Raw genomic sequence first — 55,394 nt, 5'->3', positions numbered from 1 at the left:
GCGAGGACCACAAGAAGTGGCGGCGCCTGCTCGACCCGATGTTCGCGCCGAAGCAAGTTGCGCGCCTGGAGGCGCAGGTGCGCGACCTGGCACGGGAACTCATCGACGGCTTCGCGCCCACTGGCAAGGCGGAACTGTACGAGGATTTCTGCACACCACTGCCGTGCCTGATCTTTCTGCGCCTCGTCGGCGCGCCCGTCGAGGATCTCGACTTCTTCCTCGAATTCAAGGAAGGCGTCGTTCATCCGAAGGGCGAAACCACCGAAGAGATCGACGCCGACATGGCCGCTGCAGGCGGCAAACTGATGGAGTACTTTGTCGGGTTTCTCGCCGAGAAACGCAAGAACGCCGACAGTGAGGACGACGTCATCGCCAACCTGATCAGGTCAGAAATCGACGGGCAGCCACTGGCAGAGTTGGACCTCGTCAACATCCTGTTCCTGTTCATGTTCGCGGGGCTCGACACCGTCACCTCATCCATGTCGTGCATCTTCGGCTGGCTGGGCCGGCACCCGGAGGAGTGCAAACGGCTCGCGCAGGACATGTCATTGATCACCGCGGCGGTCGAAGAACTGCTGCGATACGAGTCGCCCGTACCCTCCGGAATGCGATATCCCACAGAGGACATCGACCTCGGCGACGGCCTGGTGATCCGGGCGGGGGAGGACATCAACGCGTTCTGGGCCTCGGCCAACGTTGACCCGACCTTCTACGACGATGCGTTGACGGTCAAGCTCGACCGCGGGCGCAAAGATCACATGGTGTTCGCCACCGGTACCCACCGATGCCTTGGCTCCCATCTGGCACGGCTCGAGCTGCGATTGGCCGTCGAGGAGCTGCTCAAGCGGATCCCCGACTACACGGTCGATACCGCGGCACTGACGTACGACAACTGCGCGGTGCGGGCTGTGGAGAATCTGTGGATCTCGTTCCCGCCGAGTTCTACGAGATGATTGGAGGATGATGGACAAGGGCGAGCGTTACGACCCTCGGCTCTCGGAGTGGGTGCTGGCCATGGCCAGCGAACCACACCCGCAGCAGCACTACCACGACAAGGCGCGGGATGTGCGTGCCGAGCGTTCGCCGGACGGTGTCCTCTGGCTGTACCGACATAACGACATCGTGGCGATCAATCGTCACCCCGGAGTCACGGGCGCGGGCGGCCGCGGCGGCAGCTTCGGCAACGACAATCCGTTGATTCCGCTGGAGATCGACGGCGAGGAACACAAGAAATGGCGAAGGTTGCTCGATCCGCTGTTCGCGCCGAAACGTGTAGCGCTGCTGGAGAATTCGGTTCGTCAGTTGGCCAGAGAACTCGTCGACGAGTTCCTGCCCAAGGGCCAGGCCGAGTTGTACAACGACTTCTGTGTACCGCTTCCATGCCTGACGTTTCTGCGACTCGTCGGTGCTCCCGTCAGCGACCTGGACTTCTTCCTCGAGTTCAAAGATGGCGTCATCCATCCCCAAGGGGCCACGATGGAAGAGATGCAGGCCAACATGGCGATCGCCGCGGGAAAGATCTACGAGTACTTCGTCGGGTTCCTCGCCGAAAAGCGCAAGACGGCCGAACACGAGGACGACGTTATCGCCAGCCTCATCAAGTCCGAGGTCGATGGCGAGCCCATGCCGGACCTCAACTTGGTCAATATCTTGTTCTTGTTCATGTTCGCGGGACTCGACACCGTGACATCGTCGATGTCACTCGCTTTCGCATGGCTGGGGCAGCACCCGTCCGAACGCGACCGGCTCGTCAAAGACAAGTCTCTGATCCCGGCAGCCGTCGAGGAGATCATGCGCTTTGAGTCGCCGGTTCCGGAGGGCTTTCGGTATGCGGAGGAGGATATCGATCTCGGCGACGGCCTCGTGATCAAGGCCGGCGAGGTGGTTCACGCGAGTTGGGCTGCGGCCAACGTCGACCCCACCTTCTACGACGATCCACTCACGACGAACTTCGACCGTGCACGCAAGGACCACCTGGTCTTCGCGAGCGGCACCCACCGGTGCTTGGGGTCGCATCTCGCGCGTTTGGAAATGCGGCTGGCTCTAGAAGAGCTTCTCGACCGCATTCCCAATTACACGGTGGGGCCGGAGGATTCGCTGGTTTACGACAACGTAGCGGTGCGGATGGTCAAGCACCTGCCGATCACTTTCCCGGTGCCAGCGGTTGCAAGTAGTTGATCAAGGCCGATATCACCGTCGATGTGACACTCGCCTGCAATATTGAGCGGCCGCTTCGTATCGTCGCGACAATCTGCCCGCCCGAACCGGAGCGGCGACAATGGCGCTGTCGCACTGAGGGTCACGGCCACTGGTGAGCAGATGCAACAGTGCCCGATTTCGCCCTGAACTAGGCAGTTTCGCGTCTGCTCCCGGTTCGGCTTCGCCGGCACGGACTTGGCCAGCGCGTCGCGTCGTAGCACCGGCAACCGTTGGGCGAAAACGTCGCTGGGCTTGCTGAGGCGACGGTTCAGAGAAGTGCAGCCGCGAGCTGGCGCACTGATCGCGTGGGAACCCCTCGTCATCCGTGGTCACCACTTGCAGGCACACCCGGTCGCTGCGAACCTCGGCCTCTAGTGCCCTGCTCCGACCGGTGAGGTCGACCAGGACGCGGCGTTCATCGTTTCGGTCACGTTGGCGTGTGACCATTCCGGCGGCTTCCAGCCGTTTAACGACAGGCGTGATGGTGCCGGTATCCATATCCGGGCGCGCGCCCGATGCGCCCCACGGTCTGCGGCGCTCCGTCAACCAGCGCCAGGATGACGAGCTACTGGGAGACGTCAGGCCTGGCGGTTCGAAGAATGGGTTTGTGGAAACGAATCATTCGGTTCGCCGCCCCGTACAACGCGAACGACAGCTGCCGGCCCAACTCGTATCGCGAACCCCTTCTAGTGCGCTGTTTCACAGCGCGCTAGATACTAGTACTAGTACCTAGGCGGGCGCATCGTATCTAGACCGTGAATCCGGCGACACCATTGCGAGGCGGTGGAACTACGTGGACGCGATTCCCGCGGTTCTCCGAGATATCGCGTCACGTCTCCGGTTACAGCCTCGGCCGGTTTTGCCGGAGTATGGATTTCACTTCGCGCGGTTCATACCGCTTGGACACCTGTGACGCGCTAGTCGAGGGGAAGCTGTTCCCCGACTGGACTGGTCGGGCTGAAATTCACTGGCAACGTCGAATATCCGTTCACCTGACCGAGTGACGGATACCGTTGTGCCGCAGCAAGGTCTACCTTGAGATCCGGCAGCCGGCGCAGCGTGGCCTTCAGAACTTCCTGAAACTGCACCCGGCCCAGATTCGAGCCGAGGCAGCGGTGTGCACCAAGCCCGAAGGCCTGATGACGGTTCGGCCAGCGCTCCAGATTGACCTCGTCGGGATTTTCGAACACCGAGTCGTCCTGGTTCGCCGAAGCCCACGACAGCAGCAACCGGTCACCGGGGCACAAGCGTTGGCCGCCAAGTTCGGTTTCGGTCGTCACCGTCCGGGCCAGCGCAGGTGCCGGCGACGCCCACCGGAGGAACTCCTCGGTGGCGCGCTTCAATAGCTCCGGCTCATCGATGAGCCGCTGCTTTTCCGCCGGATGCTCCGATAGCCAGGCGTACGCGTGAGAGAGCAGGCCAGTACTGGTGTCCACACCACCGATTAGCTGCAGGAAGCAGATCTTGAGGATTTCCTCCTCGGACAGCGGTTCATCATTGATCTTCGAGTCCAAAAGGAACGTCAGCAGGTCCTCAGCGGGCGTGTCGCGGCGCTTGCTCAGCTCCTCGGACAGCCGCCCGAGGACACGGAATATGCCCTCAATCGCGCGTTGATACATTTCAGAGCCCGGCACCGCCCAGGAAATCTCGTGAAAGGGAGTGGCAACATCCTCCCAGTCGGCCAGTGGTAGTCCGAGCAGCTTCATCGTGAGCATCGCCGGCGCGGGGCTGGCGAGGTCCTTGACGATGTCGCATTCGCCGGCTTCGCAGAATCGATCGATAAGAGCGTTGGAAACCTGCTCGATGAACGGGCGCCACTGCTCGGCCGCGCCTGGCGAGAACTTAGGATTCAACAACTCGCGGTATTCGTTGAACCGTGGCGGGTCGACCTCGAGTGGGATCAGCTGCATTGGGGGCGACGGGATGGCGGTTCCCTTGTACCCCTTGCGCTCGCCCATCAAGTCGTTGTCCGATGAGAAGGTGTGATCGTCCAGCGCGACCTTCTTCACGTCGTCGTAGCGGGACACCACCCAGTAGCCGCCGTGCGCCTCGGTCCACGCGACGGGGCATCTGGACCGGAGGTCCTTGGTGACTTCGCGCCAGTTGTCGGCGAATACGGCCGAATGATGATCGAAATCGACGGTCGGGCGTGCGGTCGGATTCTCGGTCTCAGTCATGTTCTCTCGATTCAGGTCACATCAGGTTGACGAAAACGTTTTTCGGCTGCGTGAATTCGCGGATCCCGTCGAATCCGCCCAGCCGTCCCCACCCGCTCTGCTTGACGCCACCGAACGGCACCGATGTGGGAATGCCAAGGAAGCCGTTAATCCAGATCAATCCGACGTCCAATTGCTGGGCCACCGCGTGGGCGCGCTTGAGGTTCGACGTCTGGACGTAGGCGGCCAACCCGAACGGCGAGTCGTTCGCGATCCGCACGGCCTCCTCCTCGGTGTCGAACGGAATCACCGCGACGACGGGGCCGAAGATCTCTTCTCGGGCCAGTGGTGAGGAGTTGTCGACGTCCGCGAACACGGTCGGTGCGATGAAGTAACCATCGGAGAGGTCACCGCCCAGTCGCTCGCCGCCGGCCACGACGCGCGCTCCGCTACTCCTGGCGGTGTCGATCACGCGCATGATGCGTTCTGCGGCACTGGCATTGATGACCGGTCCGAAGAAGGTCGACGCAACCAGCGGGTCACCGACCTCGAGAGTCCCCAGCACCCCCTGCACCAAGGCCAGCACCTCTTCGTAGACCGGTCGTTCTACCAGTACCCGCGTACCGTTGATGCAGCCTTGACCGCTGCCCTGCATGCCAAGGATGGCCTGCATGGCGGCGTTGTTGAGGTCGGCGTCGGCGAAGATGATGTTCGCCGACTTCCCGCCGAGTTCCAGGCCCACTGGCTTGAGCACGTCCTTTGCCGTGTCAAGGATGTGTTTCGCGGTGGCGCCGCTGCCGGTGAAGTGGATCTTGTCGATGCCGGGGTGCGCGACCATCGCCTGGCCACCCTCGGGGCCGGCTGTCACCACGTTGAGCACGCCGGGCGGGAATCCGGCCTCCAGGAACAGCTCGCCGATACGGATCGCCGCGTAGGGCGCCAACTCCGGCGGCTTCAGCAGTACGCAGTTGCCCGCGGCAAGCGCGGGCGCCACAGTCATGCCCACGGCGTAGATGGGACCGTTCCACGGAATGATGATGCCCACAACGCCGTAAGGGTTGAGCGTGGCGTAGTCGAGTGATGGTGTCGGCCAGGTCGGAATGACATCGCCGACCAACTTGTCGGCCCACCCCCCGTAATACGAGAAGGCGTCCGCCGCGTTCGCCGGCCCACCGGCAGCGGCGAATACCGGCATGCTGTTGTCGATCTGGGAGATCGCCACCAGTTCCTCTGAGTTCTCGCGGAAGACTTGAGCTGCGCGAAACAGCAGCTCGCGGCGTTGGTCGGGGGTGGTCGCGCGCCAAGCCGGCAGCGCCGATCTCGCTGCCTGAACCGCGATGTCTATCTCCCGAGCCCCCGCCAGTGTCACATTGCCTGTGGTCTTGCCGGTCGCGCCGTAGACGTGATCGACAGCCCCGCCGGAGCTGTCGTCGATTCGCCGGTCACCGATGAGAAGCGTCGGCTTGGGCAGCTTCTCAACCGGCGGAGCGATGATGGGCACTGGGCCTCCTGAGTATGGCGTGGCTCTCGCATTCGGACCGCAGCCCACGCTACCGCCAATCGAGGTTTCCTGACAAGAGTGTCGATTCCCTCTGCCGGATGGCGAAAACCTGTGTGGTTCGGGTGTTGGTGTGTAGGGCAGTGTCGGGCGCGGTTGCCGTCGCATACTGCCCGGACATGTCAAAATCTATATATGCCTAGGACCTCCCCGCGGCCGCAGACCAGCGTCCGACAAACCGGACCGGCATCGGACATCGGCCGTAAAGGACTGCGGACGAAGATGCGCATCATGGTCGAGACCAAGCGCCTACTGCTGGAGAAAGGCTACGACGCCACGTCGATCAGCGACATCACTGAGGCGAGCGGCATCCGACGTGCATCGTTTTACACGTACTTCACCAGCAAGCAGGACGTGCTTCTCGCCATCGGACACGATGCCGAGGAAGCTGGCATCATCGCCGCCGAGGGTTTGCGGCAGATGGACCACGCGGCCACCATCGACGACGTTGCGGGCTGGGTGGAGGAGTACCTCGCCTTCTGGGACGAACACGGATCCTTCGTCCACGCCGCGTTCCAAGCTGCGTACGCTCACGCGGAACTACGGGAATGGAGCATTACTGCCGAGATGACCGGCGCCAAGATCTTGTCTCAAGCGCTGATCAAGCTCCGCGGCGGCAAGCGCCTGCCGGGTATCGATCCGATGGTGCAAGGGCTCGCAATACAGTCGATGATCGAACGCTTCTGGTACCACTGGCGCGTCGCGGGCGCTCCGGTGAAGGAAGCGGCAGTCTGCCGCAGTATCGCCCAGATCATTTGGGCAAGCGCGCACAGTGATCCTGCGAACTGAGACGCTGCGAACAGTCTAGCCGTTAAGTCGCGCGATGGTCGTGCATTCTTGACAATAGCGTTGACTTTTGCTTGCCTCAGCCTCAGGGCACCTCTGGAGTGGAGGAGAATCGCTGTGGTCACTGGAGCGCGCACCGTACCGCCTGCACGCCGGCTTTCGGCCAGAGGACTGATCCCGACTGCCGCGACAGTCGTCAGTGGCATTGCGCTCATGGCCGTGGTTCTCTTCGTCGCGGGGCGTAGCGGAGGCACTCTCACTGATCCGGTGGGCGCGCGCATGTGGGAGACCGCCATGTGGGCAGTCGCTGCCGTGTTCCTGACAATCGGTGTCCTGCAATCTTTTCACGAACGAAAGTTGAGCCGCGTCTTCCTGCTGACGGTGGCATCCGGCTCGGCATTCTGGCAAGAAACCTATGGGGACTGGGGCAGCTACCTGCTCTACAGCCCGAGATTCGCCAGGTACGGATGGGGCGAAACTATCTGGACGTCGCCGGTGCGGTGCTGGTGGTTCATCGCTGGCTACGTTTTCTTCTACGTCAGCTTTTTTCTAGCGCTCGAGAAGGCGTTCTACGTCGTCAAGGATCGCTGGCCCAACTCCAATCCATACATGACGACGACGATCGTCTCGTTTCCGATGTTCTACCTCTTCGATCTAATCGTCGAAGGCGCCGCACACGGCTTCGGCTGGTGGCACTATCAGTTTGCCTTCGGCCCGACCATCGCCGTCGGTGACGGACACTTCCCACTTGTGTGGCCGATATTGGAGCAGGTGCCGTTCATGGCGCTGGTCGTATTCGCCGCCACCTGGCGAAATAGCAACGGCGAAGACATCTTCCAACTGCTGGCGCGCAAAGTGGTGAAGCGGCGGCCCGGACAGCTTGCGATCCTGGCGTCGTGGATCGTCACCCTGAACGTCACATTCCTGTTGACCACGATCCTGCCCTTGATGGCTTTGCGCTGGCTGGCGGGCCCGGCCAGTCTGACCATCCCATGAGTCAGCGTTGTTCGGGTCGGGAGCGTGTGTGCCGCCGCCGCTCGCGCCAGGCGAAGCCCGCGGGCTCCTGTCGGGTACAAACCAACTAGTGTGTCGATAAAGTGCCGACGTGAATGGAGTAGAGGATGACCTCAGACGGCGTCGGCGCCAGGATCCGAGTTGCACATGTTGGTACCGGACTCACGGGTCGGGAGGCATTGCGCGGGATACTCGCGAACGATCGCCTGGAGTTGACGGCCCTCTGGGTGTCGTCAGAGGAGAAGATCGGTCGCGACGCAGGCGAGCTCATCGGGGTCGACCCTGTCGGTGTCGCCGCTGTCGGGTCGTTCGACGAACTGCTGGCGACGACGCCCGACGTCGTGAGCTACTGTGCGAACGGGCTCGGTCGAGAAGTTGAGGTGGTCGCCGAGATCGCGCGGGCGCTGTCGGCCGGCGTCAACGTCATCACGATCTCGCTGTTGGGCCTGTTGTACCCGCCCGCTGCGCCCGAGAATTTGCGAAAGCCATTGGAGGAGGCTGCGGCTCAGGGTGGTTCGACATTCCTGTCGACGGGACTGGACCCCGGCTTCTCCAGCGACGTTCTGCCGCTTGCACTACTGACGATGTCGGATGAGGTCGAGCATGTGCTTGTGCAGGAGATCGGGATCTACGACCACTACGACGTCGAGCCGGTCATTCGAGACATCATGGGTTTCGGCCGCCCACCCACTTACGAAGCACCGATCACCGCCGGCGGTGCCTTCGAAGCCTTCTGGGGTCCGATGGTTCGTCAGCTGGCCGACCGCCTTGGCGTTGAACTGGACGAGCTGGTGGGGACGTCGGATAAGGCTGTACACGACGAGGATCTGAATACCTCGGTCGGCCTGATGGAGGCGGGCACCGTGGTCGCGCTGCGAGTCGCCTGTGAAGGCCGGGTGGCCGGACGCGCCGTGATCACCGCCGAGCACATCACGCGAATGGCTGCCGAAGTGGCGCCGGAATGGCCGACATTCGACGGTGTCGGTGAATCGAATTATCGTGTCACGATCACGGGCAACCCGAACATGCGGTGTGATCTCGACCTCGGGCGCGCCGGCGACGTGTGGGGATCGGTCAGCGGTACAGCGATGCGCCTGGTCAATCTAATCGGCGAGATGCCGAATGCGCGATCGGGTCTCATCTCCGCACTTGAGTTGCCGCTGGTTCCATCGCGCCACGTCGTCACGGCTCAAAGGGTGAGCCAATGAACAACCGCACCCGCGTCGTCATCTGGGGCCCCGGCCGTCTCGGCGGATTCGTGCTACGGGTGCTGCTGCAGCGACCAGAGGAGTTCGACGTGGTCGGAGTCTTCGCCTTCTCGCCCGAAAAGGAGGGGCGCGACATCGGGGAACTCGTCGGCCTGCCCCCGCACGGCGGTGTGACCGTCACCCGCGATCGCGATGAGATCGACCGGCTGGACGCTGATGTCGTGATCTTCACTCCGCTGGTGGCATTGGAGCCCACCCAAAGCCACGCGGACGCACTGCGACTGCTTGCCGGCGGGAAGAATCTCCTGCTCGCGCACGATTACTTTTATCCGGCAGGAATCAGCGACGGGTACGCGCGTGAAGTCGACGACGCCTGCCGGCGTGGAAACTCGTCGGTATTGGCTGTGGGTTCCTCTCCGGGATTCGTCGCCGAACGGTTGGCGACCACTTTGGCCGGTCATACGTTGGAGGTGGCCCACGTCGATGTCCTCGAGCGGATGGACTGCACCGACCTCGATGCGCACGTCTATCCGCTTCTGGGTTTCGGCGCGAAACCCGATGACTTCCCGCGCGATCAGATCATCGCGATGTTCGACCACATGTACCGGCAGACACCGCATGCCGTCGCCGCGCAGCTGGGGCAGCGGCTCGACAGGGTCGATGTGGATGCCCGCTTCGCCACGACCACCCGGGAGTTGACCGGGGCGAGCGCGCCGGTCCCGCCGGGAACGGTCGCGGGCACGGAGTTCTCCTGGACCGGGATCATTGACGAGGAGCCGTTCGTGACGGTCATCTGCCGGTGGGTGTGCGATTTGGAGATCGCCGGTTGGGAGGCCGACAACGACTGGATCATCACCGTGGAGGGCACGCCTTCACTGCAGATCCGGTATGCCCGGGGACTTTCGTTCGCCAACGGAATACGGCACGGCGGGCATGTCGACGATCCCGACGGTGAACACTGGATGGACTCGCAGTCCTGGACGTCGGTGGCGGCGTTCGTCAACGCCATTCCCGGCGTGATCGCGGCGCCACCAGGCCATTTGCTGGCCCCGGTGTTCGGCATCCCGCAGCATCGCCGAATCGGTTCGGGCTTGGCGATGCGCTGAGCGGACGACCACGCGCATACCACTATCGAAGGAAGGTTCACAGTGCCCAACCTGCTCGACGGCGTACGCGTGGTCGAATCGGCCGTGCTGCTCAATGGCGACACCGTGGGAATGCTGCTCGGTGACCTCGGCGCCGATGTCATCAAGGTCGAGTCACCCCCGGCCGGTGACTACCTGCGCTACTTTCTCGGCCAGATCGTCCCCGGCGTGAGCGTGCCGCACGCCCAGGTCAACAGAAACAAGCGCTCGGTGCTGCTCGACCTCACCGAGGACGCCGACCGGGACACATTCTGGCGACTGATCGACACCGCGGACATCTTCGTCGACGGCAACCGCCCCGGGGTCTGCGACAAGCTGGGGGTGGGTCCGGACGCGATGCGCGCCCGCAAACCGAGCCTTGTGTACGTGCAGCACACTGGTTTCGGTGCCACCGGCCCCTACGCCAGCATTCCGACCCACGGGATGCTGATGAACGCCCTCGTCGGTGCCCACGCCGTACAGCGCGGCGAGGACGGTCTGCTCGAGCGTGGTTCGTTCGAGGACGACGGAGCCAACCTCGGTGGTGAGGCGACGAGCGTGGGCGGCCTGCATGCCGCACTGCAGGCCGTGGCGGCGTTGCTTCGGGCCAGGGAAACCGGCGTAGGCGCCTACATCGATGTCGCGGGTTCGGATGCGACCGCCATGACGGCGTGGTTGCCGATAGTGTTGCAGCGCAACGCCGAGCGCATCACCGACCGCTCCGGTATGGCCGCCAGATCCGACGGTGAGATGACGGGTTCGCGCTACCAGTTCTACGAGACCGCGGATAACAGGGTTGTCCTGTTCGGTTGTATCGAGCAGCGCTTCTGGGACAAGTGGGCGGCGGCTGCAGGGCGCGACGACCTGATCGGCCGACAGGCCGACACGTCCAACGATTCGGTGGACTGGGGCGATGAGGCGGAGCGCCGTCTGGTTGCCGAGGTGATCGCCACGAAGACGTTGGACGAGTGGCTGAGACTGGCCGCCGAATACGGCTTCGCGCTCGGGGCGGCCCATCAGAGCGTCGACGAGGTCGCCGCCGATCCGCACATCGCCGGCCGCAACGTCTTCGTCGAGGGCCAACATCCGGTGGCGGGACCGATCTCGTACGTGGGATCGGCCGCAATCGTTGACGGCGAACCTTTTACGGTGCGTCGCCACGCACCGGCCCCGGGCGAACACACCGACGAGATCCTCGCGGAATTGGATATTGCCCGGTAACCGAATCAGCGGCCCGCCGCACCTATCGACGAGCCGCCGTCGACACTCCACACCTGACCGGTCACGTGCGTGCACGCGTCGCTGGCAAGAAATACGGCGACCTCGGCTATCTCCTCCGGGGCTGCGATGCGGCCGTCCGGAATCGCGGCGGCCACCTGCGCCCGCACGTCGTCGTCGGCCGTGCTCAGCAAGTCCGTGTCAGTGGCTCCCGGAGCGACGACATTCACCCGAATTCCTTTGTCTGCGTACTCGATCGCGGCGTGGCGAGCCATGGCGTGGGTCGCCGCCTTACTCATGCCGTACGCCGATGCTCGGGGTGCCGGACGAAGCGCGCCGAGGCTGCCGACGACGACTACGGCACCTCCTCCTGAGGCTGACATCAGTCGAATTCCCATTTGCAGACACAGGTATGTGCCGCGGATATTGGTGGCGATGATGGCGTCGAGGTCTCCGACGGATGTCTCGTGCAGCATCGCATTCACTCCGATGGCGGAGTTGCAGATCAGGATGTCCAGCCCACCATTTTGCTGCGCGATGTTCTCAGCAAGATGCTCGACCGCTCGATGATCGGTGATGTCGCAGACGTGCGTCGCCATGGGAGAGCTCGCCAACGATGCGGTCTCGGCCAGCCGGGCAGCTGTGCGACCCACCACCGACACGTGAGCGCCATCGCGGGCCAGCTGCAGCGCGATCGCCCGTCCGATCCCCGCGCCACCGCCGATAACGACGGCAAACCGACCTGCCAATCGGTTGCCGGTCAACGCGGAACGCCGATCTCAGGAACCAGCGCGTGCAACTGCTCGAGCGTGCGCAGGTACGCGGCATGGTCGTCCAGCCTCAGTCGGGCGTCGTCCAGTACCGCCGGGTGAGTGTGAGCGATGCTGCGACCCTCCTCGATTGCTGCGACGAGGATCGATGCGGCCTGTTCGGGTGTGATCGCGTCCGCGAGCGCCGCGCGGGCATAGGCATTCGTCTGCGCGTGCTGCTCCAGTAGTGGCGTCCGCATTCCCTTGGGGCAGAACGCAGTAGTGGTGACGCCGGCCGCGCCATAGGTCATGGCCAGCCATTCCACGGCCGCGAGTTGAGCGTGCTTCGTCATCGCATAGCCCATGGAGACCGGGTTGGTGGTCAGCGCGTTCGAGGACACGACGGCGACGAAATGTCCGCTGCCGCGCTTCAGCCAGCCGGGCAGTAATGCCCTGGCCGCCCACACTTGCGACATCGCATGCAGGTTCCACATGAGGGAGAAGGTGGCGTCGTCCGTGAACGGGTCACACGTTATCCCAGTGCCGGCGTTGGCAATCCACATGTCGACTCTGCCGAAACGGTCGACTGCGGCGTCGACTACGGCCCGGACACCGGACTCGCTACCCATGTCCGCAGCAATCCCGTAGCTGTCGTACTTAGCGGCAGTCAGGTGGGCTGCCTCCTCGTCGATGTCGGCGATCACGAGACCACCCGGCGCTTTCGCGCTGATCGTGCGCGCCAACGCGGCGCCCAGGCCAAGGCCGGCTCCGGTCACGACGACAACCCGTTCGCGAATGTCGATGATCAGTCCTCCGATGACTCGACAGATACTTGACAAGTATGTCGAATAATTCTTAGCGTGACGGACAATCGAAGAACGGGCAAGGGGCAATATGAGTGATTCATTCCGGGTCGACGGCAGGACGGCACTCGTCACAGGCGCCGCCCAGGGCATCGGCACCGAGATCGCGCGGGTTCTCCATGCGGCCGGTGCCCGGGTCGCAGTCGCCGACATCCAGGTAGAGGCCGGGCGCGCACTCGCGGGAGCTTTGGGCGAGCGCGCGATGTTTGTCGAGTTGGACGTCACGGATCCGGACAGCTGGGCTGCCGCGGTCTCGTCCGTCCGCCATACGCTGGGCTCGATCGATGTTCTGGTGAACAACGCGGGCACGTCGGGCCCATTCGCCGATGTCGCCGACATCAGCGTCGTGGACTACCTGAAGGTGATTGCCGTCGACCAGCACGGAGCGTTCTTCGGGATGCGGGCGGTGATCCCGCAGATGCTCCAAGCGGGCGGCGGATCGATCGTGAACATCTCGTCGGTGTGTGGCCTGTCCCATGCTCCTTTCACACCTAACGCGGCCTACACCACTGCCAAGTTCGCAGTCCGCGGTATGACCAAGGCGGCCGCGGTGCAATACGGCCCTAGAGGGATCAGGGTGAATTCCGTGCACCCGGGTGGGGTCTTGACCGACATGCTCGCGCAGGTGCTCCCTGAAGACGCTCGTAGCGTCATATCGGCGGGCGTTCCGATGAGCCGGATGGCCGATCCCGCCGAGGTGGCAAGGATGGTGTTGTTCCTCGCCTCCGAGGCGTCGTCGTATACGACCGGTTCCGAGCTGGTCGTCGACGGTGGCCTGACGGCGGTCTGAGCGCGGTCGCGCTTTCGACCAGCTACCGCGAATCGACGGTATTGTCGAAGAACGTACCTGGTCAGGTGTCGAGCGAAAGGAGGATACCCATGGGCAGCGACGACGGCCCGGCTCCCGAGCACGATCCACTCGCCGAGGAAATGGACCTCATCACCTTTCAGGAGGCCGACGCGCGGCTGCACCGCGAGCAGGTCCACACCAGAAACCTCATCGCACGGCTGATGGAGGCCGCGGATCTCGATCGAGAGGAGATCGAGGCTCAACAGACTAGATTGGCAGCGCTGGACCGGGTGCAGAATCGCTTACAGGGCCAGCGCACCCAACCGCCCCTGCAGAAGCGCTAGGTAACCCGGCCATCACGTTGGTGGCAGTCGGCTGATCGGGGGGAGTGCGCTGTGGCGTCGTCGAGTGTTGTAGAGCTCAAGCCAGGGCGCAAGGGCGGAGGCCCGCTCGGCGTTGGAGCCGAAGACCTGGCGGTAGGCCCACTCGGTTTGCAGGGTGCGGTTGAACCTCTCGACCTTGCCGTTTTGCCAGGGGCAATGGGGCTTGATGAACTTGTGCGCTGCTCCTAGGTGGGTGATGGCGAGAGCTACGTCGGTCGATCGGCGGTAACTGAAATGGTTGTCGGTTATCACTTGCTCGATACGGGAAATGCCATGTGCTGCAAAGTGATCAGCAGCTCGGGTGATGAAGGCCGCGCAGGTGGGACCTTTCTCGTCAGCCAGGATCTCCGAATACGCCAGCCGGCTGTGTTCATCGACCATCGAGTGCACGAAGTCATAGCCGATGCCACGGCCACGGACTTCTTCGCTGCGCCCATGAGCGCGCCATCCCCCGCCGTCGGGGATACGGCCGAGCTTTTTGACGTCGAAGTGAACCAATTCACCGGGGCGATCCCGCTCGTAGCGCACCGCCGTGGTCTTCGATGCCTTGATCAGCACGCCGGTCATCGGTTCGCAGTCGCGCAGATAGGGTTCGCCGTGCCGGCGCAGGATGCGGGCCACCGTGCGCGCGGGGATGCCCAGCTCGGGTCCCAGCCAGTCCTGACCCCGGCGATGAGTGCGGCGAGCCGCCACGACTTGCTGCTCAATTTCGGCGGCCGTGCGGCGCGGTGAACGGTGCGGACGCGAACAACGATCCTGCAGCCCAGACTCTCCCTCAGCGCCATGGCGGCTGATCCAGGTATGCACGCACTTACGCGAGATACCCATCGCGTCGGCGATCTGGGCTTGCTTCCACCCGTCGTTATGGCGCTGCACAATTAGCAGTCGACCGTGAAACGTTGTGCGGGCTTTACGGTGGGACACGAGAACCTCCGGGCGGTGATGGGCCTTAGACAAGCCACACCCCACTCGGAGGTTCTCCTCAGATCAAGCCGACACGCCAGCTACCAAGGTCCTGGCCGGGTACACCTAGCGCCCGCAAAGCGTGCTATTCGACGAAAGTGGATGCGATTCAGATCCTGACTAGCACCCAGGCTCGCCCGCGAGGTATAGCAAGCCCCGCGAGCTCACTTGGCCAGCCCCAACTGGCAGCCTATTTGGTAGTTCCCGCGACGACACTGCTGACGTCGGGAAGGTCCCCGTTGGGGGTGGCGTCAATGGCGTAGGCCTTGATGGCCGGCGGTCGCTCGCCGTTGGCTTCGGTATTATCGAGGCGATGCTGGATGCCAGCGGCTTTGGCTTCTTTGGTCACCGGGAAGTTGAAGACCCGCTCGGCGTTCTTGTGGGTGATTTTGTCGATCTGCTCCGGTGTGAGGTGCCCCAACGCCTTGGCGACCTCGGTCTGGCTGGACGGCCAGGTGGTCTCCGAGTGCGGGTAGTCCGACTCCCACAGGATGTTGTCGATGCCGATGCGATCGATGGAATCCTCACTAAGCCCGAATGATTCGTTGACGGCGCACACAGCGAACTGCCGATGGAAGATCTCCGACGGAGTGATATCCCCGAACGGCGCCCAGAAACGATGCTTGCCCCAGACGAAGTCGGCGCGTTCGAGCACGTAGGGGATGTAGCCGATACCGCCCTCGGTCAGCACGAACTGCGCGTTGGGGAAACGCCGGGGCAGCGTCCCGAACAACAGGTCGGTGATCGTCTCGATGCCCACCACCGCGGGCGCTGCGGTGATCGCCACACTGAAGTGCGAGTCCGGCGTGGGAATGGGGATGTGGCCGCTGGAACCCAGGTGCATCGAGCAGACCACACCGGTCTCCTCGAAGGCGTGGAAGACCGGATCCCAGTGGTCGGTATGCAACGAGGGCAGCTTGAGGTAGCCCGGGTTCTCCGGGAACGATACTGCGCGAGCCCCGCGCTCTGTGCACCGGCGCAGCTCGGCGGCCGCGAGCTCTGGGTCCCAAAGTTGCAGGATGATGGTGGGCACGAAGATGTCCGGGGCCGCGGCACACCATTCGTCCATCACGAAGTCGTTGTAGGCCCGCACGCACAGGTCGGCCAGCTCCTTGTCCTTCATCTCGAAGAACACCCGGCCTCCGAATCCCGGGAGTGACGGGAATAGAACGCTGCCCACGATGCCGTCGGCGCGGAAGTCGTCGGCTCGCGCGGCGGCGTCGTAGCACCCCGGGATCAGATCGGTGAAGCGAACCGGATCGGTACCCCAGTCCTCAGGGGCCTTACCTGCCACCGCATTGAGACCCATGGTGGCCGAACGCTGGTCCTCGTAAACCCAGAATTGGCGACCATCGGCCTCGATAACGTGCGGGCCCTTCTCTTGGAACTTCTTCGGCAGCCGCTTAGTCCACACGTCGGCTGGCTCGACGATGTGGTCGTCGACGCTGAACAATCTGAGCATCATTCCTCCGATAGCTGCGGCGGGCCGAATCTGGATGCCGCCTATTGAGGCGCGCGTCACAATGCGCTAGATTCGACAATACCGTCGACTTTGTGGTCAATGCAACGCTCACTTGGTCACGGGTGCCACGTGAACCTCCCACGAGTGCAGCGTGATTGACATTGCATGCCATCAAACCAGGAGGCGCGACGCACGTGACGACACCGGCAGTAGCCAGCGCCAAGGTTGTTAGTCTCGCAGGCGAACTTGCCGGTGGGTATTGCTGCCGACTGCTGGCGGACGGGGGAGCGCAGGTGCTGCGGGTGGAAGATCCCGCGGGCGATCCGCTGCGGAAGTGGTCTCATTCAGGCGTCACGATTTCTGATGGCGCGTTGTTCAAGTTCCTGGCTGCTGGCTCGTCGTCAGCGATCGTCACCGACCCGGCCGAGCTGACCGAGACCCTGCGAGCCGCTGACGCGATCGTGTGGTCACCGCACTCCGATATCGCCCGCAGCCTGCCGCCCGACACGCTTCGCGGGATCAACCCTCGCGCTGTCGTCACCGCGATCACCAACTTCGGGCTGAGCGGGCCATGGGTGGATCGACCGGCGACCGATCTCACGATGCAGGCGATGTCGGGCGGCCCCGGACAGCGCGGTACGCCAGAACGTCCCCCATTGATCGCCGGTGGCCGGCTTCCGGAATGGACGGCTGGAATGTTCGCGGCCGTGCATACCGCGGCCGCCTTGTTCGGCGGCGGAGCCGAACTTCTCGACGTGTCGATCCTCGAATCACTGATCCTGACCACCACCGTGCACCCGGTGTCGTGGTTCACGATCGCCGGCCGCCCCATGCGCCCGATCCGTGCCCGCAATCTGCCCGACGTCCACCCCACCAAGGACGGCTACGTCGGATTCATGGTGGTCACCGGCCAGCAGTGGCTGGACTTTTGCTCGTTGATCGACCGAAGCGACTGGATGGACGACGCGGAGCTCGGCATCATGGCGAATCGGTTCGTTCGCCGTCACGAGCTGATGGAGGCCATCGACGCGTGGTCCGTCGAACGCACCACGGCTGAGATCCTCGAACTCGCCGACTTGCTGCGGGTGCCCGCAGCCAACATCGGTACGGGAAAGTCGATCCCTCACCTGGAGCACCTAGTGGAGCGACGGTCCTTTGAGACCAATGCCTCGGGTGGTTTCCTACAGCCGGCCGTGCCCTGGCGGATACACGGGCAGACGGCACGGCCGCGTGGCAAGGCTCCCGAGCTTGGCTCAAACGGCCTGCCCGGATGGACCCCGGGAGAACTGCGACCCAAGCGGGACAAGCCCTTTGCGGGAATCCGCGTCGCTGACTTCACTGCCAATTGGGCCGGTCCCATCGTGGGACATCTGCTTGCGACGTTGGGTGCCGAGGTGATCCACGTCGAGGGCGGCAGGCGCCCGGATGCGATCAGAAGCAACACGTGCAAGCCGATGAGTGATCCTGACTGGCCAGAGTTTTCAGGCATTTTCGCGGGAACCAACACCGGCAAGCGGTCGGTCACCGTCGACATGGGGACCGAGGAAGGCCGCGCTCTGGCGCGGAGCTTGATCGGCACCTGTGACGTCGTCATCGAGAACTACAGCCCGCACGTCATGGAGTCCTGGGGCCTGGGCTGGGACGAGGTGCACCGGATCAACCCGACCGCGGTCATGGTGCGGATGCCCGCGTACGGCCTGGACGGGCCGTGGCGCGACCGTGGCGGCTACGCCCAGACAATGGAGATGACCTCCGGCATGGCGTGGTCCACCGGATGGCCTGATTCCACGCCGGAGATCCCCAACGGGCCCTGCGATCCCATCGCGGGAAGTCATGCCACCCTGGCGTTGATCCTGGCACTCGAGCACGCACTGGCTGCTGGTGAGGGCGTTATGGTCGAGGCGCCCATGATCTCGGCGGCGCTCAGCGTCGCGGCCAACGTGGTCATCGAGCAGAGCGCCTACGGCGTCGACTGCGTCCGGTCCGGCAACCGTTCGAATAGCGTTGCACTGCAGGGTATTTACCCCACCTCTGAGACGGACCGCGTCGGGCTGGGGGACAGACGCTGGGTGGGCCTGTCCGTTACCGATGACGATGAGTGGCGAGCACTGTATGTGCTCCTCGATCGGCCGGAGTGGGCCATGTGGGGCGAGGCTGAGCGTCGGGCACGTCACGACGAGGTTGACGCCGTTATCACGGCGTGGACGTCGAGTGCCACCGTGGACGCTGTCATCGAGGCGATGACGGCACGCGGTATTCCGGTTGGCGAGGTGGTACTCGGGCATCTGGTGCCCGAGCTCGAACAGCTCGAGCACCGTAGGTTCTTCGAGCAGGTGGAGCATCCCAAGACCGGGGTGAATACCCACGCCGGCATGCCCGTGCGGTGGTCATCCATCCCCGGAGCGGTGCAGGTAGGCCCCGCGCCGATGCTCGGCGAGCACGACGACGAGGTATGGCTGGGGCAGGTCGGTGTGACCGAGGAGGACTACCGACGCTTGCGTGAGGCGGGCGTCATCGGACGCTCAGACATCAAAGCCCTTGTCTGGTAACAGTACTCGCTAATGAAGTATGAACGGAAGGCAGTCAATGACTATCGACACACCAATTGAGACGTCGTCCGGAAGCGTCATATCACCGCCGTCGCGTACCGCCGCCTGGTTGCCTTGGATGGTCGTGGCAGTGTTGGCCGCGATCGTGGTCGGCACCCTGGTGCTCACTGACAACAGTGCCACGGTGGTCGCGCCGCCGTATCCTCATGATCATCTCGACAATCCGCATCTGCCGTGGTTGTGGGGGTACGGATTCCAGGCGATCTGGACGGCCATGTTCATCCTCTTCGCGATCCAGACGTTCCGCGCCAAGAAGATCTCCATGCCGGCGATGCTGTTCCTCGCGGGAACCACGATGTTCTGGATCGAGTGGCCGGCTGACTGGGGGTCTTACCTGGTCTACAACCGCGAATTCTGGACCTTCACTGGTTGGACCTCGACCTGGTACCAGACCTACACCAAGCCGGTGATTGCCATTTTCGGCTACGGAATCTTTTTCGCCGTCGAATGCGTCATCTTGCTCAAGCTGGTACCGAAAGTGTCCGCCCTCCTGCAGCGTGCTGTACCGAAGGCATCCCCGACGGTCCTGCTGGTGGTATCGGCCATGGCGGTGTTTTACGCAATCGATATCCTCGGCGAGCGGCTGATGACTGTTGCCGGCTGGTATTCCTATGTCGAGGCGGTCGGACCCAAGTGGGAATCCGCGCATGGGACACTGTCATTCGTCTGGCCGGCGATCCCGTTCATGCTGTTCGCCGTCTTCATCTCGCTCACCCTGCGCGAAGATTCCGATGGAAACTATCCGAACGAAAAGCTGTTCAAGGTCCATACGTTGACGCCGGGATGGCAACGGGAATCCGCCAGGCTGGCGGTGTGGATCATCACGATGAACATCGCGATCTTCATCGCCCAGCCATTGATCCTCTGCGTCGGTCGCGCGTTGTTCCTGCACGACAGCGTCTACGTGCCGTGACCAACACGCAGACCGCGCTGCCTCACGAGGGCCGTACTGCGCTGGTGACCGGGGCGGGTCGGGGCCTCGGGCGAGCGTCGGCCCTGCAGCTTGCATCCGAGGGTGCGGCGGTGATCCTGGTCGGCCGTGGCATGGACGCGCTAACTGCGGTGGCCGACGAGATCGATGCAGCGCGGGGACGATCCAAAGCTATTGCCGCCGATGTGTCCAGTGATTCCGACGTGGCACGGTTGGCCGCGGAGGTGGGTCGGGTGGACATATTGATCAATAACGCGGCTGCCGAAGAGCAGTATTCTCCAGTCGCAATGGCTGACATCGATTCGTGGAAAACGATTTTCGACGTCAACGTATTTGCTGCAGTAAGACTCATCAGCGCGTTTGCACCCGGCATGAGCGAGCGTGGCTTCGGCGTCATCATCAATATGAGCAGCATCGGTGGCAGTCAACCCGCGCCATTTCTGGCTACGTACGGTGCGAGTAAGGCCGCGCTGGACATGATCTCGCGCACGGCGGCCATGGAATTGGCCTCCAGCGGTGTGCGGGTCAACAGCATTGGATCCGGGATCACCGACATGGGAAAGACCTATGAGTTGCTCCCGCCCGGTCTGCTCGCCGACATTGGCAAGATCATCCCGGCAGGCAGGTTGGCCAGTGAACGGGATATCGCCGCCGCGGTGTCCTATCTGTGCAGTGACGGTGCGGCTTTCGTCAACGGCCACGTCCTCACCGTTGACGGTGCGATGACGGCGGGCCAGTGGTCGACAACCACGGTGATGGCGGGCTTCCTGGCCTAGGCGACGTAGGTCGCTCCCACGTCGTCAAACCTTGACTACCCTGACTTCGACGATGCCGAAGGCGGGAGTCCCCGAAAGCGGGTCGACGTCGGCATCTGCTACCAAAGAGTTGCGATTGACGCCGTAGGCGACTGGCGGCTCGGCACCGTGCGCGTCGAAAACCCGCGACCCCCAGCCGTGGCCGAGGATCACCACCCCTTGACGCGGTGCGGAACTCACTTCGGCAGTGCACTCCAACGTTGCGGTGCGGGAGGACACCCTCACGACATCGCCGCTTGAAATCCCGAGTGGCGCAGCATCATCGGTGTTGAGGTAGACGGTGTTCGCCGACTGCCGCTTCAGTGCGGTCGGGGTGTCGTTCAGCCACGAGTTCATCGCCGACTTCCAGCGTTGATTGGATAGCAGCAGCGGCCAGTCCGGTGACGGTGACGCCGGTGCGGCGTCCAGGACCGCGCGTACCCGCTGGAGGAACGGTTCTGGAGCCAGATGCACGGCTCCGTCGGACGTGGCGACGGCCTCGGTGAGCCGACCGTATTCCTTGTCGCCGTACACCACTCCGTGTGGGCTGCCCTCGACATCGGACCACGAGAGCTTGCCGCCGTCGTCGACGAGCTTCTTCCACATCACCCGTGGTGTCATGGAGGCCGTCGCCGGGCCGAACATCGGCAGCTCGAGGACCAACGCCAGGTCGCGGAAGAACATCCACTCCTCGCGAGCATCGTCAGGGGGTTGCACGACTGCCTGGGCGAGCTGAGCGAACGGTTGGTCCTCGAACGAGGAGTAGATCGGCAGAAAGTCTTCCCGCTCGAGGAAGTGCGCGGCCGGTAGCAACCAGTCGGCGTGACCGTGGCTTTCCCGCTGAACTAAGTCGATAGCCACCAGCAGATCCAGTTGGGCAAGTGCACCCTCGAGGCGGTTGCCGTGTGGCCCGCTGATCACTGGATTGCCGCTGTTGCAGATCAACGCTTTGATCTGTCCATCGCCTGGTGTGAGGATCTCATCCGCGAGTTCGGCAAGCGAGCGGGCACCCGCGACGGCGGGTAGGGAGCGCACCCTGCTCGGCTTAGGCGGGCTGGTGCCGAAGGAGTCCTTGATCGATGTGTAGCCCGGCTCGAACCGCCGTCCGCCCACCGTGTCGAGGCGACCGGTGATGGCGTTGAGTACGTGACTGAGCCACTCGGCCAGCACACCTTCGCCGTTGTGTGCTACGCCAGTGTGGGCGACACACATCGCCGTGCGTGCTGAGGCGAAACCGCGCGCAGTGGATTCGATGACGTCGGCGGGAACTCGGCAACGCATGGCGAGGTCGGTGAGATCTACTTCGTGGACGAGGCGATCGAGTTCGCCGAGGCCAGTCATCGCGGGTTGGTCGGGGAAGCGCGCCAGTCTGTTGCGGACGATGACGGCAAGCATGGCTAGCAGCAATGCCCAATCTTGGCCCGGCCACACCGAAATATGTCGACTGGCCTGTTCGGCGCTTGGTGTGCGATTGGGATCCACGATCACGACCGTTGCTCCGTCGGCCTGCCGCGTCAGCACTCGTCGCCATCCGTTCGGCACGTTGTGAATCCAGCCGAACGTGGAAACGGCTGGGTTCATGCCAACCAGAAGGAAGTAGTCGCACTCGTCGACGTCTGGAACGAGAGGTATGAGCCACCGGCCGTACATCTCGTAGCACACCCGTTCGAGGTTGTTCTGATCGACCGACGACACGGAGAACATGTTGTTGGTACCCAGCGCACGGACGAAGCTGGCGAACCATGCAACATTGGCGCCGTTGAAACCGACGGGATTTCCCAGGTACGCGGCGATCGAGTCGGGGCCGAACCGATCGCGAATCGCCTTCAGCCGCCTAGCGATATCCTCGGTTGCCTCCGCCCAGCTGGCGCGGCGATAGCCGCCGTCGACCCGGCGCATGGGCCACTTCAGGCGGCGGGGGTGATACACCACCTCGCCCGCGGAACGGCCCTTGGAGCAGAAGTCCTGCCACGAATAGGGATTCGCCTTGTCCGGTCCGATGCGAGTGATTCGCCCGTCTCGCACCTGCACATCGATCCCGCAGCGGGATTCGCAGATCCGGCAGAAGGTCGACCTGACGATGGCCCTCTCGGATTCGGTGGCCACTTCAGCCACGCGCCGAACGAAGCTTCGCGATCACGGGCGGCAGCGCCGCCACGCCGATTCCAGATCCGCCGCCTGTGACGATCACTGCTTCGCCGCTCATCGGGCGGCGCATTGCTCTGCGTTCATTCGCGTCACACACTCCGTTCCTCCGTGGCCGATTGCTGAGATGCATCTGCGTCGACTTTAGGGGATCGCTGACCACCTGACTACCCAGAATCAGTGCAACAATATGACTCTATGAGTCTTGGTGGGGACGACGGCCCACCCTCAATTCATTCTGCGCGCTCAGCCTCGAGCGTCATCTCGATGCGAGGTCGAACCGCGGGTACACGGCCCTGTGAGCACCAACTCGAACTATCGATCGGGCTCTGCCGACGTGTGTGTCCACCTTCGGAGGTGTCGCTCGCGGAGCGCAGCCGGCACGGTACTCGACAAGCAGGTCGATTCCATCATTCTATTTGCCACATCGATCGCCGCAGCGTCTTACATCGACTGGCGGGATGACCGACAGCACACACTTGACAAGTGCGTCGATGATTTCTACGGTCAGCTGACACCGCCCGTGAACGATGGAGTGGCACGTGGTCGACTATCCAGACGGAATTTCGCGCAGCTTGCCGAAGGTCAACTCGGGCACCCGAGAACCGCACCGCGTGGCGATCATCCAGGACTGGGGAGTCGGTCTGCAGCCGCTCTACGATCAATACGACGCCACTCAACTCGCCTTCGACGAGGCGCATCAGAGCGGGTTACTCGACCGCCCGGTGGAGCTGAAGGTCGTCGAGGTCGAGGGTTTGCCCTACGCGCGGGCGACGACGATCTTGGACGCGGTCGAGCGCACGGTGCGGGAGTTCGCACCGATCGCCATCATCGGCCCCCACACGTCGGAGAATGTGCCTGTCATCAATCCCTACGTGGAAGAGGTCGGGATCCCGTTCATCGCGATGTGCGGCGGCCTGGAACTCGCAGGTCCGTGGACATTCCTGACTCCCAACGGGACCTTCTGTGACGAGGCGATTCTGATGGTGGACCACGCGGTCGACGTAGCCGGTGCGCGCAAGCTCGGTGTCATCCGCGAGGACAACCTTCTCGGCGACGAATACACGACGTATATGAAGAAGCGCGCTCACGAGCGGGACGCATCATTTGTGGCAGACGTGCGCGTCGGGTCGTTCATCGACGCCGACACCGCCGCGGCCGCAGTGACTATGATGCGTAACTCCGCTGTCGAGGCCTACATGTACGTGGGATTCGGTGCCAATGCGTTCTCGGTGCTCGGCGCTTCTCAGAAGCTTGCTGCCGAAGGCTACGCCGCTGCACGCATCACCATGTCGATCTTCATGGGCACCATTGACGGACTTTCTCAGTACACCGGGTTGATCGACAACTTCGAAGGTTGGGTCGGCGTCGATCAGTTCGACGAACGGAACATCACATTCACGTCCATGCTTGACCGTTTCGAGAAGCGGTTTGGGCGACGGCCGGTGCACTGCTACACCGCGCAGGGATACGACATGGGCAACGTGGTGGCCCATGGATTGGCAACGGCGAAGCCGCATTCGCGGTACGGCTTGCGCCAAAGCTTGGAGAAAATCCGGAGGTTGGACGCCGCCGTCGGCGGCCCCGGCAACCACATCTCCTTCGGTCACTACGACCATCGCGGTTATAAGGGCGACTACATCACCATGCGCACGGTCGTAAGTGGAAAAAATGTGCTCGCCGCGGATTGACAGACCCTTTTCTTGCTCACATTGGCGCCCTGCATGCGCCGCGGTGGCCGCGACACCTCGCAGCACTCCCGACGAAGCGAGGGGCTGGAAATGACTTCGAGTAGGCGGCTAGATCCGGACAGTTATGACAGGCGATTGGAATGGCTTGGCGCTTGGTCGGGTATAGCCTGGGTGATCATCTGCGGCGGAGGCTTCGGCGCTTCGGGTTTGCTACCTGTTTGGTCGCCCTCGACGAAACCCAGCGAACTGGCGGCGCACCTATCGGACATCAAATATCAGATCTTGATCGGTATGCTGCTGGTCCTCGTCGGTGGCCTGACGTTCTTACTCACATGGTCGCTGACGCTGGCCTATCAAATTCGCAAATACGCGAATTCATCACCGCTGGCCGCCGGCGTTCTCATCCTGGCGGGTTTTTCAGGCGCGTTGATCGGCATGCTGTTTGGCGTCGTCGGATCGGCGATGGCTTTTCGGGTCGGCACACTTGCGCCGGACACCACCCAGTTGCTCTTCGATCTCATGTGGTTCTTGTTCCTGATTCCCTGGCCGCCATTCATGTTGTGGCAGCTGGTCACCGGGTTCGCCATCCTCAGTGACACGAACAAGCAGACGATGTTCCCACGCTGGACCGGCTACTTCTCACTGTGGGCATCCGCACTCGAAGTGTTCTCAGCGCTATCGGTCTTCTACTACAGGGGCCCGTTCAGCTACAACGGCTTGGTGACGTTCTGGGTGCCCGGCGCATCGTTCTTCGTCTGGGTGCTGGTGCTGGCCATCATGCAGGTGCGGCGGCTCCCACGGGCACAGGAGGCCCTCGCCGGCGCATCGTCCGCCGACCCGCTGCGGAGCAATGAGGTCGAAGTCGAATCGGTTCGCATCACGTCGGCCGCGGGGATCTGACATGAGCGCAACAACTTCCGGCGTCAGCGTCAAGGGTCGTAGGGGACTGCGGCGTGTTCCGGGTGAACCCGGGATCTGGGTCTTCGTGATCCTGGACATGCTCATCTTTGCCGAGATGTTCGGAATCTATGGCTGGTATCGCGCTGATAACTATCAAACCTTCCACGCCGCTCAGGCCAAAGTGATACCGGCGTTCGGCCTCGCCTACACCGTGATCCTGCTGACCAGTTCGTGGCTGGTGGTGTTGGCGATCAGTGCGGCGCGTAAGACCGCGCTCGAGTTGGCCGACAAACTGGCCAGGGGCGGTCTGGCATTGGGCGTGTCTTTTGCGGTTCTGAAGCTCATCGAGTACGGGACCAAGTTGTCGCAGGGAATCACTCCCCGCACCAACGACTTCTTCATGTTCTTCTTCGTCATGACGTTTGTTCACTTGCTGCACGCCTCGGTGGGCATCGGCGTGCTCGTCTACATGCGACGGAGGATACGTAGGTTGACCCCGGGCGCGGGTCCAAACTCCAAGAGCTTCGGGGTCATCGAGACCTGTGGAATTTACTGGCACATGGTGGATCTCCTGTGGATCGTCTTGTTCGCGCTGTTCTACCTGAGGGGCTGAATCATGAAGGAACTTGTGCGCCAACGAGCAACCGTGTCGTTCGCGTTGCTGCTTGTCGTCACACTAGTGGCCTTTTGGCTCACGGTCGGCCATGGCGGCACGGTGCTGAGCGAGGGACAAGCGCTGATCTGGACACAGGTCATCGTGCTCGCCTTCGTCAAGGTGCGGTGGGTGCTCCTCGATTTTATGGAGTTGAGGTCTGCGCCAATCGGTTTAAGGCTGCTATATGAATCGTGGGGGGTCGGGGTGGCGGCGGTGCTGATCAGCTTTGCGTGGCTCGTCACCTGAGCCGTGACCGCTGGCGTGTCATGAATCGGTGAGTCATGCCATATCACCAACAGTAAGGAGAGCGGTTGACGCTCGACGCCTCCGAGGATGCTTCCACCGATGACGGGGTTGACGTCGATGTCCCCAACGACGGCGTCTTGCGAATATCCCTGAACCGTCCGCGCCGGCTCAATGCGTTGGACGACTCTGCGATCGAAAGTATCCACGGCGCCCTCGATCTTCTCGCGTCTGACTGCGCTCATCGAGTCGTACTCATTCGGTCGCTTGGACCTGCATTTTGCTCGGGCTTCGACATGAACGATTACGATGGCGATCCCGAAAGCCGTGGCGGGGCAGCAGCTCTGGTCGATCAGATGAACAGGCTCGCCGACATACCGTTGAGGTTGCGTGCATGCCGCGCCGTTGTAGTCGCAGCGGTTCGCGGACCCGCCATCGGCGGAGGATTTGCATTGGCGTTGGGCGCAGACATCGTATTTGCCGGAGAATCCGCAGTATTCAGCCTCCCGCAGACCCGCCTAGGCGTGCTCGCGGCTGAGATGGGCATTAGCTTTCTCTTGCCTCGAGTCGTCGGTATGAACCGCGCCGCCGATCTGATGTTGCGTGGACACAACCTGGACGCCGCGGGCGCACTGGCCGCGGGCCTGGCAGCTGAGGTGTGGCCCGACGAGGACGTCGACGACGCGACGTTGCGGGCTGCCATCGAGTTGTGTAACCACAGTGCCGAGGCGTTGGCAGCGACCAAGGAACTCTTACTCACCGGCCTGGAGAGTGGCAATCTGACGTCTACAGTGCGACGCGAAACAGATGCTCAGGTTCTTTCGAACTACCGGCCCGAGTTGCGGGCTTCGATAGCACGGCGAAAAGCTCGCCAGTCCACGCAACAATGAGTTGTCGCTACTGGCATGTCGACGTCTTGCTCGCCGCCCAGAGTACTGACATGGAGGCTTCCGCGATCTCGGCGTCGAAGGTCGAAACAAGGCAGAGGATTAACCGCGCAGCACCGGATCTCGCTGACCGTCCCATCATGAGATCGCCAGTGAATCGAATCGGCAAGTGCTGCAGTGTTGTCAGCGGCATGCCACCATCCGAGATAACCGGTCATTGCGGCGTACGCAAATTCAACCTTGGCGCTGTAAAGGTTTGTGGAAACAATACATATGCGCTCCGTGATCGCCGATCACAGCGTGTCAGGCGCAACGGTGCAAGCTGATGTGCGATCTGAAAACCTGCCCGCCACGGGTGGGGACGGAATCTCAACTGTTTAGGAGTCGTCTGTGACTGGGAAAGCCGTTAAGGTAGGCGTCTATGGGGGTAGTTTTGCGCCTGTTCGCGATTCGGTGAATCAGGCGATCGCGTGTGAACAACTCGGCTTGGATGTCGTCGCGTTCACCGACCAGATCTCGGGAAATGTTCCCAGCGACGCGTTCTATGAACTCGAGATCGCCAAGATGTGGAAGCACCAGCACGGTTTCTTCGACGCGCTGATGCTGGCTGGCGTTGTTGCAGCCCAGACAGAGAAGATCAGACTGACGATCGCGGCCATCGATACCCTCCGCAATTCCCCGACTCGACTGGCGCAACAGATTCTCACACTCGACCATCTCTCCGCCGGCCGGGCGACAGTCGCGCTTGGCGTTTCCGAGGCCAAGAATGCCCTTCAGTATGGGCACTCACGTGTCGGTGCTACGGCAAAGTTCCATGACGCGTCGCGCATTATCCGCGCAATTCTTGATAGGCCTGGCGAACCCATTCACTACAACGGCGAAAACTACTCGATGAAGGGCGGAATAATCGACCTTCCTCAATACGGTGAGAATACAGCGCGTATCTACGCCGCCTGCGGTTCGTCGTCCGACAATATCGACATCATCGGTGAATGCTATGACGGAATGATGACGGTAATCCCCTCCTTCTGTCAGGGCGGCCCGGAACAGGTTGCCGATGACATTGCGAAGGTTCGCGAAGCCGCCGAGCGTCACGGACGCGATCCGGAGATGCTGGGTTTCACTGCGGTTGCCATGGTGCTGATGCACGACGATCCCGAGATCATCGACCGGGTATCTGCGACCGACTACATGCGATGGAACGCATACATCTACGGCTGCGCTCGCGGAAGCGACTGGGATCAGCATGGTTTCACACATCCAGCTGGCCCCGACTATGGCTACGCGCGCCACCTGGTTCCTGAACGGATGACGAAAGCCGAGTGGTACACCGAGGCGCGCAAGGTATCGCCGCAAGCGGTCAAGGATGTCGCGCATGTGAGTGGGACCGCGGAGGAAGCCGCCGACCGGCTCAAGGCCTACGTTGAAGCGGGTATCGACGAGCTGATCCTGCTCGATCACGCTCCGGCGGGCGATCTCAGCCTGGCAATGGATTCAGCGGCAAATATGGGTCGGTTGGTTGCTGCGTTGCGCGGCAGGCGATCAGATGGGCCGCCAGCAGGCATCGGCTACGTCGGCTTGGCCAATGCGGTTGTGCCAAGCTGACGTCGAATCCCAAAGTGGCTGAATCCCTGAGTTTCCAGGTACGACGATTCTGTCGGGCACCGGCTGCAGCGGTGCCGGGCACGATGTGGGGCGATGGATCACGGCCCATACATCACTTGGGATACTGGCGGACGACATTATCGCAGAATCGGCGGAGCTCGAAAAGTACGGTCTTCCATGCGTTGCCGGCGCGATTGTCGACGCTGTGCTGTTCGGCTTCGCCTACCACGGCGACTCGGGACAGGCTGCTCGTCGAACTCGTCGATCGATCAGTATTTCCCGACCGGGAAGGCTTCCTTAACGGCAATATCGCGTTTGGCCAGCCAGCCGATTAATGTATGTGCGTACATTTGCGCCCCATTATGTTGCCACCGCCGCCGCCGGAACATGTCTTGTCACCGGGGCATCGTCGGGTATCGGCGCGGAAATCGCCCGCACGCTCGCGCGGCGCGGCTTCGGCGTCACCTTGATCGCTCATCGCGAGGCGAGATTGCGTGAGTTGGCCGATGAACTTGCCCCCACAGGTATTCGCGTCGAGGTGATTGCCGCCGACCTGACCGATCCTGCTGAACGACGCAGGCTCGCCGAGGCCGTTGCGGGGCGTGGGCCCGCCGTAGATGTGTTGACTTGAACCGTCTCGAGTCGCATCGGTCCTGTCAGTTCTGTTCCCGCGCAAGGTGGTTCGCAGTGAAAGACAAACTCCTGGCCTGCGTGCACTGCGGTCATCAGATCTAACGGCACGGCGCGTAAGACGTCGGCGGATTCAGGCGCCCAGTGTGCAGATGCCTTTAAAAACGTTGCCGGCGATACTGAGTCCGCAGCGATGAAGTGGTCCGGATGAGCGCTGCCAATCGCCTTTGCGAACTCTGCAATCTTTGCAAATCCCCGACGATGGCGGCCTTGTCCCGTGAGCTCACAGCCTGGCTTGCCTGCTAGCGGTCGATGGAGATAAGCCGGTCTGTATCCACGGTGATCGTATGCGGTATGGGGTATTACGCCTCGGTCTACGGTTTTCGGTGACCTGGGCCGGTCGCTACCTCGCTACACACGAATGTCGCGTCCGACTGGTCGCCCGACACCTTTGACGGCTCATTGCGACGTGCTGTCCCGGCGATCTGCTTCTCGGGTAAGTGCGCTTGCCGTGTGGCCGATGGCCATACTCATCGCGAGGCGGATGAGATTGCCCGTGCCCGGGATTCGCGGCGCGAAGCTTGCGCCCCAAGTGATCGATGAGCCCTCGTTGCAAGGCTCGATCCGAACTTCGCCGACATAATCAAGCCCGGGCAGGCCCGACAACATGGTGTACGTCTGAATGTGCGGATCGAGCCACTAACCTAGCGGGTATCGATGCCGGCATGGATCAGGTGGATCGGCACCGACGAGTTGAATGCCCTGCAGGCGACTACGGGGTATCAGCCGTCGCGATACAGTCGATGACGCTGCAGTCCTACGACACGAGGGCGCTCAGCTTCAAGCGGTTTCGTACCAGCTTGATCCGGCACTCCCATTCGGGGCGTTGCCGCGTTCGCAGTTTCTGCCCGCGATGCTTGGGGGCGGCGCAGGCGTGTTGGCAACTTGGCTGGCGTCTGGGTTGGTCGTTCCTGTACGTCGAGCATCGATGTCTACTCGTTGATGGTCGCCCTAATTGCGGGAAACATCAACGGCGACAACAGAACTATTCGCGCACATCTACGCCATCCAAGTGCGCGTGCGGCTGCGACCTGATAGGGTTCGCGGCGACCGTCCCACATTGGGGCAATGACCTCGGGTGAGTGGGTGACGACGGTGACGACGGTGATGACGGCGAGCTTGACGGAACGTTAGGTCACTCAAGTACTCTCGATAGAGGCGGCGGCCACGCCGGTCAGGAGGCATCGCAAGCCGTACTCAGCGATGTGTTCTGCGTCCAAGCCTTTGACGGCTTGCCGCGTCAGTGCGCCTATAGCCGGAAATTCCCTCGCCGAGATCCCAACGGGCAGTTCGACATTGGTGTGGATCAGACCGGCGACGAAGCAGAGGCAGGTCGTGTAGATCTTTAACGCGCTGCGCTGATCGAACCCGGCTTCGAGGAGCACGGCAAAGATCTGGTCGGCAATGCGCATGGATTGGTGCCCGTAACCGAAGATCCCGTGGTCCAAGATGTGCGCGGCCGTGCCGGGATAGACCTGGAACACCCGCATCGACTCGAGCGCTTGGGACACCAGCCAATCGGTCCACGGCTCGTCCCCGCGGGGTTGTTGTCGAACTTCGCTGAGCGCAGCGTCGACGACCGCCTCGTTCAACCGCCTCTTGTCTGGGAAATGCTGGTAGAGCGCCATCGGTGAAACCTGAAGCAGGGTAGCGACTTTGCGTATCGTCAGCGCCTTCAGTCCGTCACTGCGAACGCATTCGAGTGATGCCTGGATGATCTCAGCGTGGCTGAGGTCAGCGACGCCGCTGCGGCGAGTCGGTCGGCCGCGCCGCCGCGGAGCCTCAGCCGCGGTCGCGGGCGAGTCGTCGGCTCTTGACGTCATCGGCTCAATCTACCTGGCGAATGCCGCGAACTGCAGACAGGGCGTACCCAACCGATCTATATTTGTGTACACAGTACGTAAATATTGTCGGAGAGAGGTCAACCATGCGCGTGGGAGCCTATGGAGCGATGTATCCGCCCTTCGATCGGTGTATCGAGAGCGCCGTGCAGGCGGAGGCCGCGGGGATGGACTGGGTGATCTATGGCGATCAGATGTGCTTCAGCCATCCGATTTGTCTGTGGACGCCCGACATCACCACGGCTGCCGAGTACATTCCGTCCTTCGACGCCTTCTACGAGCCGGGCACGCTGATCACTGCCGCCGCCGCCAAGACCTCGAAAATCAAGTTCTTCTATGGTCCCGTCGACGTCGTTCGACGCGCGCCAAACGTGTTGGCGCAGACGCTGTTGACACTCGATCACGCGACGCAGGGCCGAATCACGATGGTCCTCGCCAACGGCGAGAACAAGCAGATGAAGCCCTACGGTATCGCGCGAAAAGGGGCCAATGACAAGCTGTGGGACGCCTCGCACATCATGCGATCGTTCCTGGATACGAACGAAGAGGTCGATTACGACGGCCGGGTATGGAAGATGCGGCGCGCCAAGTTCGATCTGGGTCCCTACGGCGCTGAACCACCACCGTTCTGGGTTGCCGGCGGGAGTCCAGACAACCTGTACTTGGCCGGTGCCGTCGCGGACGGCTGGATCACCGCCGCGCCGGGTCACACCGAGGACGACCCACAATCGTTCATCGACAAGGTCAAGATCGTCCGCGATCATGCCGAGCGCGCGGGCCGTGACCCCGATTCACACGCGATCGCACTGCTGGTATTCCTCGTGGTCGACGACGATGAGGCGACCTGTGACAAGCTGCGCGACCATCCGTTCATCAGGTGGAATACCCTGGCGTACACGCCAACTACCGCGACCTTCAAGAAGTGGGGCCTCCAGCATCCGTGGGGTTACGATTGGATCTTCTCCCGTGACGCCATGTGTCCGTGGTACGACCGCGACTATGTCCTCGATTCGTGCAACAAGGTGCCCAAGGAGGCCGTCGACAAGGTCAATTTCGTCGGCACTCCCGAACAGGTGATGAAGCGCTTGTCCCCGTATCTAGATTCCGGCTTCGTCACCGATGTGATGATCTGCAACTTCAACGCGCTGTGCGGTATCGAGTACGCGGAATCCTCCGGGCGTGCCATCAATCGGTTGGTGGGCATGATCAAGGGCGTCGAAGTCGATGCGGATGCACCAGGTTTCGCATCGTTGGTGTGACATTAACTGCGTCGGATCGACGAACACCTTCATGACACGAGCCTCGTGAAGGGCCTCGAAACCGTCCTCGATCCGTCGGCTCAGGCCGATCGTCTGCACCACGGGATGTGTGGAGGCTGGCTTTCGTCGGCTCAGGGCCGACCTGTGCCTCCCGCCGGGCCGGTGCCGCGAATGGTGTCCAGCGTTTGCAGATCCTCACCGGTGCAACATTTGGTCGATGATCAGCTGAAGCCAGGACCGGTCGGACAGTCGCACTCTGCAGTAGACGGGTTGACAACACGCCGACGGCCGGGTGGCGAAATGACTACGACCCACCCGCTGCGCGAAGTACGTCGCCGTTCGTCCACCACCGCCAGGGATTCTTGTCTGTCAGGCGAATCGCGCGGCGCGCTTCGCCGCGAACGCGTCGACGCCTTCGATGCCGTCCGCGCTGGCGGCGTTCCGCGCTATCAACTGGCCCTCGGCCTCCATCTGTTCCTCGAGCCCGCTACCCCATGTGGCGAGCAGCAGCTTCTTCACCGACGACTGAGCGCCCGCTGAGCCGCCTGCGATCGTCGCGGCAAGTTCGGTCGCCCGCGCCTCGAGTCGATCGTCATCGACCACCTCATTGACCAGATTCCATTGCAGTGCCTCATCTGCGCTCAGCGTGCGGTTCGTCAGCATCAACTCCTGCGTGCGACGCAACCCGATGAGGCGCGGCAGAACGAAGGACGCGCTCCCATCCGGACTCAACCCCACCCTGGTATAGGCCATGGTGAACGAAGCCGACCGGGCGGCCACGACGAGATCGCCGCTGGCTGCCAGTGACATTCCCGCGCCGGCGGCTACACCGTTGACAGCGGTGATGACGATCGCGTCCATCCGTGCGAACGTCGACATCGCGCGGTGCAGCGCATCCGCGACCCTCTTGATGTGCGGTCCCGGATCGGGCGCTGTCGAGAAGTCCCCGAGATCGCCTCCCGCGCAGAAAAATCGGCCGGTACCTGTCAGCAGAACAGCCTTGACGCCGGCGAAGGCGCAGCGAGCCGCGACATCCGCCAGTTCCTCGGTCATGGTGAGGTTCATGGTGTTCGCCGCTGACGGGCGATTTAGCGCGATCTGCGCGATGGGTCCGGATACGTCGGCGGTGATCGTCGTGTACTCGTCCATGGTGTACTGCCCTCCCCGCTCAGTCGGCTAGCCCGCGCGCGATAACGAGCCGCTGAATTTGGTTGGTGCCCTCGAAGATCTGCGTGATCTTGGCCTCACGCATATAGCGCTCCACGCGGTAGTCGCGGGTATAGCCGGCGCCGCCGAATACCTGCACGGCGTCCGTCGTCACCTTCATCGCGGCATCTGTGGCGACGAGCTTGGCAACGCTAGCCTGTGCGCCGTACGGCCTGCCGCGGTCGCGTCGGCGTGCAGCATCGAGATATGTGGCGCGGGCGCTGACCACCGCGGCGCTCATGTCGGCGAGTAGGAAACCGAGCCCCTGGTGGTCGATGATCCTGCGGCCGAAGGCCGTTCGTTCGTTGGCGTATCGGGTGGCCTCGTCGAGTGCGGCCTGCGCCAGGCCGACGGCGACTGCGGCGATGCCGAGCCGCCCGCCATCCAGCGCGCTGAAAGCGATGTGCAGGCCCTGGCCCTCTGCGCCGATGCGCCGATCGCCGTCGATGCGGGCGTTGTCGTAGAACGCCGATGTGGTGGGCACGGCGTGCAGACCCATCTTCTCCTCGGGTCTGCCGAAGCTCAGTCCGTCCAGCTCGCTTGGCACCAGGAAACACGAGATGCCCTTTGAACCTTCACCCGTGCGTGCGAACAGCGTGTAGAAGTCCGCGACACCACCGTGTGTGATCCACGACTTAGACCCGTTCAGGATGTATCCGTCACCGTCCGCCTTCGCGGCGCACCGCAGTGCGGCCGGGTCGGAACCGGCCTGCGGCTCGCTCAAGCTGTAGGCGCCGATCTGGTTGCCCGACAGCATCTCCGGGAGCCAGCGCTGCTTCTGCTCGTCGGTGCCGAAGGTCAGCAGTGGGTGCGACGACAGGCTGTGCACGCTGACTGCGACCGCGACGGCGGCCCAGCGCGCGGCGAGTTCCTCGAGCACCTGAAGGTAGACCTCGAACGGCTGGCCGCCGCCACCCCATTCCTCGGGCTGCGGCAGACTCAGGAGGCCCGCCGCGCCCAATTGTGCGAAGACACCCTCGGGATACGTCTCGTTCTTCTCGTGCTCGTCGACGATCGGCTCCAACACCTTGTCGGCGACGTCACGGGCGAGCGCGATCAGTTCGGCGGCTTCGTCGGTGGGCAACAGCCGGTCGACGGGCATACGAGCTCCTCTCGTCCATCGTTCGGCGGGGCGATACGCAAAACCGTACTATAGTCTGTTTCGCAGTATCATTCGGTGGTGACCGGCAGGCCTCCTTCGAACGTCGACCGCCACGCCGAACTATTCGACGCCGTCGTGGAGATGTTCTTGACTCGCGGTTTCATTGACCTCACCCTCGACGACGTCGCAACGCACTGCGGCTGCTCGAAGTCGACGCTGTACAAGCTGGTCGACAGTCGCGAGCAGCTGATCCGATCCGTGGTCGTCCACTTCTTCCGTCGAGCCACCGAGGACGTCGAACGCGAGGTCGCCGCCGCGACGGGCGCTCGCGACCGGATCACCGCCTACCTGTCCGCCGTGGGCGCCGCGCTGGATGTCGCCTCAGACGCATTCATGGCGGACGTCAACTCCCACGCCGCGGCTCGGGAGGTATACGCCAGAAACATGCGCATCGCGACGCGACGCGTGTCGGAACTGGTCGGCGAAGGTGTCGCGGCCGGCGAGTTCCGACCGGTACATGCGGTGTTCGCCGCCGACATGGCCGCCACGATGATGGTCCGGATACAGCGGGGTGCGGTTCGCCGCGAGCTGGGTCTCGACGATGCGAGTGCTTACCGCGAACTTGCGGCCATCCTAACTGCTGGTTTGCAGGCTTGATGTTGCGGCCACCGAGGCATGGCGGGTACGGCGAAGTCCCCGCCATATCGGTTGCAGTTCAGTGATTTACAACCGGGCGTTGAAGCCGGCGTCGACAGGCAGCGTCACGCCGGTGATGTACTTCGCCTCGTCGGAGGCGAGGAAGGCCACGGTATGGCTGACGTCCCTGGGGTCGAGTGCGGGCACCGGCATCGGGTTGGTCATCCGGTCGGCGATCTCCGGATGGGTCGCCACCCACGCGACGAACGAGTCATTCATGATCATCGGAGTCATCACGCCGGTCGGATGGATCGTATTCACCCGAATGTTGTGCGGGGCAAGGAGGTTGGCATAGGTGCGCATAAGCCCGACAACGGCGTGCTTGGACGCCACGTAGCCATCCGGGCCACCGTTTCCGTCGGACATGCCCTTGAGTCCGGCAGCCGAGCTGGTGATGATGATCGAACCGCCGCGCCCGCCGTCGATCAAGGGCTGCCTGGCCACCTTGATGGTGTTGCGCACCCCCCCGAGCAGGACGGCGACCGCGAGTTCCCACGACGCGTCGTCGTTCTCGTGGTTCTCATCCATGTCGCCGAAGTGCATGATTCCCGCGTTGGCCACCACGATGTCGATGCGCCCACCGAGTTCGGCGACACCTTCGTTGAAGGCAGTGCGCAGAGCGGTGATGTCCCGCACGTCGGCAACTTTGGTGACGGCGCGTGTCCCGGCCTCGTCCACGAGCTTCGCGGTGTGCTCGAGATCGTCGATCGAGGCCAGTGGATACGGCACCGTGGGAAGGTCGGCGCAGATATCGACGGCGATGATGTCAGCGCCCTCTTCGGCCAGTCGCACCGCATGAGCTCGGCCCTGGCCCCGACCCGCGCCGGTGATGAATGCAACGCGGCCGTCCAACTTGCCCATGGTTTTGTCCCTCACTTCGTTGTAATGAGCTCTGCGTGAGCTGCGCCGCCGATCGCCGTAGTTCAGGCCGCCTTGGTCACGCTATGTGGGTTTCGACACACTTGTCAACTACTGGCAAGTGCTACGACTCTGAATCAAACGGTTCGGGCACCGAAGTTCGATCTGGCGTGATTAAGTGCCAATGCGGTATATTATTGAGCTACACCCCAAGGATGGAGACGAGAGATGGCCCTGATACAGGACACCGTCGGTCCACTGCCCTACAAGCTGGTCGACTTCGATCAGCACTCCTACGAGGCCAAGGACTGCTTCACCAGATTCATGCCCAAGGAGAAGCTCGACACCGCGGTGCATCTGATCGATACCCCGACCGGCGGCAAGGCGCTTCTCGCCAACGAGCGCATTGTTACGGCGTTCGAGACCGACCCGGACAAGGCCTACGTTCCGGGCTCGCTGGTCGAGATGCTCAAGCAGCGAGCGTCGGGTAACGCCGCCGACGCCGAACGGTTCTTCGAGCCGGTCCAGATCGAGTACCTCGACAGAGACGCGCGGATCAAACAGCTCGCTGAGCAACAGATCGAGCGGTCCATCATGTATCCGGGCGGCTGGGCGCTGCTGGCGGAGCCCTTCCTCGACGGCATCGATCCGCTGTATGACAACTTCGAGTCGTTCAACAAGTGGATCGACGAGGACTGGGGATTCAACTACAAAGACACCATCTATGCGCCGGCGCTGAACTCGCTGCGCGACCTCGACCGCGCGGTCGCCGAGCTCGATCGGGTCCTCGATGCCGGAGCGCGTTTCATCTACCTGTGCACCGGACCGGCGTACGGCCGTAGTCCCGGTGACCCGTACTTCGACCCCTTCTGGGCTCGCATCAACGAAGCGAAAGCGGTGATTTGCTATCACATTTCGGAGAATCATTATCAGGAGCACGTCGCTTCGCAGTGGGGCTGGAAGATGGGGCCGCCGTTCCAGTTCTCCGCCTGGCAGTGGCAGAACACCTACGGTGAGCGGCCGATCACCGACACCCTGTCAGCGCTGATCTTCGACAACCTCTTCGGGCGGTTCCCCGACATTCGGGTTCTGGTCAGCGAGCACGGTGCAGCGTGGATTCCTCACTTCATCAGCCACATGGACAAGAGTCGCGGCATGGCGCGGCTGGGCCCGTGGCTCGGAGGGCCACTCACCGAACGGCCCAGCGAGATCTTCAAGCGACACGTCAACGTCGTGCCCTACCCCGAGGACGACACGGTCAAGCTCGTCGAGGCGCTCGGCGGAACCGAGGCCCTTGTCATGGGGTCCGACTGGCCGCACGCCGAGGGGCTGCGCGAGCCGGCCGAGATGTATCTAAAGGTCGAGGGTCTCGACGAGACGCGTCGCCGGGAATTCTTGCGCGACAACGGGCTGGCCTTGCTGAAATAGCCAGGAGCCTGACATGGACGTCCACCCGGTATCGGCTCCGGGGCGGCCCCGCGATCCGTCGACGGAAAACCGTGTTTACGCCGCGGCCAAGCAGGAACTGGCCGCGCGCGGGTTCGAGGGGTTCAGCATGCGCGGCGTCGCGCGCCGTTCGGGAGTCGCCCGCCCGAGCCTGCTGCTGCGGTGGCCGAATCGGGATGCGTTGATTCTCGACACGCTGGAGCGGCTCATCGAGTGGCCGCGGCCGCGACCGGAGGCCGGCGTGCGAGCCGAGCTCGACGCCATCGTCGCGCACCTGGGTAGGGTCATGGCACCGGAGATGCTGTCTATTCAGCTGCGCCTGATCGCGGACGCTCCGCGGCACCCGGAGCTCTACGCCGCATTCCAGGACAAGGTGATCGCCAAGGCGGGTAAGCGGCTCGTGGGTCTGTTGGAAAGCGCCGTACGGGAGCGGCTTTTACCGCCCGATGCGGACGTCCGATGGGCGGCAGATGCGCTGATCGGCGTCATGTACATGCGGACTATCCGGGCCCCGGGCCGGCAACCGCCGTCGCCGGCCGCCCAGCGGGAAATCATCGACGCGCTGTGGGAGGGATTGACGGCGGTACGCGGCTGAAGCCCGCCACTGAGGCGATGGACCGGAGGGGCGCGCTGCTCAGAGCCGCCCTGCCTACCCATCGATCAAGAGCCGGGTGTTTAAAGTAGAGCGATGCCGGTGAAGGTAAAGGGCGATGGCGAGCCCGTCGGACGCGCTGCGGACGTCATCGCACGCCAGCTGCGCCGGAGAATCATCCGCGGCGAGCTCACCGAGGGGGACGTGCTGCCTAGTGAAGCAGATTTGCTCAACCAGTTCGGCGTTTCAAGGCCCACGCTACGCGAGGCGATCAGGGTGCTCGAATCCGAGTCGCTCGTCGTCGTCAAACGAGGCTCGCGCGGCGGCATCGAGGTAAGCGTGCCGCGCGTGCAGAAGGCCGCTCACTACGCCGGACTGCTGCTGGAGTACCGCCAGGCGACGACCGCGGACGTGTTCACCGCAGCCGCGGCCATCGAGGGACCCTGTGTTGCGATGCTCGCGCGCAATCGGAGCGCCGACGACTTGAAACGCCTGCGCGAAGCGGTGACCGCCGAGCGCGACGTGAACGTGGACCCCGGGCACCTGCTCGAACTGCAGAACGAGTTCCACCGGTTGGTCATCGACATGGCGGGAAATCAGACGCTCGCGGTCCTCAGCGATGTGATCCGCCACATCATCGAGCTCGCGACGCAGAGCTACGTCGATGACAACGGCGGTTCGAGTCCTTCGTCGGCCGCCAGTGCGGCGGCGGCCACCCGCACTCACACGAAGGTCGTCGAACTCATCGCGGATAAGGACGCGGCCGGGGCGGAAGCGCTGTGGCGCAAGCATATTCTTGCGACCAGCGCCCGGTTGCGCAGCTCCGGGGTCGCGGGTTCAGTCGTCGACCTGCTCGAATGAGCCCCCATCAGACCGGCAGGTGCTCGAGAAAACTGATCATGCCGACGCCCTTGAGACTCCATATTCATGAATTCTCATCGCCATAACAGCCGCTTCCAGATGGTGAAGCTCGGGTTTCCCGAGGTTCACACTTGTTGCGGCATAACGGCGTCGGGTTCCGGCGGCGTGGCGCCCATTTCGATATGAAGTTTCATGAGGAACTCGCCGTGGGCGACCTGGTCCTCGAACACGTGGCTGCTCCCGAGGTCTCCGAATTTATCGATCTCTGTGAAGTGGTCGCGCACATCGTCGACTGTGAGATCGAGGTGACACAGACCGCGTGACTCGACGTAGTCGAACCTCGCTACTCGGCTGCCCATCGCCTCGTAAAACCGGCCGTTCGCCGTGCAGTCGGGGTGAACCAGCCACGCCGCCGCGGCACTGACCAGCTCCGGGCGATAATAGTTCTCCCAGAACTTCTCCAGGTTGGGGCTGTCCTTCAGCATATGGGCGGTCATCCGGGTATGCGCACCGACGGCGAGCACGTTGGCGCGGATGTTGGCCGAAGCGCCCTCGTGGGCGGCCACGCGGGCCAAACCCATCATTCCGGTCTTGGCCGCACCGTAATGCGCGAGTGTCGGCGACCCGTCCAGGCCGGCTCCGGAAGAGATGTAGAGAACCGACCCGCCGCCCTGCGCGACGAAGTGCGGCCACGCTGCGCGAGTCAGGAACAGCGACGCGTCTAGCGAGACGCTGCGGATATGGTCCCAGGTGCCGTCGTGAATTTGCGCCAGCGGGGTGAACGTGAACACCCCCGCGTTGTGCAGCACCGCGTCCACCCGACCGAATTCGGAGACCGCCGCCGCAACCAGCGCATCGCATCCGCGAGACGTCGACACATCGTCGAAATTCGCGATCGCGTTGCCGCCCCTGGTTTGGATCTCGGCGACGACGTCGTCCGCCGGGCCAGTATCGCTGCCGCTGCCGTGCATGCCGCTTCCCACGTCGTTCACCACGACAGTGGCTCCGCGTTCGGCCAATAGCAGCGCATGCGCTCTGCCCATACCTCGTCCGGCGCCCGTCACGATCACGACCTGGCCATCGAAACGCACTTCCGTCATGGCTCCCTCAGCTCTCGATGACCTCGGCCGACTTCGAGGTTTCATTTCTTGCGATGCTTGCCCGCCGCAGAACGGGCACCAGAACTTTGAAGCCATGCAATGTGTCACTGTATTCGCGTACTGAGACGACTTGCCCGGAGGCGGGATCGACCCGCACGACGAAGGAGTACGCGTTCCGGTAATACTCGTTGGCGTCGATGTGGCCCTCGCTCTCCGCCAGGAGCACGGCCCGGTTGCCCTCCACGATCGCATCGATCAAGGTGAAGCGAATCGGAACGATCGAGAGCAATTGCGCGATAAAGGTTTTCATCTCAGGCATGGGGCGCGACTCGCGGCTGGACACTTCCCAGAACGTTCCGTCATCGGACAGCAGACTCAGGCCTTCGTCAATTTTGCCCTCGCTGAACAGATGCCATGGTTCCCATGCAACCCCAATGAGCTCGTCTCGGCGCGCGTTTGATTCAGTCACCAGTTAATGTGCCTTCCTCTTCGGGGAGTCGCGAATTGTGTCGGGCGCCGAACAGGATCCAGCGCAAGCCCTGCAAGTGGGTATCTCCAGGGTCGAGATGTCCTGTTACCGAACGGACCTCTGATAAGGAGCGATAGCGCGCGGGCGACTTTCCGTGGGGCAGGAACGTGGGATTGACAGGCCGCCCTTTCGACGCCGTCTCTGCACCGTCGATGAGCATCTGCCCCATGTTGTAGACGGTGATGACGTGGTAGGCGGTCAAGGCTGTCGAGTGGTCGAGCTCCTCGAGGAGTATGCCTATGGTTGCGTCGGCGAGTCCGATCGCCGCTGGCAGAGGGTGATGACCGTTGACGAAGGCGGCAACTCCGGGGTGGCGGGCGAAGATGGCGCGGGTCCGCGCGACAAGGTCGATCACCCTGTCTTGCCAGCTACCCTCGAGGGGAACCTCGATCTGAGCTATGACAGCGTCACTGACCAATTCGTACAGCTCCTGCATGCTGCCCGCGTGGTAATAGACGGTCGGCGCTCCGACCGACAGCTCGGCGCACAACCGCCGCACGGTAAGCGCCGAGAGCCCTTCTTCGTGAGTGATCCGCAACGCCGCCATGACAACGGCGTCCCTGCTGAGGGGGGCTCGGGCGTGCCTGGCTCGCGCAGCTGTCACGATCGGCTTCTCCAGATGATCAGTACAGTTTGCCAATCCATATATCAGCGCTATAGTAACAACGCTATACGGGCGGCGCCATAGCCGTACGAAAATTGGGAAGGGTTGTGCTGCAGGATGTTTACTCGCGACGAAGTCGAGGCTGCGTTCAAGACGTACTACATGACCGGGCCGGTATTCGAGGATTGGGCGTCCTGGGCGGCGTTGTTCACCGATGACGCCGTCTACCGCGAACACTTTTGGGGCTGGTTCCGGGGACCGGCAGAGATCAAGGTGTGGGTCGAGGGTGCGATGGCGGCCGTGCCGCAGATCTACACGCCGCTGAAGTGGTACAACATCGACGGGGACCGGGTCGTCTACGAGGTTGAGAATTGGGCGGACAACCCTGAGCCCGGGGGTGCCCCGATCGGCTTTCCCTCGGTGCAAGTGATTCAGTACGCCGGTGATGGGAAGTGGCGTTCGGAAGAGGACTGGTGGATCCTGCCCGAGGCGCGCAAGGCGGCCGAACGGTACGCCGCTGCCGCGGCCGCGCATGACCCTGACCACGCGAGCAAGATGACCAGGCAGGACTGGGGGCCATGGGTGGACTGGGCCAGGCCGCCGGCTGGCTCGCATCCCGCGCCTTCGTGGTTTGGTCGCGATGACGTTCTGCCGGTATTGCGTCCGCGGGACCTGACCGTGGGAGTGCGCAACCAATGAGCGTGAATGGCAAACGTCGGGCCGACACCGTCGTGTGGATCTCCGGTGCCACGAAGGGCGTCGGAGCCGGCCTGGCCAGCACAGTCCCGTATCCGGACGCACGCGTCATCAACATGTCTCGCGGAACCGCTGGACAGCTTGAGAACATTCCGCTCGATCTGTCCGTGCCAGATGACTGGGAACGTGCCGCGGAGAGCATGGCGAAGGAACTCAGGCAGTTCGATGGCAGCCGGGTCGTCTTTGTTCACAACGCATTCATGGAAGGACCCTACGGGTACGCCGGCGAGGTCGATAAGGGGCGCGTGCGCGAACATCTGATCGCCAATCACGCTGCGGCGCTGTGGCTGGGCAATGCCTTCCTCGAGGCGGTGTCTCCGGGACTCGAATCGACCTTGGCGATGGTGTCGTCACTGTCGGCCAAGATCCCGATGGAAGGTGCGTCGTTCTACAGCGCGTCCAAGGCGGGCATCGAGATGTGGGTACGCACAGTTGCACTCGAGCGCAAGCGTCGAGGAGTCGGTCCGCGGGTGATTGGCTTCCGGCTTGGCCTGGTCGAATCGCCCGGCGTGCACCACATCGCCGAGGTCGACCCCCGAGACTGCCCCGCGGCCGGTGCAACCAGGGACAGCATCAGCCGCGGCGAGCCCATGCCGGCAGAGCAGGCCGGGCGTCAAATGTGGGGACACATCACGGAGCCTTCCGAAGCCGGCCCTATCTTCGAGATTGGAACTCTCCCAGCCACAATCAAGAATTACTGAATGGGAGTACAGCGACACCTGCGACACCCGATCTCGTATTCAGACTATGCGCGCGCCATCGTGGCCTGAATGGCGGTGACGCACAGTTCGTCTGCGCGTTCGTCCACGAGTGAGCCCTTGAAGGCCCGGCCGATCTGAGTATGAGCGGTCGCCACGACGACCGCGTCGCGGCCACCCGTCAGAATCCCAGCCCCTTGCCAACGATGTCGAGCATGATCTCGTTGGTGCCGCCGTAGATCCGCTGAACGCGAGAGTCGCGCCACAGGCGCGCGATCTCGTACTCGTTGATGTAGCCATAGCCGCCGTGCAGCTGCAGGCACCGGTCGATGATCTTCCACTGTGTCTCGGTCGCGAACCACTTCGCTCCGGCTGCTTCGTCGGCGCTGAGATCCCCACTGTTGACCGCCATGATGCATTTGTCGATATAGGTCTGCATGACGTCCAACTCGGTCCGCATCTGGGCGATCGCGTGCCGGTTCACCTGGAAGGTGCCGATCGGCTGACCGAAGGCCTTGCGATCGCGCGCGTACTGAACGGAGAGATCCAGGGCCCGTCGAGCCGCCGCCGCCGCGTGGATTGCGATACCGAGGCGTTCGGCGGGCAGGTTCCGCATCAGATGGTAGAAGCCTCTGCCCTCTTCGCCGAGCAGATTCTCGGCGGGCACCCGAACGTCGGTGAAGATGAGTTCGGCTGTGTCGGCGGACTTTTGACCGATCTTGTCGAGCTTGCGGCCGCGTTCGAATCCGGGCATTCCGCTCTCCACGATGATGAGACTCAAACCCTTGTGCGGCTTGTCGGCGTCGGGATTGGTGCGACAGGCGACGACGACGAGGTCGGCAAGCAGCCCGTTGGAGATGAACGTCTTCGCGCCGTTGACGATGAAGTCGCTGCCGTCGCGGCGCGCCGAAGTCTTGATGTTGGCGAGGTCAGAGCCGGCGCCGGGTTCCGACATCGCGATCGCGGTGATCAGCTCACCCGTGACGTAACCGGGCAGCCAGCGCTTCTTTTGCTCGTCGGTGGTCAGCTCGGTGAAATAGCCGGCGAGGATGTCGTTCTGCACACCCAATCCCAGCCCGACGCTTCCGGTGAGCCAGAACTCCTCGTTGACGATCGCGTTGTAGCGGAAGTCCTTGATGCCCATGCCGCCGTACTCCTCGGGCACCTCCCAGCCGAGCAGCCCAAGCTTGCCGGCTTCCAGCCACGGCTCTCGATCGGTGTAGCCGCGCTGCTCCCACTCCTCGACGTGGGGCACGCAGCTGGTTTCGAAGAACGCCCTGGCGGTCGCTCGAAATTCGTCGTGTTCGGGTTCGAAGATGTCTCTGCGCACGATTCCTCCGGTTCCAGATGACTAGCTGACTACGTTGTTGGTCGGACTAGAAGACGCCGCTGCTCAGTGCGGTGACGACTTCCCATACGCCGTCGGGTGATTCGAGCACCAGTTCGCCGAGACGGTGTTGCCATTGCCGCTGCACCCCGAACTCCGCGCGCCACGCCAGTGCCCGAGAGGTGAAGTGGCGCAGCCGGTGGTCGAGGGTGAACCCGATCGCGCCGTGTACCTGATGCGCGTTGCGCGCCACCAACGTGGCGGCGCGGGCGGCTTCGATCTTCGCGACGGACACCGCGAACACGCCGGGTGGGGTATCGAAGCCGTGGGCGGTCACGGCTTCGACGGCAAACTCCGAGGCCGCCTTCGCCAGCGCGATCGAACTCGCGGCGCTGGCGATGAGTGCCTGCACCGCCTGGAATTTCGCGATGGGCCGGCCGAACTGTTCACGCTGCTGGGCGTGCTCACATGTCAATGCGAGCGCACGTGAAAGCGCCCCGCATGTCTGCACCGACCGCGCCAGCGCGCCGCGCAGGCGGAACTCTTGTGCCGGCGACCCCGCCACCTCGATGCACCACTCGGGCTCAAGCTGAATATCGATGTGCACCCGACCGCCCGGCTGGCCGGCGATGTCGAGGACCGGGTCGATCCGAGCCGCTGCCAGTGGGACCTTGGCGATAAACCCGTCGCCGGCGACGACGAGCGCCTCTGCGGCACCGGCCCAGGGCACATCGTCGAGCACGGCGGTGAGCCGGCGCTCGCGCAGCTGCTGATCGGTCACCGCAGCCGTCATGACGCCAAAATCTGCGGGCAGGTCAGCGATACCCACTAGCCACGATGCCAACAGGTCGTGCTCGGCCAGCGGGACCGGGGCCGCGTGGTACCCGCACGCCTCGAGCACCACCGCTAGTTCCCGCAGACTCGCGCCGGCGCCCCCGCGCGCTTCCGGCGTGGTCAACAGAGTCAGGCCGGCGCCGGTCAGCGTGCTCCAGAGTTCAGGGCTGTACTCGAGATCCACGCGCTGCACGTCGAGCAGGGGCTCGGTGCTCGACGCGAGAATGTCATCGGCCAGTTTGCGAACCGCGAGCAGGTCGGCGTCGTCGGTCGCCGTCGTCATCGCAGCCCCAAACCGCGTGCGACGACGCCGCTGAGGATCTCGTTGGTTCCTCCCCGAAGCGTGAAGCCGGGAGCATGCAGGATGCCCTCGGCCAGCAGCCGGGCCACGTCGTCGTCCGCGTGCACGCCCGGGCGCACGACTGCCGCAGCGCTGGCCGTGTCCACCACCGCGCCCTCGTAGCGCGTGCCGAGATCCTTGATGACCGCGGCGGCGATCCCAACCGGCTCGCCGCGGCTCAACGCGGCGGCCACCGAAGCGGACATCTGCCGCAGGGTCGCAAGCTGGGACACCAGATCACCGAGATCGGAAGCCGCCCAGGGATACTCCCGATGCATGTCGCTCTTGAAAGTGCGGGCAAGCGCCTCGAGCAGCGGTTGGGTGGAAAGGATGCGCTCGGGCCCGCTGCGTTCGAATCCCAACTCGGAGGTGACCTGCGCCCAGCCGTCCCCGATATCGCCGAGCACCATCTCATCGGGCACGAAAACCTTCGACAATGCCACCTCGTTGAAGTGATGCGCCCCAGTGAGCAGCCTGATCGGCCGGATGTCGAGGCCGGGGGAGTCCAGAGGGACCACGAACTGACTGAGCCCCTCATGACGCTTCGCGACGTCGAGTTCGGACGTGCGGGCCAGCACGACGAACGCGTGAGCGTGGTGTGCGCCCGAAGTCCACACCTTGGTGCCGGTCAGCTCCCACCCGCCATCGACGCGAACGCCGCGCGTCTTCACACTGGCCAGGTCGGACCCGGACTCCGGCTCGCTCATGCCGATCGCGAAATAACACTCGCCGCGGGCGATGGCCGGCAGGTAGCGCTGCCGCTGCTGCTCATTCCCGTACTTCAGGAGCGATGGTCCCGCTTGGCGGTCGGCGACCCAGTGCGCGGCCACCGGGGCGCCGGCGGCGAGGAGTTCCTCAATCACGACGAATCGTTCGACGTGGCCGAATCCGCCTCCCCCGTATTCGCGGGGAAACGTCATGCCCAGCCATCCCCTGGCGCCGAGTCGGCGGCTGAACCCGGGATCCCACGAGGCGATCCACGAGTCGACCCGCGGCGTCCAGCCGTGTTGGGCACGGTCGTCGTGGATGTACTGCCGCACCTCGGTGCGCAGGCCCTCCGTTTCGGGTGGCAGCGCGCGGAAAGGCGGCACCAAGGCACTCGTCATCCGGTACATCCCAACCAGTCGTTAAGCGGCAGCTAAACCGTTTACTTATTCAGAAGGTAACTCACCCGGTGCTGGGCGCCCAAGGTGGTGTACAAAGTATCTAATAAATTCAACTGATTTGGCAAAGAGAGGGATTTGCGATGCGAGATGCGGTCATCGCCGCCGCGGTGCGGACACCGATAGGCAAGCGCAACGGCGGTCTGGCGGGCCTGCATGCCGTCGAAGTCTCGGCCACCGTACTCAACGAACTCATCGCGCGCGCGGGGCTGGATCCCGCGCTCGTCGAGGATGTGCACTGGGGGAACGTCATCAGCATCGGCCAGCAGTCCGGAAACATCGGTCGCATGGCGGTGCTCGCCGCCGGATGGCCGGAATCGGTGCCGGGCTTCACGGTGGACCGGCAGTGCGGCTCGTCTCAGCAGGCCATCTCGACGGCGGCGGCGGCTGTGGTGTCCGGGCAGGCCGACATCGTCGTCGCCGGAGGCGTGGAGATGATGTCCAACGTGCCGATGGGCGCCGCCACCGTCCCCGGTACCGGCGACATGGGCGGGCCCGCGGTCGAACGGTACGCGTCCGAGCTGACGGCGCCGGGCTTCAACGGAAGGTTCAACCAGGGGGCGGGCGCCGAACTCATCGCCGAACAGTACGGGCTGTCCCGTACCCAGCTCGACGAGTACTCGGTCGAATCGCATGAGCGTGCGGCGGCGGCGCAGGACGACGGGCTCTTCGTCGACGAGATCGTTGCCGTGCGCACAGCGGCCGGCGACGTCATCGCTGACGAGGGAATCCGGCGCGGGTCGACGGTGGAGAAGCTGGCCACGCTGAAAGCGCCGTTCCTCGACGGCGGAAAGATCACGGCGGGCAACGCATCACAGATCTCCGACGGGGCCGCCGCCGTGCTCATCACCACGTCGGAACGGGCCGCCGAACTCGGCATGACGCCACTCGCGCGCGTGCACACCGCGGTCTGCACCGGCGACGACCCGGTGAAGATGCTGACCGGACCCATACCGGCGACGCAGCTGGCCCTGAAGCGCTCCGGCTTGGATCTCGGCGACATCGCCTTCTTCGAGGTGAATGAGGCGTTCGCCCCGGTTCCGCTGGCGTGGCAGGCGGACACCGGGGTGTCCCGCGACAAGCTCAACCCTGTCGGTGGCGCGATCGCGTTGGGCCACCCGCTGGGCTGCTCGGGCGCGCGGCTGGCCACCACCTTGATCCACCACATGCGTCGCACGGGTGGCCGCTACGGCCTGCAGACCATGTGCGAGGGCGGCGGAACGGCGAACGCCACGATCTACGAATTGCTCGAGTGATCTTCGTCGGTCACCGCTCCCGCCCGCAGCTCGCCGCGCTGTGCCGTATGTTCGGCATGACCCGCGTGTTTGGCCGTGGCGGTCGCGCGCGTAGCTTGCGGCTTGCTCACTGCCTCGGCAAACCAGGTCGGCGTGATCTACACCCGGTCCCGCGTGAATCCCGCGGCTAGCCCCTCCGTAGGTGACGCATCGGTCATGGAGCGCCCTATAACGGCAAAAATGTTAACTAATTTAGTGCCCGGTGGACGAGTGGAGTTCTGTCGACAGGACTCCGGTCTGGAGGAGGCTCGTGTTGGACGAACTGCAATGGTCGGTGCGCGACGGCGTGGGCACCATTCGGCTCAACCGGCCCGAAGCGCGCAACGCATTCACTTTCGAGATGATCCGCGAGTGGGCTGAACTGCTACGGGCTGCCAAGCACGACGACGAGGTGCGGGTGCTGGTCCTCACCGGCACGGGGGACAAGGCCTTTTGTTCGGGCGTCGATCTCTCCTCCATCTCAAACGCCAATCCCAACCTGACGCCCCTGCAGCGCAAGAGCCAACTCCACGACGAGATCCATCAGATTGCTCACACACTCGCGGATCTGGACAAGCCGGTGATCGCATCGATCAACGGCGTCGCGGTAGGCGCAGGTCTCGACATGGCTCTGATGTGCGATATGCGCATCATGTCGATGTCGGCGAGAGTGTCCGAGGGCTACGTCAGGGTCGGATTGACCCCCGGCGACGGCGGCGCCTACTATCTTCCGCGCATCGTGGGTACGTCCAAGGCCCTTGAGTTGCTCTTGACGGGGAACTTCATCGACGCCCACGAGGCGCTTCGCATCGGACTCGTCAACCGTTTGGCCACTCCGGAAACCCTGGAAGAGGAGACGGTGAAGTTCGCGCAGTCGATCGCCCAGCACGCCCCGGTGACCGTCCGCATGATCAAACGCGCCACCTACCAGTCCGCCGACGTCGACCGGCGCACGGCACTGGATCTCATCTCGTCGCACTTCGCGGTGGTCGCTGCGACCGAGGACGCGGCGGAGGCGTTGGCGGCCATGCAAGAAAAGCGCCCACCGAAGTACGTGGGCAGATGAGGAGCACCCGGTGAGCGGCGATACCGCCCACGTAGGCGAGTAGAACTAAGGTCTGGCCCAAGCGGCGCCATTGCGCTCGACGCACCCGCAGATCAAAGTCACAGGTCACCTGGTGGACTTTCCGTATCCGGCGCGGAAACTGGCATCTCCACGCGGCAGCCGCATTGGCCAGAACGCGCGCGATATGGTCATCAGATTACAATCAATCAAATGATTCCGATAGATGGACTCATTCCTATCGGGTAGGCGGTGCTGGTGTCTGTGGCGACGAGGAACGGTGTGACGCGATGAAGAAGTCCACGATCGTCAAAATTCCGAAGGCCAGTGAACTGGTGGCAGCAACCCTTCGGCGCCAGATCGTCACCGGTGAGCTGAAGCCGGGCGAACTACTCCCGAACGAAGCCATCCTGATGCAGCAATTTGGTGTCTCCCGGCCAACGCTGCGTGAGGCTTTCCGGATCCTGGAGTCCGAGGCGATCATCACGGTCCTGCGGGGGGCACGCGGTGGCGGACGCGTGCTGGAGCCTGACGGGGCGGTCGCCGCACGTTACATGGGAATCCTCCTGCAGTACCAGGGCGCCCCGCTGACCGACGTGTACCAGGCGCGCACCGAGATCGAGGTGTCCGCGGTGGGGATGTTGGGTGGCTCCAAGCGCAGGTCCGCCATTCGCACGCTCGGGGAATTGGCGGCCGAGGCCGAGGAACTTGTCGATGACGACGACGCTTTCGCAGCGCACGATCTCAAGATCCACTCCGCCATCGTCGAGGCGACCGGTAACATGACGCTGGCGGAGCTGAGCAAGATGCTGTTCCACATCATCGACGCGCACAACGCGTTGTTCATCGCATCGCACCCGCGCGGATCCAGCAGCACCGTGAACAAACAGGCCCAGCGCGCATACGCCCGTCTGGTCAAACTGCTCTCAGACGGCGACTTCGAAGCCGCGCAACGCCATTGGCGTCGCTACCTCGAAGCAGCTGAAACTTTCATGGTTGGCGAAGCCGACTCGACTCTTATCGAGGTGCTGTCTTAGCAGATCACGGTCTGGCCAATCGCTCTGCGAGCAGGTGGCGTCTCCTACCGCGCGACGTTGGCGCCGCCCGGATAGCCGCCGCCGCCGTAGGCCGCGTCGAGCGCGTCGTAATCGGTCACCCCGTTCACGGTCGGGATCACCTCCACGAACTCGACGAACTTCGGCTTCTTGTAGGACGCGATGCGCTCGCGACAGTGTTCGATGATGTCGGCGGCGGTGAGCGTCTGCCCCTCCTTGAGGACGACGATCGCCTTGACCGACTGCGTGAACTTCGGATCGGGCACGCCGATGATCGCGGCCTGCTTGACGGCTGGATGTGCGGTCAGGCAGGTCTCCACCTCGGGGGGATAGATGTTTTCGGCTGCCGACTTGATCATGCGGGTCAGCGTGCCGATGAACTCGATGGTGCCGTCGGCCTCGCGACGCCCTTGATCACGAGTGTGCCACCAGCCGTTGTGCATTCGCGCCGCGTTGGTCTGCGGACGGTTCCAATATCCCAGGTGAACGATATCGCCGCGGATCGCGATCTCGCCGGGTGTGCCGTCGGGTACCTCGTTGCCGTGCCCGTCGACGATGCGCACCTGACACAGCGGTGAGGGTCGACCGGCGTTTCCGATACCGGATTTCCCCCACGCGTTAAGCAGGGCGAGCCCGGTAACCTCAGTCTGACCGAACCCGCCGGTGTGCTGCGCCCAAAGGCGGTCGTCTGCCGGCAATGCGTCGCCCCAGATCGGCGCGAATGGGCCGGAGCGCAGCGAACTGATGTCGTATCCGGCCTCCTTGTTCAGTTCCAACATCTTCATGATCGTCGGCGGCATGAGGAAGGCCGACGTGACCTTCTCGACTTCGATGAGCTTGAGCAACTCCGCTTCGTCCACCCGGCGGACATAGACGTTCGTTCCTCCCATGACGAACGTAGGAAGCGAATCGAACTGGAAGTTGCCGATGTGGAATAGCGGGCCGGAGTTCACGAACACGCTCGAGTGGTCGGTTTCGGTAACCCTGCCTGTGAGCATCGCCATCGTCGTCAAATTGCGCTGGGAGAGCATCGATCCGGCTGGGCGGTCGATGATGGCGGCGGTGTAGATGACGAGGAGGGCGTCGTGCGGGTCGGCCTCGGATTCCACTGGATCCGTGGCGAACTCGGCAACACGGCGGTCATAGCCGTCGGCATCGTCGGAGTCGTGTCGGATCCAGACCGCGGACCCGCCGGCGAGGGTGCGCGCTTCGGCGACCTGAGGCGCGATTTCCTCCTCCTGCCACACGATGATCTTCGGGTCGAAGTCGTCGATGACGAAGGCGAGTTCGTGGCCCGACTGCCGCCAGTTGGCCGGGCAGATCATCGCCCCGAGGCGGGCGCATGCGATCATCAACTCGAGAAATCTGGACGAGTTCTGCGCAAGCCACAGCACCCGGTCGCCGCGCCCAACGCCGTGGTGCACGAGCAGTCGCGCGGCCTGATTGACGCGGTTGTCGAATTGCGGCCAGGTGTACCGAACCGGCCCGTCGATCACCGCCAGGCGGTCCGGATACCGTCGCCGGTGTTCACTGCATATGTCGGACAGAGTGAGGTCGGGCATCGCACTCCTGGTTCGCTCGCGTGTCGGCTCAACGCGACGCCGGCCTGAGGCGATGCTCAGATCCGGCAATCGCTTAGACCACATTACACTGTAAGGTGATGCTGATCACTACCGCGTGGTGCCGGTGACGGCCTTGTCAAGCTCCTCGTCGGCCAGGCGAGGTGACGTTAGTATCTGAACCGACGTCACCGGAGGATCGGAGCCTGCGATAGCCGAGAACAGTCGGTCAACCGCCGAAGCGCGTCGGTCCGCGGCTCGCAACAAGCCCCCGGCGCTCACCGAAGAACAGATCGTCGCGGCCGCCCTCGAGATCATTCGCGCCGAGGGGCTGGAAGCCCTGTCGATGCGTCGGCTATCGCGTCAGCTGAAGCGTTCGGCGATGGCCGCCTACTGGTACGTCTCCGACAATCGGGAACTGCTGGATCTCGTGGCCGGCAAGCTCCTGTCGCGCGTGGAGATACCCGATCCGGATTCCGGCCCATGGGATGAGCGACTTCGTGCGGTCATCGACGGGATCGACGCGCAGCTGCACAGTCATCCGGATATAGCGACCATCCTGTTGGAGCGGATGCGGAGCACAGATCGACGGCTGATGAACGGCATCATGCAGATCCTGATGAGCGCCGGCTTCGAGGGGCCCGAGGTTTTCTTGTCGTACGCGATGATCCACACCTACCTGTTCGGGCGGTATCAGGTCATCGAGTTCGAGGACGACCTCGACCCACCCGACTTGGAGGACACCATCGTCGAGCTCAGACCGCACCTCGCCGGGTTGCACGGCCGGGACTTCTTCAGCTACGGGGTCGACACCATCATCGAGGGACTACGTGCCCGTCTGGCCGCACCGCGCGGCGCCGCCCCCGGGCGCAAACCGAGAGCTGCGCGCCCCAAGAAGTGATTCGGATCAGCTGGTTCCCGGCCGGCGTCACGGGTATGACTGTACGGTGTACGGTCACATGACAAGGCCCGGGTGGAAGGGATGCAAATGAGCGACACCGCATGGGAGTCCGATCTGGGGTCGTGGGTCGGCGCCGACTTCCAGGCGATGCCTCGCACGGAAGGCGGAGTCGCTCTCTGCGGGGCATGCATGCGGACCGGTGAGTGCCGGCTCGGCGTAACGCAGGAGGAACTGCGTACCGACGACGTTCTCACGTCGAACCTCGCGTGCCCACCCGATCACGAAGGTGGGCCGAACGTGGCCCACGGCGGATGGACCGCTTCCGTGATGGACGAGATATTGGGCCACGTCCCAATCGCTCACAACCAGCTGACGGTCACCGCGACACTCACGGTCAACTTCAAGAAGCCGGTGCCCATCGAGCGCCCGCTGCAAGCGCGCGCGTGGATCGACAAGATCGACGGGCAAAAGTGGTTCATTTCGGGCGAATTGGTGCTGTTGCCGAGTGAGGCCGTCCTCGCGACGGCTACAGGCATCTGGATCGCGCGAGACGTCGGCCATTTCGCCCGACACCGCGCCTGGCTCGCCGAGCAGGACGCGTCGGCCGAGGACTTGCGTTGACTGCGCACCGATCAGCTCGGAGTCGAAGGCTGCCGTTGAGGAGGAGCGGGTAGTGCAAATAGGTCTGATGGCGACGGCATGGGACGACCCGCGCGACTGTGTCCGTCTGGCGGTGATGGCAGAGGAGCGTGGCATCGAGTCGATCTGGTTCGGTGAGCACAGTCATCTGCCGGTCGGTGAAGACCACGCATTCGTTCGCCAAATGCCTGAGTTCTACCGCCGGATCCCGGATCCTTACGTCGTGTTGGCCGCGATCGCTGCGCGGACCAGGGTTATCCGGCTCGGTACCGGCATCGCTTTGCCAGGTCAAGGCGATCCACTTCACCTTGCCAAGACCGTCGCCAGCCTTGATGTCTTGTGCGGCGGGCGCTTCGAGTGGGGAGTGGGTTACGGCTGGAACGAGACGGAGCTGCGCGATCACGGGATCGATCCGAGGTATCGGATGAGCCGTTTCGGGGAGGTCCTCGCGGCGGTGCGCGGACTCTGGACACATGATCGTTTTACGTTCGGGGGCAAGCACATTCAGTTCGCCGAGTGCTGGTCATACCCGAAGCCGGTACAGGCGCCGGGCCCGCCGATTCTGCTGGGCTGCCGTGCAACCGCACGTGCCTTCGAGCAGTTGGTCGACCACTGTGACGGTTGGCTGCCCAGCATCGAGCAAGCGCTCGATACAGCCGATGTGTCCATCGCGAAGCTGCGCAGCCGGTTCGCAGAAGCCGGCCGCGATCCGGCCTCGCTTCAGCTGACCTTCATGGACTCTCGCGGCTTCTGGCTTGACGTCGACACGGACACTTACAAGACCAAGCGTCGAGTGAAGCGGGCGACAGTCGAGCGGGTTCGCGACCTCGGGGCCGATCGGTTGATCGTCGGAATGCCGCTGTTCACTGTCGACACCATAGAGCCGATGCTCGACGCCGTTGCCGAACTCATCCCCGCAGCGGCCTGAGGAATTGCGGACCGCAACGAAAGGCATCCCGTGAACAAGAGATTGACGGGCAAGCTTGCCTTGGTGACCGCCGTCTGGCAAGAGGTTGGGCGGCGCCACATTACGGCGTATAGTCGAGAGTTCGACGACAGGGTCCTTCCACCCCCCTTCACCGCCGAATGGCTTACACCATCGAAAAGAGTGATCAGCTTGAGTCAAACGATCGACTCCCCGGTGGATGTCTCCCTCGAGCCGGAGAAGAGCCTGAGGCAGAAGTGATCGCTCGAGTGGGTATCTGGATTCGTTCTACGCCAATAACGTTCATTCTTGGTCGGTGCAGGACATTCCGCTCTAACGTCAATCCATCGATCGGCTTCGGATAGGAGCGCATCATGTCGGTCAGTGACGAGGATCTGGTCAAACGCTTTCCCGGCCAACCGATCACACACGACAACGCGGACCATTATCGCGGTCGCCTGGATCATCGACTTTTGCTGGGCAAGTGCCGCTCCTGCCAGCGCTGGCAGTCCCCACCCAAACCCGTGTGCCCGCAGTGCTGGTCGTTCGACGTCGAGTCGGCACCGGTTTCCGGCGATGGCACCATCTACATGGCGATCTTCCTGCGCCAGGGTCCGCCTGCCCCCGGTGTCGACTACTCGACGCCCTACCCGGTCGTGACCGTAGAACTGGACGAGCAGCCGGGGTTGCGATTCACCGCGACCGTGTTAGGAGCGGAGAACGACGCCATTCGCATCGGCGAGCGGGTGCGGCTGGGTTGGATCGAACGTGCCGGCATGCCGGTTCCGGTCTTCGAATTGAGCGGGGCGGCCTCGTGAGGAACGCCCTGAAGGACAACGTGGCAATTGCCGGTGCAGCGACCACCGGATTCGTCGCGAAGAATTCCGGACGCAGTCAGACCTCGCTGGCCGCGGAGGCCGCGATCGCAGCGATCCGCCAGTGCGGTTTAGGGAAGAACGACATCGACGGGCTATGCGGAAGCTGGCCCGCGGCACGCGAACTGCAATCGGCACTCGGCTTGCCGCGGCTGACGTGGTTCGGAAACCCCTTCATCCCGATGGTGGATCACGTTGCGACGGCGGCGGCCGCCGTCCACGCCGGTTTGTGTGACACGGTGCTGGTGTATCACGCGGCACGATAGGC

The 55,394-nt window shown here is 63.3% G+C and carries 53 protein-coding genes and 1 pseudogene; 34 read left to right on the top strand and 20 right to left on the bottom strand.

Annotation, left to right across the window (positions count from 1 at the left end; translation table 11 throughout):
* Positions 1-953: cytochrome P450 (locus A9X04_RS11805; RefSeq protein WP_067920494.1), on the top strand; the 953-nt coding region annotated here is incomplete at its 5' end.
* A 7-nt stretch (positions 954-960) separates the two neighbouring features.
* A complete protein-coding gene (locus tag A9X04_RS11800) occupies positions 961-2,178 on the top strand; it encodes a cytochrome P450 (protein ID WP_369828943.1) in 1,218 nt (405 codons plus the stop codon).
* Positions 2,179-2,190: 12 nt separating this feature from the next.
* Here A9X04_RS11800 and A9X04_RS29675 read toward each other — a convergent pair whose 3' ends face one another.
* The 3 genes from A9X04_RS29675 to A9X04_RS11790 all read right to left on the bottom strand — a co-directional run bounded on the left by A9X04_RS29675 (position 2,191) and on the right by A9X04_RS11790 (position 5,856).
* Positions 2,191-2,697: a MarR family transcriptional regulator gene (locus A9X04_RS29675; RefSeq protein ID WP_197509143.1), complete on the bottom strand. Its 507-nt coding sequence runs from the start codon at positions 2,695-2,697 to the stop codon at positions 2,191-2,193.
* A gap of 419 nt (positions 2,698-3,116) precedes the next feature.
* Positions 3,117-4,376, bottom strand: a complete 1,260-nt coding sequence (locus A9X04_RS11795) for a cytochrome P450 (protein ID WP_067920491.1) — start codon at positions 4,374-4,376, stop codon at positions 3,117-3,119.
* 16 nt (positions 4,377-4,392) lie between these two features.
* Positions 4,393-5,856 (bottom strand): aldehyde dehydrogenase, encoded by a 1,464-nt coding sequence (locus A9X04_RS11790; protein ID WP_067920489.1) that lies wholly within the window; start codon positions 5,854-5,856, stop codon positions 4,393-4,395.
* A gap of 279 nt (positions 5,857-6,135) precedes the next feature.
* Between A9X04_RS11790 and A9X04_RS11785 the strand changes: the two genes are divergently transcribed.
* From A9X04_RS11785 to A9X04_RS11765, 5 genes are all read left to right on the top strand, one after another.
* Entirely contained in the window at positions 6,136-6,702 is a 567-nt protein-coding gene (locus A9X04_RS11785; protein WP_067920486.1) for a TetR/AcrR family transcriptional regulator, read from the top strand.
* A 114-nt stretch (positions 6,703-6,816) separates the two neighbouring features.
* Complete coding sequence (locus tag A9X04_RS11780; protein WP_156764329.1) at positions 6,817-7,695, top strand: hypothetical protein; 879 nt, start codon at positions 6,817-6,819, stop codon at positions 7,693-7,695.
* A 125-nt stretch (positions 7,696-7,820) separates the two neighbouring features.
* Positions 7,821-8,921 (top strand): hypothetical protein, encoded by a 1,101-nt coding sequence (locus A9X04_RS11775; RefSeq protein ID WP_156764328.1) that lies wholly within the window; start codon positions 7,821-7,823, stop codon positions 8,919-8,921.
* A complete protein-coding gene (locus A9X04_RS11770) occupies positions 8,918-10,027 on the top strand; it encodes a hypothetical protein (protein ID WP_067920482.1) in 1,110 nt (369 codons plus the stop codon). Before A9X04_RS11775 ends, A9X04_RS11770 begins: the two co-directional genes overlap by 4 nt.
* Before the next feature lie 42 nt (positions 10,028-10,069).
* Positions 10,070-11,266: a CaiB/BaiF CoA-transferase family protein gene (locus A9X04_RS11765; RefSeq protein WP_067920480.1), complete on the top strand. Its 1,197-nt coding sequence runs from the start codon at positions 10,070-10,072 to the stop codon at positions 11,264-11,266.
* A 5-nt stretch (positions 11,267-11,271) separates the two neighbouring features.
* On the opposite strand, the gene A9X04_RS11760 is transcribed toward A9X04_RS11765, so the two are convergent.
* Both A9X04_RS11760 and A9X04_RS11755 read right to left on the bottom strand, forming a co-directional pair.
* Positions 11,272-12,027: an SDR family NAD(P)-dependent oxidoreductase gene (locus A9X04_RS11760; RefSeq protein ID WP_067920478.1), complete on the bottom strand. Its 756-nt coding sequence runs from the start codon at positions 12,025-12,027 to the stop codon at positions 11,272-11,274.
* On the bottom strand, positions 12,024-12,788 hold the full coding sequence (locus A9X04_RS11755) for an SDR family oxidoreductase (RefSeq protein ID WP_158086196.1): 765 nt from the start codon (positions 12,786-12,788) through the stop codon (positions 12,024-12,026). Before A9X04_RS11755 ends, A9X04_RS11760 begins: the two co-directional genes overlap by 4 nt.
* A 118-nt stretch (positions 12,789-12,906) precedes the next feature.
* Here A9X04_RS11755 and A9X04_RS11750 point away from each other — a divergent pair, with 118 nt between their 5' ends.
* Both A9X04_RS11750 and A9X04_RS11745 read left to right on the top strand, forming a co-directional pair.
* Entirely contained in the window at positions 12,907-13,665 is a 759-nt protein-coding gene (locus tag A9X04_RS11750; protein WP_067920476.1) for an SDR family NAD(P)-dependent oxidoreductase, read from the top strand.
* 89 nt (positions 13,666-13,754) lie between these two features.
* Complete coding sequence (locus A9X04_RS11745) at positions 13,755-14,009, top strand: hypothetical protein (RefSeq protein WP_156764327.1); 255 nt, start codon at positions 13,755-13,757, stop codon at positions 14,007-14,009.
* Between the two features lie 12 nt (positions 14,010-14,021).
* Here A9X04_RS11745 and A9X04_RS11740 read toward each other — a convergent pair whose 3' ends face one another.
* Positions 14,022-14,972 (bottom strand): IS481 family transposase, encoded by a 951-nt coding sequence (locus tag A9X04_RS11740; protein WP_082962360.1) that lies wholly within the window; start codon positions 14,970-14,972, stop codon positions 14,022-14,024.
* Positions 14,973-15,201: 229 nt separating this feature from the next.
* Positions 15,202-16,473 (bottom strand): amidohydrolase family protein, encoded by a 1,272-nt coding sequence (locus tag A9X04_RS11735; RefSeq protein WP_231984191.1) that lies wholly within the window; start codon positions 16,471-16,473, stop codon positions 15,202-15,204.
* A 194-nt stretch (positions 16,474-16,667) separates the two neighbouring features.
* Here A9X04_RS11735 and A9X04_RS11730 point away from each other — a divergent pair, with 194 nt between their 5' ends.
* The 3 genes from A9X04_RS11730 to A9X04_RS30905 are packed head-to-tail and all read left to right on the top strand — an operon-like array spanning position 16,668 to position 20,789.
* Positions 16,668-19,022 carry a CoA transferase gene (locus A9X04_RS11730; protein ID WP_067920468.1) on the top strand — a complete coding sequence of 785 codons (2,355 nt, stop codon included), beginning with the start codon at positions 16,668-16,670 and terminating at the stop codon, positions 19,020-19,022.
* A gap of 37 nt (positions 19,023-19,059) precedes the next feature.
* The gene (locus tag A9X04_RS30910) at positions 19,060-19,995 is read left to right on the top strand and encodes a hypothetical protein (protein WP_197509141.1); all 936 of its coding nucleotides are present in this window, start codon (positions 19,060-19,062) and stop codon (positions 19,993-19,995) included.
* On the top strand, positions 19,992-20,789 hold the full coding sequence (locus A9X04_RS30905) for an SDR family NAD(P)-dependent oxidoreductase (protein ID WP_197509140.1): 798 nt from the start codon (positions 19,992-19,994) through the stop codon (positions 20,787-20,789). The genes A9X04_RS30910 and A9X04_RS30905 overlap by 4 nt, the downstream gene beginning before the upstream one ends.
* A gap of 24 nt (positions 20,790-20,813) precedes the next feature.
* Here the strand turns inward: A9X04_RS30905 and A9X04_RS11715 are convergent, their stop codons facing one another.
* Positions 20,814-22,922, bottom strand: coding sequence for a molybdopterin-dependent oxidoreductase (locus tag A9X04_RS11715; RefSeq protein ID WP_231984190.1), 2,109 nt, complete (start codon positions 22,920-22,922; stop codon positions 20,814-20,816).
* Positions 22,923-23,494: 572 nt separating this feature from the next.
* Here A9X04_RS11715 and A9X04_RS11710 point away from each other — a divergent pair.
* The 7 genes from A9X04_RS11710 to A9X04_RS29660 all read left to right on the top strand — a co-directional run bounded on the left by A9X04_RS11710 (position 23,495) and on the right by A9X04_RS29660 (position 29,564).
* Entirely contained in the window at positions 23,495-24,643 is a 1,149-nt protein-coding gene (locus A9X04_RS11710; RefSeq protein WP_197509139.1) for an ABC transporter substrate-binding protein, read from the top strand.
* A gap of 135 nt (positions 24,644-24,778) precedes the next feature.
* Positions 24,779-25,543, top strand: coding sequence for a hypothetical protein (locus A9X04_RS11705; protein WP_156764325.1), 765 nt, complete (start codon positions 24,779-24,781; stop codon positions 25,541-25,543).
* Between the two features lies 1 nt (position 25,544).
* Positions 25,545-26,156, top strand: a complete 612-nt coding sequence (locus tag A9X04_RS11700) for a cytochrome c oxidase subunit 3 (RefSeq protein ID WP_067920459.1) — start codon at positions 25,545-25,547, stop codon at positions 26,154-26,156.
* 3 nt (positions 26,157-26,159) lie between these two features.
* Positions 26,160-26,444 carry a cytochrome C oxidase subunit IV family protein gene (locus tag A9X04_RS11695; RefSeq protein ID WP_067920457.1) on the top strand — a complete coding sequence of 95 codons (285 nt, stop codon included), beginning with the start codon at positions 26,160-26,162 and terminating at the stop codon, positions 26,442-26,444.
* Between the two features lie 65 nt (positions 26,445-26,509).
* Positions 26,510-27,331, top strand: coding sequence for an enoyl-CoA hydratase/isomerase family protein (locus A9X04_RS29665; RefSeq protein WP_068052682.1), 822 nt, complete (start codon positions 26,510-26,512; stop codon positions 27,329-27,331).
* A 387-nt stretch (positions 27,332-27,718) separates the two neighbouring features.
* Entirely contained in the window at positions 27,719-28,933 is a 1,215-nt protein-coding gene (locus A9X04_RS11685) for an LLM class flavin-dependent oxidoreductase (RefSeq protein WP_082962358.1), read from the top strand.
* A 334-nt stretch (positions 28,934-29,267) separates the two neighbouring features.
* Entirely contained in the window at positions 29,268-29,564 is a 297-nt protein-coding gene (locus A9X04_RS29660; protein ID WP_082962357.1) for an SDR family oxidoreductase, read from the top strand.
* A 35-nt stretch (positions 29,565-29,599) separates the two neighbouring features.
* Here A9X04_RS29660 and A9X04_RS32280 read toward each other — a convergent pair.
* A pseudogene (locus A9X04_RS32280) lies at positions 29,600-29,758 on the bottom strand (dehydratase); the annotation flags it as partial.
* Between the two features lie 1,004 nt (positions 29,759-30,762).
* Positions 30,763-31,446 carry a TetR/AcrR family transcriptional regulator gene (locus A9X04_RS11680; protein ID WP_067920450.1) on the bottom strand — a complete coding sequence of 228 codons (684 nt, stop codon included), beginning with the start codon at positions 31,444-31,446 and terminating at the stop codon, positions 30,763-30,765.
* Between the two features lie 20 nt (positions 31,447-31,466).
* Here A9X04_RS11680 and A9X04_RS11675 point away from each other — a divergent pair, with 20 nt between their 5' ends.
* Entirely contained in the window at positions 31,467-32,723 is a 1,257-nt protein-coding gene (locus tag A9X04_RS11675) for an LLM class flavin-dependent oxidoreductase (RefSeq protein WP_082962356.1), read from the top strand.
* A gap of 369 nt (positions 32,724-33,092) precedes the next feature.
* On the opposite strand, the gene A9X04_RS11670 is transcribed toward A9X04_RS11675, so the two are convergent.
* Together A9X04_RS11670 and A9X04_RS11665 are read right to left on the bottom strand one after the other, a co-directional pair.
* Positions 33,093-33,872 carry an enoyl-CoA hydratase/isomerase family protein gene (locus tag A9X04_RS11670; protein ID WP_067920446.1) on the bottom strand — a complete coding sequence of 260 codons (780 nt, stop codon included), beginning with the start codon at positions 33,870-33,872 and terminating at the stop codon, positions 33,093-33,095.
* Positions 33,873-33,891: 19 nt separating this feature from the next.
* The gene (locus A9X04_RS11665) at positions 33,892-35,031 is read right to left on the bottom strand and encodes an acyl-CoA dehydrogenase family protein (RefSeq protein ID WP_067920444.1); all 1,140 of its coding nucleotides are present in this window, start codon (positions 35,029-35,031) and stop codon (positions 33,892-33,894) included.
* A gap of 78 nt (positions 35,032-35,109) precedes the next feature.
* Between A9X04_RS11665 and A9X04_RS11660 the strand changes: the two genes are divergently transcribed.
* The gene (locus A9X04_RS11660) at positions 35,110-35,688 is read left to right on the top strand and encodes a TetR/AcrR family transcriptional regulator (protein ID WP_255396486.1); all 579 of its coding nucleotides are present in this window, start codon (positions 35,110-35,112) and stop codon (positions 35,686-35,688) included.
* A 66-nt stretch (positions 35,689-35,754) separates the two neighbouring features.
* Here A9X04_RS11660 and A9X04_RS11655 read toward each other — a convergent pair whose 3' ends face one another.
* Positions 35,755-36,588 carry a mycofactocin-coupled SDR family oxidoreductase gene (locus A9X04_RS11655; RefSeq protein ID WP_067920503.1) on the bottom strand — a complete coding sequence of 278 codons (834 nt, stop codon included), beginning with the start codon at positions 36,586-36,588 and terminating at the stop codon, positions 35,755-35,757.
* Positions 36,589-36,813: 225 nt separating this feature from the next.
* Between A9X04_RS11655 and A9X04_RS11650 the strand changes: the two genes are divergently transcribed.
* The 3 genes from A9X04_RS11650 to A9X04_RS11640 all read left to right on the top strand — a co-directional run bounded on the left by A9X04_RS11650 (position 36,814) and on the right by A9X04_RS11640 (position 39,484).
* Entirely contained in the window at positions 36,814-38,013 is a 1,200-nt protein-coding gene (locus tag A9X04_RS11650) for an amidohydrolase family protein (protein ID WP_067920442.1), read from the top strand.
* 13 nt (positions 38,014-38,026) lie between these two features.
* Entirely contained in the window at positions 38,027-38,626 is a 600-nt protein-coding gene (locus tag A9X04_RS11645) for a TetR/AcrR family transcriptional regulator (RefSeq protein ID WP_067920440.1), read from the top strand.
* A gap of 93 nt (positions 38,627-38,719) precedes the next feature.
* Positions 38,720-39,484 (top strand): FadR/GntR family transcriptional regulator, encoded by a 765-nt coding sequence (locus A9X04_RS11640; RefSeq protein WP_067920439.1) that lies wholly within the window; start codon positions 38,720-38,722, stop codon positions 39,482-39,484.
* Positions 39,485-39,609: 125 nt separating this feature from the next.
* Here A9X04_RS11640 and A9X04_RS11635 read toward each other — a convergent pair whose 3' ends face one another.
* Genes A9X04_RS11635 through A9X04_RS11625 form a run of 3 tightly spaced genes read right to left on the bottom strand, consistent with a single transcriptional unit; the run spans position 39,610 to position 41,660 of the window.
* Positions 39,610-40,584 carry an SDR family NAD(P)-dependent oxidoreductase gene (locus A9X04_RS11635; RefSeq protein ID WP_067920437.1) on the bottom strand — a complete coding sequence of 325 codons (975 nt, stop codon included), beginning with the start codon at positions 40,582-40,584 and terminating at the stop codon, positions 39,610-39,612.
* A gap of 7 nt (positions 40,585-40,591) precedes the next feature.
* Complete coding sequence (locus A9X04_RS30900; RefSeq protein ID WP_067920435.1) at positions 40,592-41,053, bottom strand: nuclear transport factor 2 family protein; 462 nt, start codon at positions 41,051-41,053, stop codon at positions 40,592-40,594.
* The gene (locus A9X04_RS11625) at positions 41,046-41,660 is read right to left on the bottom strand and encodes a TetR/AcrR family transcriptional regulator (RefSeq protein WP_067920433.1); all 615 of its coding nucleotides are present in this window, start codon (positions 41,658-41,660) and stop codon (positions 41,046-41,048) included. Before A9X04_RS11625 ends, A9X04_RS30900 begins: the two co-directional genes overlap by 8 nt.
* Positions 41,661-41,834: 174 nt before the next feature.
* Here A9X04_RS11625 and A9X04_RS11620 point away from each other — a divergent pair, with 174 nt between their 5' ends.
* Both A9X04_RS11620 and A9X04_RS11615 read left to right on the top strand, forming a co-directional pair.
* A complete protein-coding gene (locus tag A9X04_RS11620; RefSeq protein ID WP_067920431.1) occupies positions 41,835-42,416 on the top strand; it encodes a nuclear transport factor 2 family protein in 582 nt (193 codons plus the stop codon).
* On the top strand, positions 42,413-43,174 hold the full coding sequence (locus tag A9X04_RS11615) for an SDR family NAD(P)-dependent oxidoreductase (RefSeq protein WP_067920429.1): 762 nt from the start codon (positions 42,413-42,415) through the stop codon (positions 43,172-43,174). Before A9X04_RS11620 ends, A9X04_RS11615 begins: the two co-directional genes overlap by 4 nt.
* A gap of 178 nt (positions 43,175-43,352) precedes the next feature.
* Here the strand turns inward: A9X04_RS11615 and A9X04_RS11610 are convergent, their stop codons facing one another.
* Genes A9X04_RS11610 through A9X04_RS11600 form a run of 3 tightly spaced genes read right to left on the bottom strand, consistent with a single transcriptional unit; the run spans position 43,353 to position 46,778 of the window.
* Positions 43,353-44,501: an acyl-CoA dehydrogenase family protein gene (locus A9X04_RS11610; RefSeq protein ID WP_067920427.1), complete on the bottom strand. Its 1,149-nt coding sequence runs from the start codon at positions 44,499-44,501 to the stop codon at positions 43,353-43,355.
* A 46-nt stretch (positions 44,502-44,547) separates the two neighbouring features.
* On the bottom strand, positions 44,548-45,615 hold the full coding sequence (locus A9X04_RS11605; RefSeq protein ID WP_067920425.1) for an acyl-CoA dehydrogenase family protein: 1,068 nt from the start codon (positions 45,613-45,615) through the stop codon (positions 44,548-44,550).
* Complete coding sequence (locus A9X04_RS11600) at positions 45,612-46,778, bottom strand: acyl-CoA dehydrogenase family protein (RefSeq protein ID WP_067920500.1); 1,167 nt, start codon at positions 46,776-46,778, stop codon at positions 45,612-45,614. The genes A9X04_RS11605 and A9X04_RS11600 overlap by 4 nt, the downstream gene beginning before the upstream one ends.
* 140 nt (positions 46,779-46,918) lie before the next feature.
* Here A9X04_RS11600 and A9X04_RS11595 point away from each other — a divergent pair, with 140 nt between their 5' ends.
* The 3 genes from A9X04_RS11595 (at position 46,919) to A9X04_RS11585 (ending at position 50,209) form a co-directional block, all read left to right on the top strand.
* Complete coding sequence (locus A9X04_RS11595) at positions 46,919-48,091, top strand: thiolase family protein (protein ID WP_067920423.1); 1,173 nt, start codon at positions 46,919-46,921, stop codon at positions 48,089-48,091.
* A 292-nt stretch (positions 48,092-48,383) separates the two neighbouring features.
* A complete protein-coding gene (locus A9X04_RS11590) occupies positions 48,384-49,175 on the top strand; it encodes an enoyl-CoA hydratase/isomerase family protein (protein WP_067920498.1) in 792 nt (263 codons plus the stop codon).
* A gap of 287 nt (positions 49,176-49,462) precedes the next feature.
* Positions 49,463-50,209, top strand: a complete 747-nt coding sequence (locus tag A9X04_RS11585) for a FadR/GntR family transcriptional regulator (protein ID WP_067920422.1) — start codon at positions 49,463-49,465, stop codon at positions 50,207-50,209.
* A gap of 44 nt (positions 50,210-50,253) precedes the next feature.
* On the opposite strand, the gene A9X04_RS11580 is transcribed toward A9X04_RS11585, so the two are convergent.
* Entirely contained in the window at positions 50,254-51,789 is a 1,536-nt protein-coding gene (locus tag A9X04_RS11580) for an AMP-binding protein (protein WP_067920419.1), read from the bottom strand.
* A 379-nt stretch (positions 51,790-52,168) separates the two neighbouring features.
* Here A9X04_RS11580 and A9X04_RS11570 point away from each other — a divergent pair, with 379 nt between their 5' ends.
* From A9X04_RS11570 to A9X04_RS11545, 5 genes are all read left to right on the top strand, one after another.
* Positions 52,169-52,687 (top strand): TetR/AcrR family transcriptional regulator C-terminal domain-containing protein, encoded by a 519-nt coding sequence (locus A9X04_RS11570; RefSeq protein ID WP_231984189.1) that lies wholly within the window; start codon positions 52,169-52,171, stop codon positions 52,685-52,687.
* An 87-nt stretch (positions 52,688-52,774) separates the two neighbouring features.
* Positions 52,775-53,308: a PaaI family thioesterase gene (locus A9X04_RS11565; protein ID WP_142274852.1), complete on the top strand. Its 534-nt coding sequence runs from the start codon at positions 52,775-52,777 to the stop codon at positions 53,306-53,308.
* A gap of 67 nt (positions 53,309-53,375) precedes the next feature.
* A complete protein-coding gene (locus A9X04_RS11560; protein ID WP_067920413.1) occupies positions 53,376-54,254 on the top strand; it encodes a TIGR03619 family F420-dependent LLM class oxidoreductase in 879 nt (292 codons plus the stop codon).
* A gap of 371 nt (positions 54,255-54,625) precedes the next feature.
* Complete coding sequence (locus tag A9X04_RS11550) at positions 54,626-55,069, top strand: Zn-ribbon domain-containing OB-fold protein (RefSeq protein ID WP_067920410.1); 444 nt, start codon at positions 54,626-54,628, stop codon at positions 55,067-55,069.
* On the top strand, positions 55,066-55,392 hold the full coding sequence (locus A9X04_RS11545; RefSeq protein ID WP_067920407.1) for a hypothetical protein: 327 nt from the start codon (positions 55,066-55,068) through the stop codon (positions 55,390-55,392). Before A9X04_RS11550 ends, A9X04_RS11545 begins: the two co-directional genes overlap by 4 nt.
* Positions 55,393-55,394: the final 2 nt, after the last annotated feature.

The sequence above is a fragment of the Mycobacterium sp. E3247 genome (assembly GCF_001667785.1).
Taxonomy (GTDB): Bacteria; Actinomycetota; Actinomycetes; order Mycobacteriales; family Mycobacteriaceae; genus Mycobacterium.
This window is presented reverse-complemented; position numbering and strand designations above follow the sequence as displayed.

Excerpts from the sequence above, each read along its gene's own strand:
- A9X04_RS11800 (WP_369828943.1), top strand. The coding sequence starts at position 961 with ATGATGGACAAGGGCGAGCGTTACGACCCTCGGCTCTCGGAGTGGGTG.
- A9X04_RS29675 (WP_197509143.1), bottom strand. The coding sequence starts at position 2,697 with ATGGATACCGGCACCATCACGCCTGTCGTTAAACGGCTGGAAGCCGCC.
- A9X04_RS11795 (WP_067920491.1), bottom strand. The coding sequence starts at position 4,376 with ATGACTGAGACCGAGAATCCGACCGCACGCCCGACCGTCGATTTCGAT.
- A9X04_RS11785 (WP_067920486.1), top strand. The coding sequence starts at position 6,136 with ATGCGCATCATGGTCGAGACCAAGCGCCTACTGCTGGAGAAAGGCTAC.
- A9X04_RS11775 (WP_156764328.1), top strand. The coding sequence starts at position 7,821 with ATGACCTCAGACGGCGTCGGCGCCAGGATCCGAGTTGCACATGTTGGT.
- A9X04_RS11770 (WP_067920482.1), top strand. The coding sequence starts at position 8,918 with ATGAACAACCGCACCCGCGTCGTCATCTGGGGCCCCGGCCGTCTCGGC.
- A9X04_RS11750 (WP_067920476.1), top strand. The coding sequence starts at position 12,907 with ATGAGTGATTCATTCCGGGTCGACGGCAGGACGGCACTCGTCACAGGC.
- A9X04_RS11745 (WP_156764327.1), top strand. The coding sequence starts at position 13,755 with ATGGGCAGCGACGACGGCCCGGCTCCCGAGCACGATCCACTCGCCGAG.
- A9X04_RS11735 (WP_231984191.1), bottom strand. The coding sequence starts at position 16,473 with ATGCTCAGATTGTTCAGCGTCGACGACCACATCGTCGAGCCAGCCGAC.
- A9X04_RS30910 (WP_197509141.1), top strand. The coding sequence starts at position 19,060 with ATGACTATCGACACACCAATTGAGACGTCGTCCGGAAGCGTCATATCA.
- A9X04_RS11700 (WP_067920459.1), top strand. The coding sequence starts at position 25,545 with ATGAGCGCAACAACTTCCGGCGTCAGCGTCAAGGGTCGTAGGGGACTG.
- A9X04_RS11695 (WP_067920457.1), top strand. The coding sequence starts at position 26,160 with ATGAAGGAACTTGTGCGCCAACGAGCAACCGTGTCGTTCGCGTTGCTG.
- A9X04_RS29660 (WP_082962357.1), top strand. The coding sequence starts at position 29,268 with ATGTATGTGCGTACATTTGCGCCCCATTATGTTGCCACCGCCGCCGCC.
- A9X04_RS11680 (WP_067920450.1), bottom strand. The coding sequence starts at position 31,446 with ATGACGTCAAGAGCCGACGACTCGCCCGCGACCGCGGCTGAGGCTCCG.
- A9X04_RS11675 (WP_082962356.1), top strand. The coding sequence starts at position 31,467 with ATGCCGCGAACTGCAGACAGGGCGTACCCAACCGATCTATATTTGTGT.
- A9X04_RS11670 (WP_067920446.1), bottom strand. The coding sequence starts at position 33,872 with ATGGACGAGTACACGACGATCACCGCCGACGTATCCGGACCCATCGCG.
- A9X04_RS11665 (WP_067920444.1), bottom strand. The coding sequence starts at position 35,031 with ATGCCCGTCGACCGGCTGTTGCCCACCGACGAAGCCGCCGAACTGATC.
- A9X04_RS11655 (WP_067920503.1), bottom strand. The coding sequence starts at position 36,588 with ATGGGCAAGTTGGACGGCCGCGTTGCATTCATCACCGGCGCGGGTCGG.
- A9X04_RS11650 (WP_067920442.1), top strand. The coding sequence starts at position 36,814 with ATGGCCCTGATACAGGACACCGTCGGTCCACTGCCCTACAAGCTGGTC.
- A9X04_RS11645 (WP_067920440.1), top strand. The coding sequence starts at position 38,027 with ATGGACGTCCACCCGGTATCGGCTCCGGGGCGGCCCCGCGATCCGTCG.
- A9X04_RS11640 (WP_067920439.1), top strand. The coding sequence starts at position 38,720 with ATGCCGGTGAAGGTAAAGGGCGATGGCGAGCCCGTCGGACGCGCTGCG.
- A9X04_RS11635 (WP_067920437.1), bottom strand. The coding sequence starts at position 40,584 with ATGACGGAAGTGCGTTTCGATGGCCAGGTCGTGATCGTGACGGGCGCC.
- A9X04_RS11625 (WP_067920433.1), bottom strand. The coding sequence starts at position 41,660 with ATGGCGGCGTTGCGGATCACTCACGAAGAAGGGCTCTCGGCGCTTACC.
- A9X04_RS11620 (WP_067920431.1), top strand. The coding sequence starts at position 41,835 with ATGTTTACTCGCGACGAAGTCGAGGCTGCGTTCAAGACGTACTACATG.
- A9X04_RS11615 (WP_067920429.1), top strand. The coding sequence starts at position 42,413 with ATGAGCGTGAATGGCAAACGTCGGGCCGACACCGTCGTGTGGATCTCC.
- A9X04_RS11605 (WP_067920425.1), bottom strand. The coding sequence starts at position 45,615 with ATGACGACGGCGACCGACGACGCCGACCTGCTCGCGGTTCGCAAACTG.
- A9X04_RS11600 (WP_067920500.1), bottom strand. The coding sequence starts at position 46,778 with ATGACGAGTGCCTTGGTGCCGCCTTTCCGCGCGCTGCCACCCGAAACG.
- A9X04_RS11595 (WP_067920423.1), top strand. The coding sequence starts at position 46,919 with ATGCGAGATGCGGTCATCGCCGCCGCGGTGCGGACACCGATAGGCAAG.
- A9X04_RS11585 (WP_067920422.1), top strand. The coding sequence starts at position 49,463 with ATGAAGAAGTCCACGATCGTCAAAATTCCGAAGGCCAGTGAACTGGTG.
- A9X04_RS11580 (WP_067920419.1), bottom strand. The coding sequence starts at position 51,789 with ATGCCCGACCTCACTCTGTCCGACATATGCAGTGAACACCGGCGACGG.
- A9X04_RS11570 (WP_231984189.1), top strand. The coding sequence starts at position 52,169 with ATGGCCGCCTACTGGTACGTCTCCGACAATCGGGAACTGCTGGATCTC.
- A9X04_RS11565 (WP_142274852.1), top strand. The coding sequence starts at position 52,775 with ATGAGCGACACCGCATGGGAGTCCGATCTGGGGTCGTGGGTCGGCGCC.
- A9X04_RS11560 (WP_067920413.1), top strand. The coding sequence starts at position 53,376 with ATGGCGACGGCATGGGACGACCCGCGCGACTGTGTCCGTCTGGCGGTG.
- A9X04_RS11550 (WP_067920410.1), top strand. The coding sequence starts at position 54,626 with ATGTCGGTCAGTGACGAGGATCTGGTCAAACGCTTTCCCGGCCAACCG.